The sequence below is a fragment of the Luteitalea sp. genome, from assembly GCF_022842525.1.
GTDB lineage: Bacteria > Acidobacteriota > Vicinamibacteria > Vicinamibacterales > Vicinamibacteraceae > Luteitalea.
The window spans coordinates 1-51,033 of the sequence record NZ_JALHPM010000028.1 but is presented as its reverse complement, the minus strand read 5'-3'; the positions used below and the strand labels follow the sequence as shown (position 1 = coordinate 51,033).

At 69.7% G+C, this 51,033-nt stretch carries 33 protein-coding genes; 11 read left to right on the top strand and 22 right to left on the bottom strand.

The features are described 5' to 3' along the window. Positions 1-54: 54 nt before the first annotated feature. Positions 55-1,200 carry a hypothetical protein gene (locus tag Q0C41_RS08225; protein WP_291982702.1) on the bottom strand — a complete coding sequence of 382 codons (1,146 nt, stop codon included), beginning with the start codon at positions 1,198-1,200 and terminating at the stop codon, positions 55-57. A 204-nt stretch (positions 1,201-1,404) separates the two neighbouring features. Continuing rightward, positions 1,405-4,734, bottom strand: a complete 3,330-nt coding sequence (locus Q0C41_RS08220) for a carboxypeptidase-like regulatory domain-containing protein (protein WP_291982700.1) — start codon at positions 4,732-4,734, stop codon at positions 1,405-1,407. Between the two features lie 176 nt (positions 4,735-4,910). Between Q0C41_RS08220 and Q0C41_RS08215 the strand changes: the two genes are divergently transcribed. Then, complete coding sequence (locus Q0C41_RS08215; protein ID WP_291982698.1) at positions 4,911-5,567, top strand: trans-aconitate 2-methyltransferase; 657 nt, start codon at positions 4,911-4,913, stop codon at positions 5,565-5,567. 64 nt (positions 5,568-5,631) lie between these two features. After that, positions 5,632-6,870, top strand: coding sequence for a M14 family zinc carboxypeptidase (locus Q0C41_RS08210; protein ID WP_291982696.1), 1,239 nt, complete (start codon positions 5,632-5,634; stop codon positions 6,868-6,870). A 31-nt stretch (positions 6,871-6,901) separates the two neighbouring features. On the opposite strand, the gene Q0C41_RS08205 is transcribed toward Q0C41_RS08210, so the two are convergent. Then, positions 6,902-8,899 carry a VCBS repeat-containing protein gene (locus Q0C41_RS08205; RefSeq protein WP_291982695.1) on the bottom strand — a complete coding sequence of 666 codons (1,998 nt, stop codon included), beginning with the start codon at positions 8,897-8,899 and terminating at the stop codon, positions 6,902-6,904. A 185-nt stretch (positions 8,900-9,084) separates the two neighbouring features. Here Q0C41_RS08205 and Q0C41_RS08200 point away from each other — a divergent pair, with 185 nt between their 5' ends. Continuing rightward, positions 9,085-10,215 carry a DUF6544 family protein gene (locus Q0C41_RS08200; RefSeq protein WP_291982693.1) on the top strand — a complete coding sequence of 377 codons (1,131 nt, stop codon included), beginning with the start codon at positions 9,085-9,087 and terminating at the stop codon, positions 10,213-10,215. Positions 10,216-10,278: 63 nt separating this feature from the next. Here the strand turns inward: Q0C41_RS08200 and Q0C41_RS08195 are convergent, their stop codons facing one another. From Q0C41_RS08195 to Q0C41_RS08185, 3 genes are all read right to left on the bottom strand, one after another. Then, positions 10,279-10,809, bottom strand: coding sequence for a CHRD domain-containing protein (locus tag Q0C41_RS08195; RefSeq protein WP_291982690.1), 531 nt, complete (start codon positions 10,807-10,809; stop codon positions 10,279-10,281). A gap of 153 nt (positions 10,810-10,962) precedes the next feature. Further along, positions 10,963-14,046, bottom strand: coding sequence for a two-component regulator propeller domain-containing protein (locus tag Q0C41_RS08190; RefSeq protein WP_291982688.1), 3,084 nt, complete (start codon positions 14,044-14,046; stop codon positions 10,963-10,965). A gap of 100 nt (positions 14,047-14,146) precedes the next feature. Next, positions 14,147-14,752: a response regulator gene (locus Q0C41_RS08185; protein WP_291982686.1), complete on the bottom strand. Its 606-nt coding sequence runs from the start codon at positions 14,750-14,752 to the stop codon at positions 14,147-14,149. Positions 14,753-15,100: 348 nt separating this feature from the next. Here Q0C41_RS08185 and Q0C41_RS08180 point away from each other — a divergent pair, with 348 nt between their 5' ends. Next, complete coding sequence (locus tag Q0C41_RS08180; protein ID WP_291982685.1) at positions 15,101-15,799, top strand: BON domain-containing protein; 699 nt, start codon at positions 15,101-15,103, stop codon at positions 15,797-15,799. Between the two features lie 66 nt (positions 15,800-15,865). Beyond that, complete coding sequence (locus Q0C41_RS08175; RefSeq protein WP_291982683.1) at positions 15,866-19,684, top strand: ATP-binding protein; 3,819 nt, start codon at positions 15,866-15,868, stop codon at positions 19,682-19,684. 27 nt (positions 19,685-19,711) lie between these two features. On the opposite strand, the gene Q0C41_RS08170 is transcribed toward Q0C41_RS08175, so the two are convergent. Next, complete coding sequence (locus tag Q0C41_RS08170; RefSeq protein WP_291982681.1) at positions 19,712-20,986, bottom strand: TIM barrel protein; 1,275 nt, start codon at positions 20,984-20,986, stop codon at positions 19,712-19,714. A gap of 218 nt (positions 20,987-21,204) precedes the next feature. Between Q0C41_RS08170 and Q0C41_RS08165 the strand changes: the two genes are divergently transcribed. Then, positions 21,205-22,287, top strand: coding sequence for a PAS domain-containing methyl-accepting chemotaxis protein (locus Q0C41_RS08165; RefSeq protein WP_291982678.1), 1,083 nt, complete (start codon positions 21,205-21,207; stop codon positions 22,285-22,287). 55 nt (positions 22,288-22,342) lie between these two features. Here the strand turns inward: Q0C41_RS08165 and Q0C41_RS08160 are convergent, their stop codons facing one another. Both Q0C41_RS08160 and Q0C41_RS08155 read right to left on the bottom strand, forming a co-directional pair. Next, positions 22,343-22,858 carry a PEP-CTERM sorting domain-containing protein gene (locus Q0C41_RS08160; protein ID WP_291982676.1) on the bottom strand — a complete coding sequence of 172 codons (516 nt, stop codon included), beginning with the start codon at positions 22,856-22,858 and terminating at the stop codon, positions 22,343-22,345. Between the two features lie 31 nt (positions 22,859-22,889). Continuing rightward, positions 22,890-26,087: a hypothetical protein gene (locus tag Q0C41_RS08155; RefSeq protein WP_291982674.1), complete on the bottom strand. Its 3,198-nt coding sequence runs from the start codon at positions 26,085-26,087 to the stop codon at positions 22,890-22,892. 285 nt (positions 26,088-26,372) lie between these two features. Between Q0C41_RS08155 and Q0C41_RS08150 the strand changes: the two genes are divergently transcribed. Further along, on the top strand, positions 26,373-27,143 hold the full coding sequence (locus Q0C41_RS08150) for a hypothetical protein (RefSeq protein ID WP_291982672.1): 771 nt from the start codon (positions 26,373-26,375) through the stop codon (positions 27,141-27,143). A 16-nt stretch (positions 27,144-27,159) separates the two neighbouring features. Here Q0C41_RS08150 and Q0C41_RS08145 read toward each other — a convergent pair whose 3' ends face one another. The 3 genes from Q0C41_RS08145 to Q0C41_RS08135 form a co-directional block, all read right to left on the bottom strand. Beyond that, positions 27,160-27,648, bottom strand: a complete 489-nt coding sequence (locus Q0C41_RS08145) for a hypothetical protein (protein ID WP_291982670.1) — start codon at positions 27,646-27,648, stop codon at positions 27,160-27,162. A gap of 79 nt (positions 27,649-27,727) precedes the next feature. Then, positions 27,728-28,078: a hypothetical protein gene (locus Q0C41_RS08140; RefSeq protein WP_291982668.1), complete on the bottom strand. Its 351-nt coding sequence runs from the start codon at positions 28,076-28,078 to the stop codon at positions 27,728-27,730. 87 nt (positions 28,079-28,165) lie between these two features. Continuing rightward, on the bottom strand, positions 28,166-28,546 hold the full coding sequence (locus tag Q0C41_RS08135; protein ID WP_291982667.1) for a hypothetical protein: 381 nt from the start codon (positions 28,544-28,546) through the stop codon (positions 28,166-28,168). A 99-nt stretch (positions 28,547-28,645) separates the two neighbouring features. Between Q0C41_RS08135 and Q0C41_RS08130 the strand changes: the two genes are divergently transcribed. From Q0C41_RS08130 to Q0C41_RS08115, 4 genes are all read left to right on the top strand, one after another. Beyond that, positions 28,646-31,168, top strand: a complete 2,523-nt coding sequence (locus tag Q0C41_RS08130; protein WP_291982665.1) for a DUF1592 domain-containing protein — start codon at positions 28,646-28,648, stop codon at positions 31,166-31,168. Next, the gene (locus Q0C41_RS08125) at positions 31,165-32,499 is read left to right on the top strand and encodes a DUF1552 domain-containing protein (RefSeq protein WP_291982663.1); all 1,335 of its coding nucleotides are present in this window, start codon (positions 31,165-31,167) and stop codon (positions 32,497-32,499) included. The genes Q0C41_RS08130 and Q0C41_RS08125 overlap by 4 nt, the downstream gene beginning before the upstream one ends. Positions 32,500-32,506: 7 nt before the next feature. Beyond that, positions 32,507-34,009, top strand: a complete 1,503-nt coding sequence (locus Q0C41_RS08120; protein ID WP_291982661.1) for an ankyrin repeat domain-containing protein — start codon at positions 32,507-32,509, stop codon at positions 34,007-34,009. 123 nt (positions 34,010-34,132) lie between these two features. After that, entirely contained in the window at positions 34,133-35,947 is a 1,815-nt protein-coding gene (locus Q0C41_RS08115; RefSeq protein ID WP_291982659.1) for an endo-1,4-beta-xylanase, read from the top strand. 84 nt (positions 35,948-36,031) lie between these two features. Here Q0C41_RS08115 and Q0C41_RS08110 read toward each other — a convergent pair whose 3' ends face one another. The 10 genes from Q0C41_RS08110 to Q0C41_RS08065 form a co-directional block, all read right to left on the bottom strand. Then, positions 36,032-38,167 (bottom strand): EAL domain-containing protein, encoded by a 2,136-nt coding sequence (locus Q0C41_RS08110; RefSeq protein WP_291982656.1) that lies wholly within the window; start codon positions 38,165-38,167, stop codon positions 36,032-36,034. Then, positions 38,160-38,540 carry a response regulator gene (locus Q0C41_RS08105; RefSeq protein WP_291982654.1) on the bottom strand — a complete coding sequence of 127 codons (381 nt, stop codon included), beginning with the start codon at positions 38,538-38,540 and terminating at the stop codon, positions 38,160-38,162. The genes Q0C41_RS08110 and Q0C41_RS08105 overlap by 8 nt, the downstream gene beginning before the upstream one ends. A 2-nt stretch (positions 38,541-38,542) precedes the next feature. Next, complete coding sequence (locus tag Q0C41_RS08100; protein ID WP_291982653.1) at positions 38,543-39,853, bottom strand: ATP-binding protein; 1,311 nt, start codon at positions 39,851-39,853, stop codon at positions 38,543-38,545. Positions 39,854-39,858: 5 nt separating this feature from the next. After that, on the bottom strand, positions 39,859-40,995 hold the full coding sequence (locus Q0C41_RS08095) for an FIST N-terminal domain-containing protein (protein ID WP_291982651.1): 1,137 nt from the start codon (positions 40,993-40,995) through the stop codon (positions 39,859-39,861). Continuing rightward, positions 40,992-43,019 carry an ATP-binding protein gene (locus Q0C41_RS08090; RefSeq protein ID WP_291982649.1) on the bottom strand — a complete coding sequence of 676 codons (2,028 nt, stop codon included), beginning with the start codon at positions 43,017-43,019 and terminating at the stop codon, positions 40,992-40,994. Before Q0C41_RS08090 ends, Q0C41_RS08095 begins: the two co-directional genes overlap by 4 nt. Positions 43,020-43,403: 384 nt before the next feature. Beyond that, a complete protein-coding gene (locus tag Q0C41_RS08085) occupies positions 43,404-45,557 on the bottom strand; it encodes an EAL domain-containing protein (protein ID WP_291982647.1) in 2,154 nt (717 codons plus the stop codon). Positions 45,558-45,566: 9 nt separating this feature from the next. Beyond that, complete coding sequence (locus tag Q0C41_RS08080) at positions 45,567-46,100, bottom strand: YfiR family protein (protein ID WP_291982644.1); 534 nt, start codon at positions 46,098-46,100, stop codon at positions 45,567-45,569. A gap of 38 nt (positions 46,101-46,138) precedes the next feature. Continuing rightward, the gene (locus Q0C41_RS08075; RefSeq protein WP_291982642.1) at positions 46,139-48,052 is read right to left on the bottom strand and encodes a TonB-dependent siderophore receptor; all 1,914 of its coding nucleotides are present in this window, start codon (positions 48,050-48,052) and stop codon (positions 46,139-46,141) included. A gap of 402 nt (positions 48,053-48,454) precedes the next feature. Continuing rightward, positions 48,455-49,276: a hypothetical protein gene (locus tag Q0C41_RS08070; protein ID WP_291982640.1), complete on the bottom strand. Its 822-nt coding sequence runs from the start codon at positions 49,274-49,276 to the stop codon at positions 48,455-48,457. A gap of 89 nt (positions 49,277-49,365) precedes the next feature. After that, a partial coding sequence (locus tag Q0C41_RS08065; RefSeq protein ID WP_291982638.1) for a c-type cytochrome occupies positions 49,366-51,033 on the bottom strand: 1,668 nt, incomplete at its 5' end.

Sequence of the window (51,033 nt, the reverse complement as noted above, 5' to 3'; positions counted from 1 at the left end):
CAATGGGGACGGGGCGGCCGGGGGAGCAGGGCGCCCTGCCCCCCGGGCCCGTGGTTACTTCTTGAACACCGCCTGGACGCTGCTGTTGGTGGTGATCGTCAAGGCGCAGGTGCGGTTGGTGCCGGCGGCCGCGCAGGCACCGAGCCAGCCCTGGAAGGCGAAGCCGTTGGCTGGGGTGGCCGTCAGCGTCATCGCGGTGCCCGACGGCACGCTCGCGTTGCAGCTCTTGCCGCAGGTGATCCCGGCCGGCGTGCTCTTCACGGTGCCCTTGCCGGACACCTTGACCGACAGCGTCGTGCCCGTGGTGCCGCCGCCCGTGCCGCCGCCACCGCCACCGGTCGACTGTGCCGTGAAGCGGGCGGCCACCGTCACGGCGCCGTTGATGGTCACGTTGCAGGTCGCGTCGGTGCCCGAGCAGCCGCCGGTCCAGCCGCTGAAGAGGTACCCGCTGTCCGGCGAAGCCGTCAGGGTGACCAGCGTGCCCGCCTCGTAGGGCGCCACGCACTGGCTGCCGCACGAAATCACCCGGTCGAGGGACTCCACGCGGCCATTGGCCGGCGTGGTCACCGTCAGCGCATCGGGCTGCACGTTGGCGGCCGTCATCTGCACGCTGAGCAGTTCGCCGATCTCGCCATCGGCGGGCGCGGTGCACGTGAGGTCGGCGCAGAGGGCCTCATGCGTGACCGGATCGTACTGGCCCGTGTCGCGCCACATCTCGATGCGCCGGACGACGGCGCGGGTGGTCGGCGCGATGTCGCTGCCGTGGCGCTTGCGCCGACGGTTGCCCGCGATGGTGGAGGTGTCGAAGTGCTCGCAGCCGCTGTTCTCGCAGGTGCCTGGCGTCCACTGGTAGCACTGGCCCGGGAACCACGGCACCGAGTGCGGCAGCGTCCTGGTGGCCCACGACCCGTCGCTGGTGCGGGGGCTGAGCCACGTCACGCGGGTGCCTGTCGGCGTCGCGACCACACTCGGGGAGCCGTAGCGATTGCTCGAGAAGGAGCCCACCACCTGGGTCGGGGCGATGCCGTCGGCCTCGACCTCGAAGCCATGGCGCACCTGTCCGGTGTCGTTGGAGATGTCGAAGTTGCCGAGCGAGCCGCAGATGATGGCCGATTGCGCCTGCGCCGCCGCCGGGGCGAGCAGCGCGGCCAGCGCGAGGGACGACAGGCGGAGGCCGGTGGCCAGGAGGCGACGGGGCACGGAGGTCGTGCCGTCGGACAGAGAGGGCCTCCCCCGGCCCGGTTGATATTGCGGGCACAAGAAAAGGGCGGAGGCTCCCGTCCCCGCCCTCCTCTTCCCCCTTTACCCTTCCTTCTTCCTTCTTCCTTCTTCCCCTACCCTCTACCCTCTGCCCTCCGTCCTACCCCCGTCCTCCCTCCTCGGTCCTCCGTCCTCGCAGGGGTCTCAGAAGCTGACCTTCATCGCGATCTGGATGTTGCGTTCGGTCGTGCCGCAGAGGGCGCACGACGGGTTGGGCAGCATCGCAGTGATCTGGCCGAACAGCGGGTTGCCGAGGTTGCCGTTCGGCTGGGCGAACTGCGGGTTGTTCAGCAGGTTGAACGCCTCGAACCTGAGCTCGGTGTTGAAGCGGCCGAACCGGGTGTTCTTGATCAGCGAGAAGTCGATGTTGAACTGGCCAGGTCCGCGCAGGATGTTGCGGCCGGAGTCGCCGTAGGTGCCCGTGGTGTCGGCCGGCGAGCGGAAGGCCGCCGTGTCGAACCACTTCTCGATCGTCGGGTTGTCGATGGCGCCGTCGGCGACGCGGTTCGGGCGGTTGCCGGTGCCGGTCGACTGGACCCCCTGCGTCTGCGTGACGGTGAAGGGGAGCCCCGAGCGCAGGTAGAGGATGCCGCTCGTCTGCCAGCCGCCGAACCACCGGCCGCGCGCGAAGGGCAGCTCGTACACCCAGCTCGAACTCAACGTGTGGGTGACGTCGTAGTCGGAGGGACCGCGGTTGTACTGCGGGTCGTAGACGTTGGTCAGCGTCACGCCGCCGTCGTTGTCGGAGTTCAGGTCGATCGCCTTGTTCCACGTGTACGAGTTGAGCACCGAGAAGTTGTCGGCGAAGCGGCGCTGCACCTTGACGAAGAAGCCGTGATAGTCGAGCGTGCCGGTGCTCTGCACCTGCCCGATGCTGAGCAGCCCCGGCGACACCCCGAAGTAGGGGCGGTTGACGTTGGGGTTGGTGATGCCGACCACGGGCGGCGCCTGGTTCGGGTCGCCCTTGAGCAGCATGTTGCGGCCCTGCGATCCGACGTACGCCAGCTCGATCATGTAGTTGGTGCCGAGCTGCTGCTGGATGTTCAGGTTCCAGTTGCGCGCGTAGCCGTCACGGAAGTTGATGTCGAAGATCGACCGTGTGGTGCCGGTAGCCGGGCGGTTCGGGTCGACGCCCGGAGGAGGCGGCAGGCCGTCCGACACGCGCAGCGTGGTGGCGCCGGCCGACGTGTTGAGGGCGGTGGACTGCAGGAACGGCGGGTTCTGCGCCTTGGACGAGGACGTGCCGCCGGGCGTGAAGTTCCAGAACACGCCGAAGCCACCGCGAATGACGGTGCGCGCGTTGCCCGACAGGTCGTACGCGAAGCCGAGACGCGGCGCGAAGTTGGTCTTCGAGTAGGTCTGGAGGTGGCGTCCCACGTCGACGCCGGCGATGACGGCGTCTGGCGAGGCGACGACGAACCGGCCGGTCGAGGGGTCGAAGTTCGACTGGCGGTCGTCGATCTCGATCCACGGTACGAAGACGTCGTAGCGCAGGCCGAGGTTCAGCGTGAGGCGGTTGCTGACACGCCAGTCGTCGTGCACGTAGGCGGCCCACTCGGGGCGCTGCTCGGTGTAGGTGTTGGCGTCGAACAGGTTGCGGGTCTTGGTGGTGGCGAAGCCGAGCAGGAAGCTCGCGACGTCGTAGCCGGTGGCCGCGTTGATGGTGCACCCGGTCGCCAGGCCGGCGCAGTTGGACGTCTGGTTGTTGGTGAACGAGAAGTTGCCGACGATGGAGTCGGCGTTGAGGATCTCGCGTGATCGGAGCGTCAGGCTGCCGCCGACCTTCACCGTGTGCCGGCCCTTCAGCCAGGTCACGTTGTCGAAGAACTGGAAGTCGTTCTGGTTGGTGATGAGCGGCTGGTTGCCGTTGGCGCCGAGGTTGCGCACCGTCTGGAACCCCAGCTGCGTCATCGCCGAGGTCACCTCGTTGATGTTGATGCCCGGGATGCCGACGGCGGCCGCCGGGTTGGTGCCGTACGCGATCGGCGTCATGAAGAACTTGATCGAGTTCCAGCCGAAGCGCGCCTCGTTCAGCCAGGAACTGCCGAACGTGTGCGTGTCGTTGAAGGCGAAACTCTGCGCCTTGATGTCGCCGTTGCCCGCCCCGAACGTCGCGCCGGCATCACCGACGGTGGGGATGGTCGCCGGCAGGTCGCGCACGGTCTTCTGGTAGCTGTAGCGGCCGAAGAAGCGGTTGGCCTGCGTCAGCACGTGATCGACCTTGACGTCGAACTGGTCGTCGTTGCGCGTCAGCTCCGGGTTGATCAGGAAGTTGTTGATCGGCTGCCCGGTCGCCGCGCGACTGCCCGCGGTGTTCGGGGCCGGGAAGTACCGCTGCATGATCTGCGCCGAGGCCGGGTCGAAGCGGTTGGCCGGGATCACGTTGCCCGGGAACGGCTGGCCGGTCAGCGGGTCGTAGATGACACGGTTGACCTCGGAGAAGTCGCCCTGGCGCATCCGCTCCGAGGGCACCGTCGACAGGTACGTCTGACCGGCCTTGATGCGCAGGCCCTGGTAGTCGGCGAAGAAGAACGTGCGGTCCTTGATGATCTTGCCGCCGAGGGTGCCGCCGAACTGGTTCTGCATGAAGTCCGGCTTGGGACGGCCGGCGCGGTTGTTGAAGAAGTTGTTGGCGTCGAAGGCGTCGTTGCGGTGGAACTCGAAGGCGCTGCCACGGTACTGGTTGCTGCCCGACTTGATCTGCAGGTTGACCACGCCGCCGAGCGAGCGGCCGAACTCGGCCGAATATGTGCTGGTCTGCAGCTTGAACTCGTCGATGGCATCCGGGCTCGGGAAGATGACCACCGTCTGCAGCCACGTCTCGTTGTTGTCCACGCCGTCGAGCATGTAGTTGTTGTCGCGCGGCCGCTGCCCGTTGGCCGAGAAGGCCGCCGAGGCTCGCCAGGCCAGCGAGCCCGCGCCGTCGATGTTGGAGCCGGGGATGCCGCGCATCACGCCGGGAATCGTCCGGGTCAGGCTGACGAAGTTGCGCCCGTTGAGCGGCAACGCCTTGATCTGCTCCTCCTCCACCGTCGTCGACAGATCGGAGCTGTTGGGCTGCACCAGCGGCGTCTGGGCCACGATCTCGACGGTCTCGGCCATGTTGCCGACTTCGAGCTTCGCGTCGACGCGCACGCGCTGGTCCACGCTGACGGTGATGCCCTCGAGCAGCACCGTCTTGAAGCCCGGCAACTCGACGCTGACCTTGTATGTGCCCGTCGGCACCGAGGGCGCAGTGTACTCGCCGTTGGTGTCGGTGACGTACGTGCGGGTGCGGCCCGTGTCGATCTGCGTGACCGTGACGGTGACGCCGGGCATCACGCCACCGCTGTTGTCGGTGACGGTGCCGAGAATGGTGCCGGTGACCGCCTGTGCCCGAACGGGCGGCGGCGCCAGGAGCAGGGCCGCGGCAAGCACGGCCAGGCCGGACACCAGGGCGGGCACGCCACAGCGTTGCCCGAGGAGTGAGCGCATGAACATCTGACCTCCAGTCAGAGCAGCCCACTCGGCCCGCTCGCACCCCTCACAGGAGCCACAAGGGGCGACCGGGCCTGGTCGATTCTTCCGATGGCACCGGGAGATATCACGGTGTCCCTTCGTGGGTCAAACTGTGGCGGGATGGCCGGTGGCTGGTGCGATACGATGCGGCCGTGCTCACTCGTCTTCCGTCCGCGTCCCGCCTCCTCGTCCTCATCGGCGGTGTGCTCGCCATGGCCTCGCCCGCCTTCGCCCAGCTCGGCGTGCAGCCTGCCGAACGATGGATTCCGATGCTGGACTCGGTCGAACGTCTCGAGGCCATGCGCGTGCCCGATCTGATGGCCAGACTCGGTGTGCAGCGCGAGATGGTGGTGGCCGACGTGGGGGCGGGGTCGGGTGTGCTCACCGGTCCGCTGGCGCTGGCCACCGGGCCGCGGGGCACCGTCTATGCCTCCGACATCGACCCGGCCCTGCTGACCCACATCGAGCAGCGGGCGCAGTCGTCCCGTCTGCCCAATGTGCGGACCGTCCTCGGGTCGTTCACCGACCCGAAGCTTCCGGTCCCCGTCGATCTGGCCGTGATGAACGACGTGCTGCACCACGTCCAGGACCGGCCGGCCTATCTCCAGACGCTGGCCGGGCAGATCAAGCGCGGCGGTCGGCTCGCCATCATCGACTACACCGCTGACGGCACACCCCACAAGAACGCACCGGACCTCGTCGTCTCGCAGGCGCAGGTCGACGAGTGGGCCACGCTGGCCGGGCTCGTGCGCAGCGAGGCCTTCTCGCTCTACACCGACCGGTACTTCGTCATCTACACGAAGAAGTAACGGGAGTCGGGAACCGGGAACCGGAAGCCGGGAACCGGGCGCCCCGTGCCGTATGCTCTCGCGCATGGACCGTCGGCAGATCCTCTCCCTCCCGCTCGCCCTGGCCACCCCCGCGGTTGCCGCCGCGACGACGCTCGCGCAGGGCGCGTCGCCCCTGTCGGTGGCCGACTTCAGTGTCGACGGCCCCCTCGGCTCGCAGGGCGCCACGATCGCGGCGGTGGGCCCCGACCACTTTCGTGTCCGCCTCGGCGCGGCCCCGAACCAGCCGGGGTGGCCCAACAAGCTGAACCTGCGGATCCTGCGCCATGCCCGTGGCCACGCCCTGCGCCTCGACGTCGAGTTCCCGCAAGGTACCGATTACGCGTTCAACGAGTACCACCAGTCGTTCTCGTACGATGGCGTGCACTGGCATCCGGTGGCCTGGGCCCAGGGGTACCTGGCCTCGCCACGCGCCGACACCCTGACGTTTCCGCCGTTCACCGGCGATCAGGTGTGGATCGGGACGCAGACGCCGCTGTCGTGGGACGTCGATGCGCTGGCGCTGATCGACCGGTGGCGCGCCCACCCCGACGTCTCGGTGCACGTCGTGGGCAAATCGCTGCAGGGGCGCGATCTGGTACGCCTCGAGATCACGGCGAAGGACGGCCCCCACCCGAAGGCTCGCCGCTGGGCGCACTACTTCGCCAACCAGCATCCGGGCGAGCACAACTCGCAGTGGCGGTTGGTCGGCCTGGTGGACTGGCTGCTGAGCGAGGCGGGCGCCGACGTGCGTCAGCGGCAGGTGGTCCACGTGGTCCTGATGATGAGCCCCGATGCGCCGGCGCACGGCTGGTATCGCGTCAACCAGCAGGGCGTGGACATGAACCGCAGCTACCGCCCCGCTGGCGCCGACCAGGCGACACAGGCGCACGAAGCCTTCCTGTGGCAGCGCGACCTCGAGCGCCTGATGGCGTCCGACACACCGGTCACCACCATCTGGGCCATCCACACCTGGTCGGGCATCGTCGAGCCCCAGATCATTCCCGGACCGGAACTCAGGGGGGCACGGGGTGACTGGACGACCTTTCGCACGGCCCTGGCCCGCGCCGATCGGCTCGGCCTGATCGAGGCGGTGACGCTGGCGAAGGTCGGGCAGTACGGCAACACCACGTGGACAGATGGCCCACATGCGCAGTTCGGCATCACAGCCGTGCTGTGCGAGGGCGGCGCGGTACTGCAGACGCGCCAGCTCAACGAGGCCTCCGGCGCCGCGATCATGCAGGCGCTCGGCGCCCACTACGCGGGGACCCGCCTGACGCCGTGAGCAGGGCGTGCCGCTCGGCGTGCGTCCCGCGTTACTTCTTCGAGGCCCTGGTCTGCTTCAGGTGGTAGAAGCGGCCGTCCTCGGCCCCACCCAGGAAGTCGGGTACCCCGTCGTCGTCGAAGTCCACGGTCGCCGGGCTGACGTCGTGACCTTCGATGTTGCGTGTCGCCAGCGGGCCGGCGTCGCGGAAGACCCACTGGCCGTCGCGCTGGCCGACCTGCAGCAGCAGGTTGGCGTTGGACGAGTTGACGAGGATGTCGAACCGTCCGTCACCGTCCCAGTCCGCGAACTCGAGCTTGCGCCGCCCGCTGCCCCCTGCCGTGCGGTCGTTCAGGCGCAGCGGCGCGCCCGACTCGTCGACGAAGGCCCGCCGTGGTGCGCGCAGGCGCAGCGTAGCGGCGCCTGTCGGTGCGGCCGTCACCGTCGACGTGCGTTCGAACAGCGCCAGGTAGCCCTCGGTGTCGAGCATCGCGAGATCGGGCAGGCCGTCTCCCGTCACGTCGTGCACGACCGGGGTCGTTCGCCATTGCGTCAGCAGTCGCTTTCCTGAGGGGACCTTCCAGCCCCAGGCGAGCCTCGGCGGTGCGCCGACCCACTCGACCTCGACCGGCGCTGGCGTGGCGAGGGCCGGCGCCGTGCGCGTGCCGACGTTGCGCAGCCACACCACCTCGCCGAGGATGGAGTTCAGCACCAGATCCGGACGGCCATCGACATCCCAGTCGGCGACGCTGAAGGTGGTGTAGCCCCACTTGGCTTCCACCGGCCCCTGAATCGACCCGTTGGGGCCCGCCATGATGCGAAACGGACGGCCGTCCACCTCCAGCCGACGTGGGGCCGCCCATCGTGGCGACCCCACACCGCGACCCGACAGGTTCTCGAAGAACTCGACGTAGCCGGCCGTGTTGCCGCTGAGGATGTCGAGGTCGCCATCGCCGTCCCAGTCGAACGTCTTCGGTGTGGCGAGCGCACCCGACTTCAGCGTGTCGGCCTGTTGCCGGAAGTAGCGCGGCGCCTCGAAGATCGGCGTGCGCGTCGCATCGACCCGACCGGTGTGCGTCACGTACGCGACGCGTCCGTCTTCGTCGCCGACGATGAGGTCCATGTGCCCGTCGCGGTTCCAGTCGAAGGCCACCGGCACGACCATCTCGAGATCCATGCGGAGGCGCGCCCCGGTGGCACTCGGCACCGGGCGCCCCGCGGCATAGCGCGGGGCGGTGCGCGTGCCGACGTTCTCGTAGTACGTGAACGCATCGAGGAACTCGCCGGTCAGCAGATCGAGATCGCCGTCGCCGTCGAAGTCCTCGAAATTCGGCACCGGATTGCCGAGCGGCTGGTCGAGTCGCGTTCCTCCCGCCATCAGCGGTTGCGCCGGTCCGTATCGCGGCACGGCGGTGGTGCCTTCGTTGCGCAGCACGTAGATCACGCCATGCAGCGGACCGTGCATCCATCGTCCGTCGGCGTCGTAGCCGTCGTCCCAGCCGTAGTCCGACCAGTCCTCGGCGGCCTGGACGATGTCGAGGGCGCCGTCGCCATCGATGTCGACGTACTTCCAGACGTTGTGGCGGATGCGCTGGCCCTTCGGCTGCGTCCCGATGAGCGCCGTGTGGGCCGTGGGCGGCAGCGGCAACGTGATCTCGCTGCCGGGCACCAGACCCGACCGGGTGGCCTCGGTCCACTCGGTGTTGGTGCGCAACACCCGCATCCTGCCGTCGACGTAGGACGGCGTCACATAGTGCTGCGTCGGGCCCAGCCGACGGCCGGGCGCGAAGACCGGCATCTCGACCCCCGGGCCACTCCGGTTCTCGAACAGCCACACGCCGTTGGACGGCTTGTCTGGGCACGAGACGAGCAGGTCGACATCGCCATCGCGATCGACGTCCCACGGGAGTGGCCAGGCCCACAGGCCGACCCCCAGGTCCACCACCAGTGCGGGGTCGTTGTAGGCGAGCGGCACCAACTGCCGTTCCTGGGCCGCGAGACCGGAGCCGACCAGCACGAGCAAGGCACTCGCGATCCACCGTTGGCGCATCCGCACACCTTAGCGGTGCCGTGGGGGGATTGGAAAGTCCTGGAGCGACCCCTGTCACCGCACGCTGGGAAAAATCCCGCAGTGCCGGCTCCCTCGCACCGTCCCGAGAGGCCGGGATGCGGGCGATCGTGCGGGGTCGGCCGCGGCGGGACCCTTGCATGTCAGCGTGACCGGGTGTCCACACCGTGCTGACGCTGGCCTTCGCTGCCTTCCTCGTGTTCCACGGCCTCATCCACATCATGGGCTTCGCCAGGGCCTTCGGCTACGCGGCGCTGCCCGGCCTCACCGTCCCCATTTCGCCGGCCATGGGCGTCGCGTGGCAGGTGGCGGCGTGCCTCTTCGTGGCGGCGGCCATCGCCATCTACGCCTGCCCGCGCGTGTGGTGGATCGTCGCCGCGCTGGCGGTGGTCGTCTCCACCGTCGTCATCCTGCCGTCCTGGGTGGATGCCAGGGCCGGCGCCGTGGCCAACATCGTCGTGTGCGTCGGCATCGTCTTCGGCGCGTTGACGTACGGCCCCACCAGCCTGCGCGCCGCCTACGACCGCGATGTCGTGGCCGCGCTGGGGGCTGTGCCCGACGACGCGCGTGCGATCACCGACGCGGATCTCGAGGCGTTGCCCGGGCCGGTCCAGCGGTATCTGCGTACGGCCGGTGCCGTGGGGCAGCCGCGGGTCAGGACGATGGCGGCGCGCATGCACGGACGTATCCGCAGCGCTCCCGACGCGCCCTGGATGCCCTTCGTCGCCGAGCAGCACAACACCTTCGGCCCTGTGCCGGCGCGGCTCTTCTACCTGACGGCAACGCGCGCCATGTTACCCATCCAGGGCTACCACCGCTTCATGGGGGCACCGGCGTCGATGGTCATCAAGGCCGCGGCGGTCCTGCCACTGGTCAGCGTCGCTGGTGACGAGATGACCACGAGCGAAACGGTGACCCTGCTCAACGACCTCGCGATCATGGCGCCAGGGGCGCTCGTCGATCCGCGCATCACGTGGGAGCCCGAGCCCGTCGCGTCCGACGATGCGACCCGCACCACGGTGCGGGCGTACTTCACGCACCTTGGGCGCCGCATCACGGCCGATCTCGTCTTTGCGGCCGACGGGGCCCTGGTGGACTTCGTGTCGGAGGATCGCGCCGCGGCATCCGCCGATGGCGCGACGATGACGCGCCGACGATGGTCGACGCCGGTGGGGACCGTGCGTGCGTTCGGGGCGATGCGGCTCGCGTCGGTGGGCGAGGCCCGGTGGCACGAGGCCGGCCGCTCGTGGGCCTACCTCGAACTCACCATCGACGACGTCGCGTACAACGTGCGCTGACCGACGTCGCCCGGGGGGGACGACCGAGGGCAGAGGCCGGTGGCCCGCTGCCCTCATCCATCCCTACTGGTGTCGGCGACGACGCAGGGCGGCGCCGGCGAGGGCGACGCCCAGCATCGCCATCACGCCTGGTTCTGGCACCTGCAGGAAGCCACGAATCTCGCCGCCGCCGAAGGTCGACGAGTGGATGTTGAAGTACGCATTGCCGCTCAGCATTCCGGCCAGCAGACGCGCCGAGGCCTCGGCGGGCGTCGAGGTGCCGCGGAACCCGGCCGTGTAGGTGAGCGGGTCGGTGAGATCGAGGATGCGGGCGTACGTGCCGCTGGTCACGCCCACCGGGAAGCCCGGCAACGTCCCGGGAGTGACCGCCACGCCAATCGTGCCGGTGCCGGCCACCGCCGTGCAGCAGTGGATATGGGCCACGGTCGTCATCCCACTCAACCCCGAGAACGTGGCTTCCAGCGCGAGGGTCTGCATCGTGGTGTCGAACAGCGCCCTTGCGCTGCCAGAACCGGTGGCCAGCGCCGCTTCGGGACCGAAGGTGGTCACGAACCGGATCACGGCGGCGCTGGCGGGTGTGGAGACGAATGACAAGGCGGTCGCGAGAGTGGCTGCAACCAGACCACGCGAGAAAGACGTCGGAAACGGCATGAGGATGGACCTCCGGCAGGCGCAGGTGCGCCACGGAACTGCAACAGGTTTTGGCGGGCAGCCTTCTGCTTGGACGAGGAGGCGGGCCGTGAGGGTTCAGGGGCGCGTTGCAGGCAGCGACAAGGTCATCGACAGCCCCCCAGCGACCGCCGGCTCCGCGACCAGCCGTCCGCGGTGCGACTCGGCGATGGATCGACAAATCGCCAGGCCCATGCCCATGCCCTGCGGCTTGCTGGACACGAAGGGCTCGAAGACCCGGTCGGCAACGGAGGGCGACAGCCCGGGCCCGTTGTCGCTGACGGTCAGCTCGACGCGGTCCTCGCGGGCCCGTGTCGTCACGGTCACCAGGCGGGGGCCGTCCTGGCGCTCCAGCGCTTCGCACGCATTGAGCAGCAGGTTCACCAGGATCTGCCCGAGTTGCACCCGTCGTCCCTCGACGGTCGGGAGCGTCTCGTCCAGCCGCAGTGACGTCTGCACGGCGTGCTCCTCGAACTCGCGCCGCACCAGCGGCAGCATCTCGTGCACGAGCTGTGTGAGGTTGACGGGCGCCGGGGCTGGATGGCCGTCCCGGAGGAACTCGCGCAGGCCGCCGATGACTTCGGAGGCGCGCAGGCCCTGGACCACGATGTCGTTGAGCATCTCGGCCACCTCGTCGTGTCCCGACGCGCCGGTGCCGAGCAGGTGTTGGCCGGCCTCCGCGTTGGCGACGATGGCCGTCAGCGGCTGATTGACCTCGTGGGCGAGGCTGGCGGCCAGTTCCCCCGCCAGCGCCACCCGCGACACGTGCTGGAGCTGCGTGCGCAGCGCCGTGGCCTGCTCCTCGGCGCCGCGACGGTCCTCGAGGGCCCGGACGCGCTCGGCGTGTCGCCGCTCCAGGACGCTGACGCGCTGGCGATAGAGCCCGGACGTCAGCAGGATCAGACCGGCGAGGCCGGCCACGCGGGCCGCCGTCGTCTGCCACCACGTCGGCAGGACCTCGAGGGCGACGACGGCGGGCGTGGTGTTCCAGATGCCATCCTCGTTTCTGGCCTGAAGCAGGAAGCGGTACTGTCCCGGGCCGGCTGGCGTGAAGGTGGCGGACCGCTGCGCGCCCACATCGACCCAGTCGCGATCGAGGCCCTCGATGCGGACACGGAAGCGCGTCCGCTCCGGGAACAGCAGCGCGGCCGCCCCGAACGTGAAGCGCACCCGGGCGGTGCCGGCGGGCACCTCCACTCTGGAGCCGAGCGGGAGCGCGACGTCGTCGGCCCGCACGGCGTCCACACGCACGACGGGTGGCCGGGCGTTGAACGGGAACCGGCTGGCGTCGATACGCACCACGCCGTCGATGGTGCCGAACCAGAGACGGCCCTGCGCATCGGCGAAGCCGGCGGGCAGGCCGAAGTTCGCTTCGGGCACGCCGCGCTCCGCGCCGAGCACCACCGGCATGAGGGCACGGTGCGTCCCCGCCGCGATCCGATCCACATCGCTGCGGTCGATGACGGCGATGCCGCGATTGCTGCTCAGCCACAGTCGCCCCCGCCCATCGTCCAGCACGCGGGAGATGGAGTTGTCGGGCAGGCCCGCATCGACGGTCAGCGTGGTGATGCGACCGTTGCGCAGGCGACCCAGGCCGCCGCCGTAGGTCGCGATCCACAACGTGCCGTCGGCGTCGGCCAGCACGTCACGGACCGAGCCCCGCGGGAGCCCCTCTCTGGCGCCGAGGCGTCGTACCTCGCCTTTGCCGGCGGCGATCTGGAACACCTCTCCGCTGCCCCCGACCCACAGGGAGCCGTCGGGACCGAGGACCGCCGAGATGAGCGGGGCCGGCAGCGTCAGTTGCTCCAGGACGTCGGTGGCGGAGACCCGTCGGACGTCGCCGTTGCGCGACACGATCCACAAGGTGCCGTCGGGTGCCGGCACGACGGGGCCGAGTTCGGCGGGGAGCGTCACGGGCCAGCGGCGGACGTGGGGGGCCGTGCGCTGCACGCGGTAGACATGCGCGCGCCAGCGGACCCACAGCGCGCCATCCTCGGCCGCCGCAAAGCCGTGCTCGCAGGACCCCGGCTCCGCGGCGACCGGAGACGACTCGCCGTGGATCGTCTCGACCGTGCCGTCCTCGTCGATGTGGTACACGCCAGTGCACGTGCCGGAGACCCACGCGCCGTTCCCCCCGTCGGTGGCGAGGGCGGCGATCGCCTCGAGGCCGGCCTCCCGGCCGAACAGGCGTGTCGGTTGGCGATTGGCGCGATAGAGGCCTCGGCCGTTCGTGCCAATCCACACGGTGCCGTCGGCGTCGATGGCGAGCGCGCGAATGAACAGCCCCGCCGGCAGATCGAGGGGCAGGTCGTGCCGTGCCCATGAGCCGTCGCGCTCGGCCGTGAGGCGCGACACGGTGCCGCCACCGCCCACCCACAACTCGCGATCGCTGACGTGGAGGATGACGTTGGTGGCCTCCTGCAGGGCAGGGCGGATGTCGAGCACCGTGAACCCCTGGTCCGTCACATGGCCCACGCCGCGCGCCAGGCCGACCCAGAGGTCCCTCCCGGTGCCGCCGGTGATGCCCTGGGTCTCCAGGGGCAGCCGCCGGGCGACCGCGCCGGCCTCCGGCGTGAGGGGCACCAGGGCGCCACCGAAGGAGGCCCAGCCCTGGCCGACCCGCGTGTTGGCGAGGGCGTCGACGCTGCCCGGCCCGGCCGGCGGCACGCGCACCAGCAGCCGCCAGGGCGCGGTGCCGTCGCTCGTCCAGATGTCGCCCTGCGCGGTCTGGCAGTAGAAGCGGCCCCTGGCCACGACCAGGCCGATGGCGTCGGGCATCGGGGTCGCCGGGACGAGGATCGTTCGCACCCGTCCCGCCTCGAGATGCCCGAGGTGGCCTTCCTGCGTGACGAACCACGCCGCATCGGGGCCGTCGGCGACCATCGACGTGATGCGATTGGACGCCAGGCCCGGCTCGCGGGCGATGTCCATCACCTCGAAGCGTGCGCCATCGAAGCGGGCCAGGCCGCCGAACGTGGCGAGCCAGAGCTCACCATTGGGCAGCGCCACGATGTCGTTGATGGTGTTCTGCGGCAGCCCCTCGGCCGTCGTCCACCGCGCGACGCGATAGTCGAGGAACTGCTGGTCGGCGACGGCAGGGCCGGCCGTCATCGCCCAGAGGACGACGACGAGGCGGAGCCATCGGCGAGGGGGCAGGGCCACGGACGGAATCCTGGGAGGCGTGGGTATCGACACGGCGTGAGCCGTAGCGATCCTAGGAAACCGGCGGGCGAATGCGAAGCGGAAAGCGGCGTGGGCCGCGTCAGGACCGCGCGGCCGTCATCGCGACGACGGGCACCGCGCGATTCAGCCCCGGCACCGACCGTCGGCGCAGCTCCCGCGTCGCGGCGAAGCCATCGAGTTCCGGCATCTGCACATCCATGAACACGAGGTCGAACACATCGCGATCGAGCCGAGCGAGCGCCTCGGCGCCGTCCTCGACGACGGTCGGCACGATGCCCAGTTTGCGCAGGATGCCCACCGCCACGCGCTGGTTCACGGGATTGTCTTCGGCCAGCAGCACACGCAGCCCCTGGTGCGGCCCGACGGGCGCCGACGCCGTCTCTGGCGGGGCGGCGGGGACCGCGGCAGGCAGCGGCGGGGCGTCGGCCGGGCACGCCGTCACGGCGCGCTCGAGGGCCTTCGCGAGGTCCACGCGGCGCACGGGCTTGGTCAGCTCGGCGACGAAGTGGCTGTCGTCGCTCTCGACGCCCACGCGATGGCGTCCGACCGTGTGCATGCAGATCAGCTGCACGTCGCGCAGCGCCGTATCGGCCTGCACGGCCTGCGCCAGAGCCGCGCCATCCATGCCGGGCATGCGGAGGTCGACGACGCCGATGCGTATGGGAGGGCCCGCGTCGCGCGCCATCCGCAGCTGCTGCGCAGGCTGCGCGTGACGTTCTCGAGCTCCGCGCGCAGGCGCTGCCCACGCACGGCTCACAGTACTGCCTCCAGCGGAGCCGCCCCAGGCTCAGCGGGGCAATCGGCATCACCACGGGACGCCTGCCGTCCGTGCAGCTGAGACAGACCGATCCCTGTTGTGTTCCACGACAGCTGTGCATGGGGCAGGCAGGCCGGCGCGGCGCCGGATCGCCGCCTGTTGCAGGTATTTCCGAGCAAAGACCGCGCGTGTGGACAGGGCACACGTTTCGCACCCCATGACCTCGTTGTGCGCGGCCCCTTGCCCGGAGGCAGGGACTGGTCCGCACAGGGAGACATGAAGATGACGTCATACATCCACCGCATCAGCCTGGGCCTCGGTGCCACGGCGCTCGTCCTGGCCACGGCCGCGTTCGCGCAGGCAGCCCAGCAGACGACGACCGACAAGGCCCGTGAAGCCGGCCGCGAGGTCAAGCAGGACACCCGTGACGCCGCCCGCGACACCGGCAACGCCGTCACCGACTCGTGGGTGACGATGAAGATCCACTCGCAATTCATCCCCGAGGACGCGCTCGAGGACAGCGACATCGACGTCACGACGCGCAAGGGCGTCGTCACGCTCACGGGCACGGTCGCCAGTCTGGCCGGCCGCGACCGCGCGGTGGCCATCGCCAAGGCGACCGACGGCGTGAAGAGCGTCACCAACCGCCTGCGCGTGGCGCGTGAGCGGGACGACGACGCCGTGGCGGCGACGGGTGCGGCCGCGCGTGAAGGCGCGCGCGAGACGAAGGACGCGGCGCGCGGGGCGGGTCGGGCGGTGAGTGACGGCTGGCTGACCTCGAAGGTCTACGCCGACTTCATCGACGAGGATGCGCTCGAAGGCAGCGACATCGACGTCGACGTCAATGCGGCCGTGGTGACCCTGAAGGGCACCGTGGCGTCGCAGGCCGGCTCGGACCGCGCTGCCGAGGTGGCCAGGGGCATCGAGGGCGTCAAGTCGGTGCGCAACAACCTGAAGGTCACGGCTCGCAAGTAGACCGCAGGGGAGGGGCCGCGTCATGCGGCCCCTCTCCCCGCGTCAGATTCGCGCCCAGCGGCACCTGTGAACGCTCCTGATCCGTTCGTCGGTCGCAGCGAGATGGCCGCGCGGATGCGAGACTTCGACTGGTCGCGCACCCCGATCGGCCCCGTCGTGTCCTGGCCGCAGAGCCTGCGGTCGGCCCTGAGCATCTGCACGGGGTCGGCGCTCCCCATCGCCATCTACTGGGGCCCCTCGCTCATCCTGCTGTACAACGACGCCTGGAGTCCCATCGCGGGCACCAAGCACCCGTGGGCGCTCGGCCGTCCCGCGGCTGAGGTCTGGCCCGAGCTGTGGAGCGACATCGGTCCGCGCTTCGCGCACGTCCTCCGGACCGGTGACCCCACGTACCTCGAGGACGCGCTGTTGCCGATGCATCGGCACGGCTACACCGAGGAGTGCTACTTCAACTACACCTTCACCGGCATCCGCGGCGAAGGCGGCCGCGTGGACGGCATCTTCAATGCCGTGATCGAGACGACCTACCGCGTCGTCAGCGAGCGGCGCACGCGCCTGCTGCAGCGGCTCGGCGAGGAGACCGGCCAGGTCCGGACGCCTGCGGCCGCGTGCGCGTCGGCGGCGCACGTGCTCACGTCGGATGGCGACGACGCGCCCTTCTGCCTGGTCTACCTCGATGCCGGTGGCGGCACCGCACACCTGGTGGCGGCCGCGGGCCTGGCGGACGGCAGTCCGCTCGCCCCGGCGATCATGGCGCTCGACGACGCCACGACGTGGCCGATCGGTCAGGCCCTCACGGGCGGACAGGTGGTGCACGTCGGGAATCTGTCGACGCGATTCGGCGCCGTCACGGTGGGCCACCCCTGGCCCGAGGCCGTGCAGGACGCGCTGCTGGCGCCACTGCGGACGGGCAGCGTCGAGGGGGAGGCCGGCGTCCTGGTCATCGGGGCGAGTCCCCGCCGTGCGGTGGACGAGGAGTATCGCCAGTTCGCAGCGCGTGCCGCCGCGATCCTGTCGTCGACGCTGGCCTCGGCGACGGCGTACCAGACCGAGCGCAGTCGTGCCGAGTCCCTGGTGGCCATCGACCGGGCCAAGACGGTGTTCTTCTCCAACGTCAGCCACGAGTTCCGCACGCCGCTGACCCTCATGCTCGGGCCGACCGAGGATGCCCTGGCCTCGATCTCGGGCGCCCTCACCGGCGAGGACCTGCTGACCGTCCATCGCAACCAGCTCCGGCTGCTCAAGCTCGTCAACGCCCTGCTCGACTTCTCGCGCCTCGAGTCGGGCCGCATGCAGGCGGCCTACGCGCGCACCGACCTGGGCCAGTACACCTCGGACCTCGCGAGCGCCTTCCGGTCGGCGTTCGAGCGGGCCGGCCTCGGCTACGACGTGCACTGCGCGCCGATCGAGGGCGACGTGTACGTCGATCGTGACATGTGGGAGAAGATCGTCTTCAACCTCCTGTCCAACGCTCTCAAGTTCACCTTCGAGGGCAGGATCACGGTGCGGCTCGACGACAGCGGCGACCACGTCGCGCTGACCGTCGCGGACACCGGGGTCGGCATCGCGGAGGTCGACCTGCCGCTGCTGTTCGAGCGCTTCCGTCGCGTCGAAGGGGTGCGGGCGCGCACGCACGAGGGGTCGGGCATCGGACTGGCGCTGGTGCAGGAGCTGGCGCGGCTGCACGGCGGCGACTGCACCGTGGCAAGCGCCCCCGGGCACGGCACGCGGGTCATCGCGACGGTGCGCAAGGGGCGCATGCACCTGCCGCAGGACGCCGTACGCGCGGATGTCGGGCCTCGTGCCCCCGCCGGCCCGAACGCCCATGTCATCGAGGCCCTGCGCTGGATTCCGGATGCGGACGGAGACACGGCCCCCACGTTCGACAGCGGCCCCGCCTCATCGCTCGGCGACGACCTGACGACGGCGCCCGGGCGGGTGCTGGTGGCCGACGACAACGCCGACATGCGTGACTACCTGGCGCGGTTGCTCGGCCGCTACTGGACCGTCGAGACGGTGGTCGATGGCCAGCGCGCCCTCGAGGCCATCGCACGCGTCAGGCCCGACCTCGTGCTGACCGACGTGATGATGCCCGGGGTCGACGGCTTCGGACTCCTGCGCGCCCTGCGATCGGACCCCGCCACCTGCGCCATCCCCGTCGTCGTGCTCTCGGCGCGCGCCGGCGAGGAGGCACGCATCGAAGGCATCGAGTCCGGCGCGGACGACTATGTCGTCAAGCCGTTTTCGAGCCGTGAGCTGGTGGCGCGGGTCAACGCGCAGATGGCGCTGGCACGGGCCGCCCGTGAGCGCGCCGACCTGCTGGCGCGCGAGCAGGCGGCCCGCCGTGAGGCCGAACTCCAGAAGACCCATCTCTACTCGCTGTTCATGCAGGCGCCGGTGGCCATCGCCGTGCTGCGCGGGCGGTCCTACCGCATCGAGCTCGCCAACGGGCTCGCGTGTGCCATCTGGCGCCGTGGGCACGAAGAGGTGATCGGACGACCACTGTTCGACGCGCTGCCGGAACTGCGCGAGGGGCGCTGGCAGACGCTGCTCGACGAGGTGTACGCGTCGGGGCATCCGCACGTGGGCAACGAGGTGCCGGCGCGCTTCAGGACGGCCAGCGGCCGCGACGACGACCTGACGTACCTCAACTTCGTCTACACCCCGCTCCTGACGGCCGACGGCGAGGTCGACGGCATGCTGGTGATCGCGACCGACGTCACGAGCCAGGTCGTCGCCCGCGAGGAGATGCGTCGGCTGCGCGAGGCCGCCGAGAGTGCCTCGCGCGCCAAGGACGAGTTCCTCGCGATGCTCGGGCACGAACTGCGCAATCCGCTGGCCCCCATCCGGACCGCGCTCGATCTGATGCGCCTGCGCGGGGTGGACGCGGCGCTGCGTGAACGACAGATCATCGAGCGGCAGGTGGCGCATCTGGTGGCGCTGGTGGACGACCTGCTCGACGTCTCCCGCATCACCCGCGGCAAGCTGCACCTGCGGCGCGTCGTCGTCGAGACCTCGGCCATCGTGGCCAGAGGCATCGAGATGTCCAGCCCGCTGCTCGACCAGCATCAGCACGAACTGACCGTCGACGTGCCGCGCGATGGCCTGCCGGTCCTTGGCGATCTGGAGCGATTGGCGCAGGTCGTGGCCAACCTGCTCACCAATGCCGCCAAGTACACCGAGCCGGGCGGGCGCATCCATGTCGAGGCCCACCACCGCGGCGACGAGATCGTCCTCGCCGTCCGTGACAGCGGCGTCGGCATCGATGCCGACATGCTACCGACGATCTTCGACCTGTTCGTGCAGGAACGTCAGTCGCTGGCGCGATCGCAGGGCGGGCTGGGCCTCGGGCTGACGATCGTGCGCAGCCTGGTGCAGCTGCACGGGGGGCACGTCGTGGCGAGGAGCGCGGGGCGGGGCCAGGGCGCCGAGTTCGTCGTGACACTGCCGCACGCGTCCGACGACGTGGCCACGGCGGTCGTCGCCGAGGGGCCGGCGGGGGACGCGGTGCCGTCGTCGGGGCTGCGGGTGCTGGTGGTGGACGACAACGTCGACGCGGCCGGGTTGCTGGCCGAGTGGCTGTCGGCGGTGGGGCACGAGACCGTCGCCGTCCACGACGGCCCGTCCGCGATTGCCGCGGCTGAGGCCGTACCGCCGGACGTGGCGTTGCTGGACCTCGGCCTGCCAGTGATGGACGGGTACGAGCTGGCCCGTCGTTTCTCGGAACACCCGCGCCTGCGCGACGTGCGCCTCTTCGCCGTGACCGGCTACGGGCAGGACACCGACCGGGCGCGATCGCTCGCGTCCGGATTCGCCGAGCATCTCGTCAAGCCGATCGACGTCGATCGGCTGGTGGCGCTGCTGGAGCAGGGGAGTCAGGCGTGAGGCCCGTCCCCCCCGGCTCCGACCGCCCTACTCGCCGACGACGGGAATGGGCGTCGTGAGCGCCGCGAGCACTTCCGTGTAGAGGTACTTCGCGCCTTCGACACCGTCGTGCGGGCCCTGCTCGTACTCGAGGGCGAACGTGCCGCGGTACCCGGAGGCGAGCATGATCCGCACCGAGCGCTGCACGTTGTTGCGATCGCCCCACCGGTCCCAGAACTTCGCGTGCACGTTGGTGTGCGCGTAGGGGGCCAGGGCCTTGAGGCCGTTCACGAGGTGGTACTCGTGCTCCCAGTTGCCGAAGTCGGGTGAGGCCTCGCAGTAGGGGTGATTGACCTCGTCGATGATCGTGCGGATGTTCATCGGGTCGGCCGCCAGCCCCCAGTGGTTCTCGATGGTCACCTTGATGCCCATCTTGCCGCCGAAGTCCGCCATCTCCCGGTGCGACTCGATGGCGGCCTCCAGCAGCGGAATGAGGTCGATGTTGCGCGGGTAGCCGTCGCCGGGGCCACGCGGCACCGCGTTGGGCCGGATGCTCGGCCCGAGGGCCTGCGGCGAGTTCATCCGCATCGACTTGACGCCGAGGACGCGGCAGCCCTCCAGCCAGCGCTTGGCGAGATCGACCCCGGCGCGACGCCGCGCGTCGGCCTCGGGCGAGCCATAGTCGGCCAGCCCCGACGGCGCGTTGTTGGAGATGTGCTGGACGTAGGTGCCCGTCTTGACGCAGGTGTTGGCCAGCTCGTCGAGCCACTGGCGTCCGGCCGGGCTCATCGGGTCGAAGCCGCCCGGACGGCCGTTGGCCCCGGCCGGGAAGAACATCGCGTCGTTGGTCACGTCGCCGAAGAAGCCCGAGAACAGGTCCATCCGCGTCACGCCGGGGAACGTGTCCTTCGTGAACTGCGGGAAGTCGAGCATCGTCAGCTCGCCGTACTTCTTCTTCATCTCCGCCGCGTTGGGCAGGCTCGCTCTGGCAGCCGTGGCCGCGCGCGCCACCGAGAGGGCCTTGGCCGCGTTCGGGTTGGCCTCGATCTCGGCCTGGGCCGCCTGGGCCGCCTGCTCGCGGCTCTGTGGCGCGGCACCCGCCGGTGCGCCGGCGGGCCGCGGTGGCATCGCGCGCTGCTTGAACAGCGGGCGAATCGGCCACGAGTTGCTGGCGATGCGCTCGAGCGCCGCCTTCTGCGCCGCCTCCTGAGCTCGTGCCGCGTCCTGGGTGGACAGCACCACGGCCCCTGCCGCTGCCCCGGCCGTCGCCTTGAAGAAGTCTCGCCGTCCTACGCCGCTGTCGTTGCCCTGTCCGTGTGCCACGTGTGTCGTCCTCGTCACTGGGAACTGCCCGGTCGGCCTCACCCCGCGCCGATTGTCTCGCGCGGGGGCGAAAGTCGCGCCCGCCGCTGGCGCGCGCCTGCCCCTCAACTACGCCGCTGAAGGGCCAACTGTATCGCGTCCGGGACATCGGCGACGGCTTTCGCCTCATGTTCCATCGAGCTCTGCCGAGTGGCCACTGGCGCCCGTCCCCCGCACCGATGCGCTGCCACGACACGCGACGACTCACGCCGATCAGGCCGGATTTCCCGGGGAGAACCACAGACGCCACAAATGCGATTGCCACGCCCAGTCTCGATGCCAGCAGCCTCGCGGAGGCCGGGGAACTCATGACCAGCCGCCTCGCCGACCTCGAAGCCCGGCTGATGGCGCTGGATCGCAGCCAGGCCGTCATCGAGTTCGAGCCGGACGGGACCATCGTGTCCGCCAACGACAACTTCCTCGCGGCGATGGGCTACGCGCTCCCGGACGTGCAGGGCAAGCATCACCGGATGTTCGTGGACGCGGCCGAGGTACGGTCCGACGCGTACCGCCGGTTCTGGGACGCCCTGGCCGCCGGCCAGTTCCAGGCCGCCGAGTACAAGCGCTTCGGCAAGGGCGGCCGGGAGATCTGGATCCAGGCCTCCTACAACCCGATCCTCGACATGAACGGACGGCCATTCAAGGTCGTGAAGTTCGCCTCCGACATCACCGCGCGCATCGAACAGGGCCAGCGCCTCGCCACGCTGCTCGCCGAGATCGACCGCAACGCGCAGGTGCTGTCGTCCTCATCGGGGCAACTGAGCAGCATCAGCGAGGTGATGGGCGCCAACGCCGAGCAGACGTCGGCGCAGGCCGGCGTCGTCGCGGCGGCCGCCGAGCAGGTCAGCCGCAACGTCCAGACGGTGGCCACGGGCACCGAGGAGATGGGCGCGAGCATCCGCGAGATCGCCAAGAACGCCAACGACGCGGCGCGCGTGGCGACCCAGGCGGTCAAGGTCACCGAGACCACCAGCGTCTCGATTCACAAGCTGGGTGAGAGCAGCGTCGAGATCGGCAAGGTCAACGACATCTCCGCGACCATCGCCAGTGCCGTCGAGGAACAGACCGCGACGACCAACGAGATCGGGCGCAACGTCGTCGAGGCCGCGCGGGGCAGCGAGGAGATCGCGCGCAACATCACCGGCGTGGCGCAGGCCGCTCACAGCACGACGAGCGGCGCGCACGAGGCCCGCGAGGCTGCCGTCGGGCTGTCGGGCATGGCCGCGGACCTGACCGCCCTCGTGTCAGGCTACCGGGCCTAGTGGATCACCAGGGGGCGCCCAGCCTGGCGCGCCCCCTGTCCCTCCTGGCCGACGCCTATCGGCGTCGGCGCCGTGCGCTCACCACACCCATGAGCCCGAGCGCGACGAGCCCCACGGTGGTGGGCTCCGGCACGGGCGTGCGGTCGACGACCGTCGCCGACAGCGTCGCGCGGCCCTCCAGCATCGACTGATTCTCGAAGACCAGCGTGTACAGGATGGTCAGCACATCGACACTGCCGACGGCGGCACCCGCCGCGAACTGGTACGTGCCGATGCGGTAGCTCGTCGGGCCCGGATCGGGGAAGCCGACGACGAAGGCATCGAAGTCGACCGACGAGGCGTCGAAGTCGCCGACCGTGACGTCGTCCTGATTGACGGTCAGGTCAGCCAGGTACGCCGTGACGCCGCTGTCGTTGGCCACGGTGATGAAGACGTCGCGCGAGGATCCCGCCGGCCCCTGCAGCGGGTCAGGCGAGAAGGTGATGATGGCCGCGTCGGCCGCGGCCACGGGCAGCAGGATGGCGCACAGGGCGGTGGCCAGCGCCACCACGAATCGGGTCTTGAAGGTCACGTCTGCTCCGGAATCGAAGGAAAGGGTTCTGTTACCTGGTCACGCTCTGCGTGCCCGAGAACTTCAGCGACCGGCCGTCCGCATTGGCATAGGTGCCGGACTCGACGAGGGCGAAGCGCGTCACGCTCGCCGGCACGGTGAAGGTCAGGGTGGTGGTGGCCGCCTGGCCCGGCCCGAGGACCGGTGCCACCGGCAGCGGCAGCGCCGAGGTCAGGACGATGGCCCCCGCGCCCGTGACGGCTCTCGCGGTCACCTTGCCGATGGCGAGATCGAAGAGGTTGCCAGTGCCGGCATTGCGGAGGCGCAGCGTCACGGTGACGGAAGTGCCCGACGTGGTCACCCCGGCGACGCTGACCTGCACGGCCGGGGTGCCGGCCGCGAAGCCGACGACCATGCCGTCGTGGTCGGACAGGCGCGCCGGCGTGGTGTCGTCGCCGCGCAGCGACTCGGGCTGGTCGACGTTGCTGCGCGAGAAGGTGACGCGGCTGACGAGCCGGCTCAGGTTCTGTGTGATGAGGCCGTGGTCCAGCACCTGGGCACTGCCCTCGAAGACGTACGAGTAGCGCTGCGTCGGCGGCACCCAGGTCACGAGATTGATCAGGTCGGGCGTCACCAGATCGGCCGTCGGCAGGACCACCGTGTCGGCGGCCGCCGGCGTGCCCGCGATGGTCCCGATCACATCGACATACCCGTCACTGAATTCGAACGCATTGAAGTCGCCGACGAGCAGGAGGCGCTCGGTCGGCGCCGCCAGCTGCCGCGCCTGGATCCAGCCGGCCAGCCACTCGGCCTGCGCCTTCCGCTTGGCGCGCACCCGGCCACCCGCCGTGCCCGTGCCCGAGGGCGTCGGGTCGTCGATGCCGTTGAGGGACCGCAGATGGTTGGCCACCACCGTGATCGGGAACGGCGCGCCTCCGGCCGGCGTCACCACCGCCTCGAGGACCAGCGGCGGACGATCGTTGAGCAGGGCGTCCAGGCCGGTGTTCGGATCCACGTAGGTGTCGGCGGCGCCGATCTGGGTCACGCTGGCCACCTGCGTGGTCATCGTCTTGACCAGGAAGCCGACGTCGATGCCGCCGACGTCGTTGCCCTCGACGAGGAAGGCGGTGTAGCCCGGGTTGACGCCACCCGCGTTCACGGTGTCGTCGTTGATGCGCGCCGCGAGCGCCTGGAGGGCATCGAGGTTCTCGATCTCGACCGTCGCCAGGATGTCCGGCGAACGGAGGACCTCGCGCACGGTCAGCGAGGCCTTCGAGAGACGCCGGGCCAACGCCGCGGCGGTCAGGACCACGTCGCTCACGCCAGGGGCGTTCACCGTGTCGAAGAACCGCTCGAAGTTCAGCGACCCCACCGTGACCTCCCCCGCACTCGGCGTCGGCACGGTCGTCAGTCCCAGGCCCGCCGTCGCCATCACCCCTGCCGCCCGGTTGAGAATCGTCCAGGTGCCCGCGACCGAGTCGAGGGGGCCGGCGACACCCGTGACGACGGCGCCGGTGGCGACGTTGAGGGCCACCCCGCCGACGAGGGCGTCGGTGTCGACGGCGATGCGCTCCGGATTGGTGTCGAACCGGGGGATGTTGGCCGGTGCGCCGACGGGCAGCGGCGCGTACACGGCCAGGCCCGGTTCGCGGAAGGGCCGCGCCTTGCCCGTGATCACGGCCGTGAAGAGTCCGTTGCTGGTGGAGGTGGCGTTGGCTTCGGAGATGTTCCCGCCGGTCGGTGCGACCACCGTCAGCGAGGGGACGGTGACGAGCATGCCCTCGAAGCGCTCCGGCCCCGTGAAGGTCATCACGTCGGACGGCGACAGGGACACTGGCGTCGGCAAGGGCTGTGCGGCTGCCAGCAGCGTCACCGTCGGCGACACGATCTCCGTGACCGTGGGCGTGCCCGGTGCCGCGGTGCTGGACACGAACTCGGTCACGGTGCCCGTCACGAGCACGAGGTTGCCGTCGGCGACGGCCGCCGGGACGGTGTTTCCCGTGAACACCAGCAGCCCTTCGGACGACGAGGGATCGCCGTCGTCGTCGGCGGCCGGGGACTGGATGAAGAAGGCGTTGGTCCTCACCCCCGTCACGATGCCGCGCGTCGTCACGGTCTGCCCAGCCAGGGGCGAGACGGTGCCCGTGCCCTGAATCTGGTTGATCTGGGTGATCAGGACGTCGTCGTTGCTGATCGTGCCCACGCCCTGGCCATCGCTGACGATGGCGCCGACGACGTCGGTGACGTTGACGAAGAAGGTCTCGGTGGGCTCGGGTGACGCATCGCCGATCACGTCGACGGCGAAGGAGTAGGTCGACTCGCCGGCCGCGATGGCCTGCCCGACGAGTGCGCGGGCGACATAGTCACCGCTGGCGGTCGTGGCGGTGTTGTCGGCCGTCGCGATGTCGAAGGTCACCCCACCAGGGCCAGCCGGAGAGGCCAGGCTGACGGTGAAGGTGAACACCGACGTTCCGGCATTGCCCTCGGCCTGCGTCACATCGGTGATGGCGAGGCCGGGCTGGATCGGGCCCGACGGATTCGGCGTCAGCGAGAAGTCGTCGACGGCGAGGCCGTCGTCGGCACCGCTGGCGTTGAAGTCCGTCCACCGGATCCAGAACGTCGCGCCGGCCGGAATGTCGAGACCGGTGATGGTCGAGCCGATCAGGGCGCGGGTGCCGGGGGCGTTGCCGTCCCTGGCGCCGACGGCCCCGGTATCCAACGTGGTGAAGTCGAGGGCGTCGACGTCGGTCCAGGTGCCACTGTTCAGCGAGGAGGCGCTGACGCTGTACTGGAAGTCGAGCCGATCGGTGCGCGCCGTCGTCCCGAGGCGCCACTGCTCCCCCGTGTAGGCGACGGTGATCGCGGTGATGGTGACGCCGGTGTCGTTGGTGAAGGCCGCGCCGAAGAGCGGCACGAGGGCGCCACTCTGCAGGCCGCCCAGGGCGCGCTCGGAGGCCCCCGCCGCGCCGAAGCTGTAGGTGTCGCCCGCGTTACCGCTGCCAGTGCCGGCGGTGTACACCCCGTTGGCGTTCGTCCCCGACTCGAGCAACGCCCAGCCCGGCGGCACCACGCTGCTCGTCGCCGAGCTCGCGAGGGTGTCGAAGGTCTGGGTGTAGGGCACACCCGGAGCCGTCAGCGAGGCCGTCTGGGCGGCGGCGGTGCCGCCGAGCAGGAGCGCGGGCAGCAGCGCCGTGAACAGGCGCGCCAGTGGGGCGCGCGCGAGAGAGAGCAGGCTGGGGACTCGCCGCATCGGTGAAGTACTCCTTGACAGGCCTTCGGGAGTGGCCGGCGCACGTCCATGTGCACCGCGCCGGTCGCGTCATCGCAGGTGATGGGCCACGAGGTGTCGTTATGCCACGAGCGGCCGGGCTTGACCAGCACGCACGCGAACGACGATGGGGCGCGGCACACCTGCGCGCCACTGTCGCCCCGGCGTGCGACGGGGGCGCGACGACGGTCTGGACCTGCCGTGAAATTGCCGCGAGTGCGTCACGGAATTGCCACGACTGGCTCGTCTAAGCCTCCAGTACCCGCCATGACGGACCATCTTCCGCCCTCATTCCTCAGTCATCCCTCCAGCGCCCCGGCGGCCGACACGGTCCCGGCTGCCGAGGCGCCGCCTCCCGCGGGCACGGGAAAGAAGAAGAACAAGGTGCGGTCCGCGTGGATTGGATTCGCGGGGCGGGTGGTCGCCCAACTGGTGGGCGCGGCCGCCACCGTCATGCTCGGCTACACGGTCGTCAGTCACACGGCGAAATCGGCGGTGGCTGCGGCCCAGGCCACCGCGCCGACACCGCCGCTCGACCGCACGGCGGCGGTGGCGCGGGCCACGGCCGGTCTGGCCGCCGCCAGTGACCCGGCGCGGCATTTCGGGCCCACACTGGTCGTGCTGCCGTTTGCCGACTACTCGCCGGCCGACACGTCCACCCGCCTGGCCGACGGCGTGACTGAGGCGGTGACCGCGGCCCTGGCCCGCAGTGGGCGCGTGTCCGTCATCTCGCGGACCTCGGCGCGGCAGTATCGCGAGTCCACACGCCCGCTGCCCGTGATTGCCGCCGAACTGGGCGTGGATGTCGTGGTGGAGGGCTCGCTGGTGCGCCACGGCGATCGCGTGCGCGTGACCGTGCAGCTGATCGATGCGGCCACCGACGCCCACCTCTGGGCGCAGACCTACGACCGCACGGCGCGCGACGTGCTGGACTTCGAGGCCGACATCAGCGCCGCCATCGACGCCGACCTGGCCGGCGTGCTGCCGCGTCGACTGCAGTCGACGCCAGCCGAGGCCCCGAGTCGCGCGGCCTTCTGAGCGCGGCGCGCGGACCTCAGCGGTCCACGCGGCGGACCGTCTCGATCCACAACGAGGACGGTCGGGCCTGGCAGGCGCCCACGAGGCGGCTGGCGAAGGCCGTGACGGTGCGCACCGTATAGGGCGGCGTCTCGCGATGCGCGTGCGCCAGGCCCTGCGTGTAGCCGAAGGCGAACAGCATCTGGGCCTTCAAGGCCTCGCGATCGGTCCACAGCAGCTTGATGTCGTCGAGGCGCATGCCGCGCTCGATGTTCCAGAACGCGACTCGCATCGACGGCCCGAGACGCCGGTCCACCGGTCGGTGCGGCCGCGCGCCGCGATACCACGCTTCGTTGCTGATGAACGGCGTGGTCGTCAGGCGCGTGAGCCTGGCCTGCAGGGCGGCCGGCAGCGGCTCCGGTCGACTGAGGGTGACCAACTCGTCGAACGAGAGCAGATCGGGGATCTGCAGCCGGACGTAGTCACCGCGATAGGGTTGCGGGCGAGGTGTGGCCTGGGCGCGCACGGGCACGTCTCTCGCAGCACCCGGGCGCCCGCCTATCCGAATCGTGCCACGGGGGCCAGCGCTCGGGGGGACTGGTCGGTCAGTCGCGGAAGCCGTAGTGGTCGATGAGCGTCTCGATGCGACTCCGGTGGCCGAGGTCGAGTGCGGTGACCCTGAAGGCCGTGTCCACGAAGTCGTGATTGACGTCGCGAGCGCTCCGCAGGCTCTCGGCGGCGAACTCGATGCGCTCCTTGCCGGGCGCGGACCCCGACAGCGGCAGTTCCATGCCCAGACGGAACGCGCGCCCGACGTCGAGGGGGCGCGTGCTCATCACGAGGATGCCCTCCGTGGTGAGGTCCACCAGGTGGCCCAGGTCCTCGCCCGTGTCCAGGTCGAACACGCGCAGGTAGTAGATGAGGGTCCGTCGTGTCAGGCGTCGTCGTTCCTGCATGGGGCCTCCCGTTGGGAGGGCTGGCTCGCCGAGCCGGCCGCCGGAGCGGTCCAACCGCTCCAGCGGCATCATAGCTCGACCGTCGAACTACTCCGGGGTCGTGGCGGGCGTTGCGGCCCTGACGGCGGCGGAGACGGCGGCGGCCGCACCGGACGTCGGCACGCCGTGCAGCGTGACCTTGCTGGCCGTCCGCGTGGCGCCATCGGCGGTGTACTTCACCTTCACCTGCTGGCCGAGCGCGCTGGCGAGGTCGGTCGCGGCCAGCGTCTTCTTGCCGTCCTTCACCTCGGCCTCCGGCGCGAGCGTGTAGATCTGATCGCTGGCGCCCTGACGGACGGCGACGGTCCGGGCCGCCGTGTCGACCTTGACGATGACGCCACCGGCCCAGAGCTCGGTGGGCAGGGGCTGGGCGGCGGCCGTGGTGGCGAGGGCGACGAGGCTGGCGAGCGAGAGGATGAAGGTACGCATCGGTATGGGACTCCTGCCGCGCCCTTGGGAGAAAACGCCGGCGCAGCGGTGGCGTTCTGAGGGAGAGGACGCCACCCGCCGGCGCACCGTTCCACCGCCATGACACGGCGGATGTCTTGTCATCGTGGCGCCACGAAGTTGCAAGATCCGCGCGTGGATCCGGCCTCCGCGCCATGGAACTGCCACACCTTGACGACCGACGCCCCGCGCCAGCCCGGGTGTATCATTCGCGCCATGCCCCTGCTCGACGTGCGCAGGGTCGCGACGATGGCCGCACTCGCGGGCCTCGTGGCGACCGGTGGCCTCCGGCTGACTGCACAGGCGCCGCTCGTGGCTGCAGGCGGCGCGGTGCGCGTGGCGGGGCACCACGCGTTCGTGCAGCAGTACTGCCTCGACTGCCACGACGACGACTCGAAGAAGGCGGACCTGTCGCTCGAGGCGATCGCGACCGGTGACGTCGCCGCGCATGTCGTCGAATGGGAGAAGGTCGTCAGGAGGCTCCGCACGCGACAGATGCCGCCGATCGACGAGCCGCGTCCGGACGAGGCCACCTACGACGCGGTGATTACCGCCCTCGAGACGTCGCTCGATCGCGCCGCGGCCGCGCGGCCCAATCCAGGGCGCACGGCGTCGATCCGCAGGCTGACGCGCACCGAGTACCGCAACGCCATTCGCGACCTGCTCGCGCTCGACGTCGACGTCGCCACGCTGCTCCCGCCTGACGAGTCGAGCTACGGCTTCGACAACGTCACGGTCGGCGAGCTCTCGCCGACGTTGCTGGAGCGGTACATGTCGGCCGCGGAGAAGATCAGCCGGCTCGCGCTCGGCCGGCCCAGTCGCGTACCCGGCGGCGACACGTTCAGGGTGGCGCCGGACCTGACGCAGGAGGAGCACGTCGAGGGCCTGCCCATCGGCACCCGCGGGGGCACGATCGTGCCGTACACATTTCCGCAGGACGGCGAATACGACGTGCGGGTCCGGCTGCGCCGCGACCGCGACGAGAAGATCGAGGGCCTCACCGAGCCGCACCAACTCGAGGTGCTGGTGGATCGACAACGCGTGCATCTGTTCGAGGTGGCGCCGCTTCGCCCAGCCGGACCCGGCGAGCCAGCACGCGAGGCCGATGCGCACCTGACGATTCGAGTGCCTGTCCGCGCCGGACCGCACCAACTCGGCGTGACCTTCGTGAAGAAGCCGTCGGACCTGATCGAAACCCCGCGGCAGCCCTACCAGGCCCACTTCAACTCCTACCGGCACCCGCGGGTGCAGCCCGCCATCTACTCGGTGTCGATCGTCGGGCCCCATGGCGCATCGTCGGCGGGGGAGGCGCCCAGCCGGCGCCGGATCCTCGTCTCGCGCCCGGCTACCCCGGCGCAGGAAGACGCCGCCGCCACGCGCATCGTGTCCGCACTGGCGCGCCGGGCGTACCGGCGTCCCGTGACTGACGCCGACCTGCGCGGACCGCTGCGCCTCTATCGCACCGCGCGAGCGGACGGCGACTTCGAGGCCGGCATCGAGATGGCGTTGGCCGGTGTGCTCGTGAGCCCCGAGTTCCTGTTTCGTGTGGAAACCGATCCACCAGGCATGCCCGCTGGCACGCCCTATCGCGTCAGTGATCTCGCGCTGGCCTCCCGTCTGTCGTTCTTCCTCTGGAGCAGCATTCCAGACGATGCCCTGCTCGACGCGGCGATCGCGGGCCGGCTCCGCGAGCCGGCCGTGCTGGAACGGCAGGTGCGGCGCATGCTGGCCGACGATCGCTCGCGCGCGCTGGTCACCAACTTCGCCGCGCAGTGGCTGCACCTGCGCAATCTCGAGGCGATCACGCCGGACATGCGGCTGTTCCCGGACTTCGACGACAACCTGCGTCAGTCGTTCCGCCAGGAGACCGAGCGCTTCGTCGAGAGCGTGCTGCGCGAGGATCGCAGCGCACTCGACCTGTTACGCGCCGATTACACGTTTCTCGACGAGCGGCTGGCGAAACACTACGGCATTCCCCACGTCTATGGCTCGCGCTTCCGTCGTGTGCCGCTGGCAGGCGACAGCTGGCGCGGCGGACTGCTGCGCCAGGGCAGCGTGCTGACGGTGACGTCGTATGCGACGAGAACCTCGCCCGTGCTGCGCGGCAAGTGGGTGCTCGACAACATCCTTGGCATCCCCCCGGCGCCGCCACCACCCGACGTGCCGACGCTCGAGGACAACACCGTGGATGGCAGCCTCTCGGTGCGGGCGCGCCTCGCCGAGCATCGGCGCAACAAGGCGTGCGCGCGCTGCCACGACACGATCGACCCCGTGGGCCTGTCGCTCGAGAAGTTCGACGCCGTTGGCCGTCGTCGTCGGCTGGAGGACGGCGTGGCCATCGATGCGGCCGGCGGCCTGCCAGACGGCAGCCGGTTCGACGACGTCGGCGGGCTCGAAGCCGCGTTGCTTCGTCGGCCGGAGCTGTTCGTCGCGACCTTCACCGAGAAGCTCCTGACATATGCGTCGGGACGAGGCATCGAGCCCTTCGATGCCCCCGCGGTGCGCGCCATCGTCCGTGACGCGCGGGCGACCGACTACCCCATGTCGTCCATCGTGCTGGGAGTGGTCAGGAGCCAGCCGTTCCAGATGAGGATGTCACGATGATCATCACGAGGAAGGCCATCCCGCGCCGCATGTTCCTGCGCGGCATCGGCGCAGGTGTGTCGCTGCCGCTGCTCGACGCCATGGTGCCGGCCATGACCGCACTGGCCAGGACGCCCGCGCGCCCTGTGCGCCGGCTCGGCTTCGTGTACATGCCGATGGGCTGCGATCTCCCGCGGTGGACGCCCTCGGCCGAGGGGCGCATCACCGAGTTGTCGCCGACGCTCCGGTCGCTCGCGCCGGTCGCCGACCAGCTCACGATCCTGTCGAACCTCGAGTTGAAGAACGCCTATCCGGGGACGCACGCAACCTCCAACGCCGCCTTCCTGAGCGCGGCGAAGGCCAGGTGGACCGAGAGCACGGACTACTACCTCGGCACGACGATCGACCAGGTGGCCGCCGCGCAGATGGGCCGCAACACGCTGCTGCCGTCGCTGGAGATGTCGATGGACCTGCTCCAGACGGTGGGGCAGTGCGACAACGGCTACGCCTGCGTGTATCAGAACAACCTGTCGTGGTCGTCGCCGACGACGCCGCTGCCGGCCGAGGCGCATCCTCGCCTCGTGTTCGAGCGCCTGTTCGGTGAAGGTGGCAGCTCCGCTGACCGCCAGGCCGCGCTGCGGCGGCGGGCGAGTCTGCTCGACGCCGTGCGCGACGACATCACGCGCCTCCAGACGTCGCTCGGGCCGGAGGATCGCGCGCGACTCGATCAGTATCTCGACACCGTCCGCGAGGTGGAGCGTCGCATCCAGAAGGCCGAGGCCCAGACGAAGGACGCGCCGCTGCCCGACCTGGATCGCCCCGCAGGCGTGCCAGCCTCCTATGCCGACCACGCGCGCCTGATGTTCGACCTGCAGGTGCTGGCCATGCAGGGCGATGTCACGCGCGTCATCACGTTCCAGCTGGCGCGCGAGACGAGCAACCGCTCGTACAACGAAATCGGTGTCTCCGATCCACACCACCCGCTCACGCACCACGGCAACGACCCGGACAAGGTGGCGCGGATGGCGAAGATCAACGCCTTCCACGTGTCGCTGTTCGCGTACTTCCTCGAGAAGCTGCAGGCCACGCCCGAGGGCGACGGCACGCTGCTCGATCAATCGCTGTACCTCTACGGCAGCGGCATGGGCGACCCCAACATCCACAATCACGTCGACCTGCCAATCCTGGTCGCTGGGGGAGGGGCGGGGCCCGTGAAGGGCGCGCGCCACCTCCGGTATGCCGAGCCGACGCCGCTGGCCAACCTGCATCTCACGCTGCTCGAGCGCGCCGGGGTGCGCCTCGATGCGTTTGCCGACAGCCGCGGGCGGATCGACGAACTGCTCTCGCTGTGAGGACGTCATGACCCGCATCAGGCGCCTCGGACTCTCGACGGCAGTGTGGCTGCTGGCGTTGGCAGGCCCGGCCGTGGCCGCAGTCGATGCGCCGCTGGCCGATGCCGCGGAACGCGCGGCGTGGCCGCAGGTCCGCGCGCTGATGACGCGGCGTGTGGACGTCAACACGCCGCAGGTCGATGGCATGACGGCGCTGCACTGGGCCACGTATCACGATGACCAGCGCGTCACCGTCGAGTTGGTGCGAGCCGGCGCCAACGTCACCGCCGCCAATCGCTATGGCGTGACGCCGCTCTCGCTGGCCTGCACCAACGGCAACGCTGCGATCGTCGAGGTCCTGCTGAAGGCCGGCGCGGACGTCAACGCGAGCCTGCCCGGCGGTGAGACGGCCTTGATGACGGCGGCGCGAACCGGGTCGCTTTCCACGGTCACGCTGCTGTTGTCGCGCGGAGCGCTGGTGGGCGCCCGGGACGACCGGCGCGGTCAGACGGCGCTCATGTGGGCCGCCGCCGAAGGCCATGCGGCGGTGGTGACGGCGCTCGTGGACGCGGGCGCAGACGTCACGGCACACGTGCCGTCCGGATTCACGCCGCTGCTGTTCGCGGTGCGAGAGGGACGCCTCGACGTCGCGCGCGTGCTGCTGAAGGCCGGGGCCGACGTCAACGAGGCGATTCCAGCCGACGGTCCTGGACCGCGCCGGCGTGGGTACGGTGGCGGCGTCCCGCCCGCGGGCACCACGCCGCTGCTGATGGCCGTCAGGAACGCGCACTTCGAGCTGGCGGCTGCGCTGCTGGACGCCGGCGCCAACCCGAATGCGGACGGCACGGGATACACGGCGCTGCATGCCATCAGCGTGGTTCGCAAGCCAGGCGTCGGCGACAACGACCCTGCCCCCGAAGGATCCGGCACGCTGACCAGCCTCGACCTCGTGAAGGCCCTCGTGGAGCGCGGCGCCAACGTCAACGCGCGCATGACCCGCCGGGTGAACCTGAACAACACGCGCGTCAACGAGCGCGGGGCGACGCCGTTCTTCCTGGCCGCGCTCACCGCTGACGCCGCGCTGATGAAGTTGCTGGCCAGCCTGGGTGCCGACCCGCACCTGACCAACGTGGACGACAGCACGCCGCTGATGGTGGCCGCCGGCCTGGCTACGCGATCGCCCGGCGAGGATGCCGGCACGGAAGCCGAGGTCCTCGAGGCCATGCAGGTGGCGCTCGACCTCGGCGCCGACATCAACGCGGTGGACAAGAACGGCGAGACGGCGATGCACGGCGCGGCGTACAAGAACCTTCCCGGGGCCGTCCATTTCCTCGTCGGCAAGGGCGCCCGGATCGACGTGTGGAACCGGCCGGACAAGTTCGACTGGACGCCCCTGGCCATTGCCGCGGGGTACCGGTTCGGCAACTTCAAGCCCTCCCCCGAAACCGAGGCCGCCATCCGCCAGGTGATGATCGCCGCCGGCGTCTCGCCGCCCGCCGTCATCGTCGCCAAGACGCAGCAGATTTACTGAACAGAGTCGGGAGTCGGCAACCGGCAACCGGCAACCGGCGACCGGGAATCGGGCGCCGGGCACCGGGCATCGGGCACCGGGAACGTCCCCCGCCCGCGAGGCCGGCAGCGTATGCTCGAGGTGATGGCATTCCGACCTGGCGGGCGCGCCGGCCTGCTCCGTGTGGTGGCGGTCGCGTTGTTGTCGCTGACCACGGTGGCCCGGGCGGAGGTGCCGCCGGGCGGCATCCCGCTGGTCAGCGATCCGCTCCGCACGTTCCGCACCAGCACGTCGCGTGCGTCGTCCGGTGTCGTCGGGGTGCCTGGGCCCGGCTTCTCCGAGGCCATTCGCGTCAGCGTCGACCAACCGGGGCGCGCCTGGGACGTCGAACTGCGGGCCACCATCACGCGGCCTGTCGCGGCCGGGTCGCTCGGCCTGCTGCGCTTCTGGGCGCGCAACGTGGACGCCGCGCGGAGTTCGCAGGCCGCCTTCACCGTGTATGCGCAGAAGGCCTCCCCCAACTGGGACAAGGCCATGCAGGTCGACCTGGCTGTCGGATCGACCTGGCAGGAGTTCGTGCTGCCGTGGCGCTGGACGACCGGATACGGCGCCTCCGGCGCGATGATCGCGTTCGGCCTCGGGCGGCTGCCGCAGACCGTGGAGATCGGCGGCCTCGAGATCCTCGAATACACGGGGCTGGCCCTCGAGGACCTGCCACGCACGGCGTTCACCTACATCGGCCGCGAGCCGGACGCACCGTGGCGCGCCGCCGCGAACGCCCGCATCGACCAGATGCGCAAGGCGCCACTCACGGTGCGTGTGGTCGATGACCGCGGCAACGCCGTCGGCGATGCGGATGTCGAGATCCGGATGACCCGGCACGCCTTCCCCTTCGGCTCCGCGCTCGTCGCGTCGCGGCTGACTGGCGCCGGCGAGTCGCACGACGTCTATCGCGCCCACGCCGAGCGCCTGTTCAATGCCGCCACGCTCGAGAACGATCTGAAGTGGCCCCCCTGGCAGGGCGACTGGGGCGCGGGGTTCAACAGGCCCCAGACGCTGGCGGCGTTGGCGTGGCTGAAAGCCCGGGGCTTCAGCGTCCGCGGACACGTGCTCGTGTGGCCTGGCTGGGACAACCTGCCCGAGAGCATCAAGCGCCATCGGAACACGCCGCAGGCCGCCGTGATGATTCCGACCCTCGTGCTGCAGCACATCGACGAGATCACGCGGGCCACCGCCCCGTACGTCGACGAGTGGGACGTGGTCAACGAACCCTACGACAATCACGACCTGATGGACCTCTCCGGCTGGGGGGCGATGATCGACTGGTTCGTGCGCGCGCAGGCCAACGTGCCCGCGGCGCCACGCTACCTGAACGACTACGGCATCCTCAGCAGCCACGGCGCGGACCTGGCACACCAGGCGTACGTTCACGAGATTCTCGGCTGGCTGGTCGCCGAGGGCGCCCCGATCTCGGGCTTCGGCATGCAGAGCCATATGGGCGCCAGCCCGACGTCGATTCCGCGCGTCCTCGAGGTGCTCGACAGCTTTGCCGCGCATGGCCTCACCATTCGCATCACCGAGTTCGACCTGAACTCGGACGATGAGCGGCTGCAGGCCGACTACACCCGCGACTTCCTCACGGCCGTGTTCAGCCACCCGGCCGTCGCCGGCTTCCAGATGTGGGGTTTCTGGGAAGGTGCGCACTGGCTGCCGCGCGGCGCCATGTACCGGCGGGACTGGAGCGAGAAACCCAATGGCACGGCGTACCGCGACCTCGTGTTCGACCAGTGGCAGACGCGCGGATCCGGCCTCACCGATCGCCATGGCCGCTTCACCGCCCGCGGCTTCTACGGCGACTACCGCCTCGTCGTGCGGCGCGGCAGTCGAGCGGTCGAGGCCACGTTCAGGCTCGAGCGTGGCGCCTCAGGTGAAGTGACGGTGACGTTGCCTGGGGGCTGAGGCAGGGGATGGAAAGGCCGGTCGACCTGAAGGTCGACCGCTACAGACGGTCCGGAGGGCTCGCCGGGCCATCAGTGGGCCCCTTCAGCAGCACTCGGGGCCCATCACTGCGACTGGCAGCCACACCTCGTCCCGGGCAATCATCTCGGCTGCCTGAGTGGCGTCGACCGGCCGCGCGAAGAGATAGCCCTGGCCCATGTTGCAGCCGAGCGCCCGCAGATGCTGACACTGTGCCTCGGTTTCGATACCTTCCGCCGTGACCGACAGTTCGAGGCTCTCGGCCAGCTTCACGACCGTCTTCAGCAGCGCCGGATGCCGTTGGCCGGCCTGGACCAGCGCGCAGTCCAGCTTGAAGCCGCTGATGGGCAACTGATACAGACACGACAGCGACGAGTAGCCCGTGCCGAAGTCGTCCAGGACGATGCGAAAGCCGGCGTCCCGGAGTTGCTCGAGGACGCGATGCGTGCGTTCCTCGTCCTGCAGCGCGGTGCGCTCCGTGATTTCGATGACGATCTGCGTCGGCGAGAGATGGGTCCGTTCGAGACTCCTGACCAGTTGCATCGCCAGTTCCTCATCGACGAACTGCCGGCTCGCGAAGTTGACGTTGATCGTCAGCGGCTCCGCCCTGGTGTCTGTCTGCTGCCACTCGCGCAGATGCCGGCACACGCGGTCGAAGAACTGCTGCCCGATCGGCACCACGAGGCCGTTGTCCTCGATGACGGGAACGAATTCGGCGGGCGACACGATGCCGCGTCGGGGATGGCACCAGCGGAGGAGCGCTTCGAATCCGCACAATCGGCCGGTGCCGAGATCGACGATAGGCTGGAAGTACGGCAGGAACTCACCCCGCGCGAGCGCCAGGCGCAGCTCCGTGTCCTGCTCCAGACGGTGCAGGACTTGCGCCCGCATCGTCGGGTCGAACATCTCCGATTGCCCTTTGCCCCCGGACTTGGCCCTCACCATGGCGGTGTGGGCGTCGCGCAGGAGGTCCTGCGGCCGGGTCTGGTCGGCCTGACTCAAGGCGATACCGATGCTGGCGCTCGTGAAGATGTCACGCCCCGACACCACGAACGGGCTGACGAGGCTGCGCTGGATGCGCTCGGCGACACGGCTCGCGTCGATCGCGCTCCGTACGTCGTCGAGCAGGATGATGAACTCGTCGCCGCCCAGCCGCGCCAGCGTGTGCTCGATCGATGCCGGCGGACTGGTCCACTCCGTCTCGGCATGCGCGATCGAGTCGGTCGATCGCAACGCCGCCGCCAGGCGGCCCGCCACGGCGCGCAGCAGGTCGTCGCCGCAGCGCTCCCCGAGACTGTCGTTGATCGTCTTGAACTCGTCGAGGTCGAGGAAGAGCACCGCACAGCCGTGGCCGTCCTCCAGCCGACTGTGGAGCGCGCGATCGAGGCGGTCGTTGAGCAACAGGCCATTGGGCAGACTCGTCAGCGGGTCGACGACCTTGCCGTCGGTGAGGTCGGCCTGCGATCCGGCCATCCGGACGGCGACGCCGTTGGCATCGCGAACGGCGATTCCGCGGGTGAGCACCCACCGAAAGGCGCCTGACTGGTGCCGGATACGATGTTCGGTCTCGAGATGCGACGTCCGGCCGGCCAGATGCGCGCCGAGTTCGTCCTGCACGCGTGACTGGTCGTCCGGGTGCACGCGATCGAACCACTCCCGTGGCTGAGAGCCGACCTCGTGCTCCTCACATCCGACGATCGTCTTCCACCGCGGGGAGAAGTACATCTCGCCCGACGTGAGATTCCAGTCCCACAACCCGTCGTTCGCCCCGCGGGCCGCCAGGGCGTAGCGCTCCTCGCTTTCCCGCAGGCGCTCCTCGGCCCGCTTGCGGGCCAGTTGGGTGCGAATACGCGCGAGCGCGACCGGGAAGTCGATTGGCTTGGTGATGTAGTCGTCGGCGCCGAGTTCCAGCGCGGCGACGATGTCTTCGCTCTGGTCCTTGGCCGTCACCATCAGCACGGGCAGGACCGATGACAACCGTGTCCGCCGGATCGCCTGCAGGACGTCGAGCCCGCTCATCCCGGGCATCTGGACGTCGAGCAACACCAGTTCGGTGGGGCGGGTGTCCACGAACGCCAGCGCCTCGCGCCCGCTCGCCGCCGTCTCGACCGCGAACCCGCTGCGCACGAGCCGCCGGGACAGCATGTCCCGGTTGATCGGATCGTCGTCGACCACGAGCAGGGGAACGGGAGTGTCAGTCATGGGTGGTGCAGGGAACGACAAAGGCAACGATCTTCTCCAGGAGACGCTCGAGGTCGACAGGTTTGGTCTCGAACTCGTCACAGCCGGCCGCCATCGATCGCTCGCGGTCGGAGGTCATGGCATGAGCCGTCAGCGCGATGACGGGGATCTCCGCCGTCGCCGGATGGCCCTTGATGCGCCGCGTCGCCTCCCATCCATCGATCTCCGGAAGGCTCATGTCCATCAGGATGAGATCCGGGTGGTGCTGTTGGGCGCCAGCCACGGCCTGCAGACCGTCGGTGGCCACGACGACGCGGAATCCGCGGCGTGTCAGCCGGCGCGACAGCATGTCGGCGTTGATCTCGTTGTCTTCGACGAGGAGGATGGTTGGCATGGCTAGAGGGACTCCTCGAGGACGGCTGACTCGGCTGGCCAGGGGATCGGCTCCGCCGTCTCGAGGCCGACCGGCAGCCAGGCGGTGAAGACCGACCCTTTGCCGATCTGGCTCACGACGGTGATGTCCCCTCCGAGCAGGTTGCACAGGCGCCGACTGATCGACAGGCCGAGTCCGGTTCCGCCGTACCGCCGTGTGTTCGAGCTGTCGACCTGTCGGAAATCCTGAAAGAGCGACGGGATCTGATCAGGGGCGATGCCGATACCCGTGTCACGCACGACGAACGCGATCTCTGAACAGCCGGCGGAGCCGACGAGTCGAACGTCGAACTCGACCGAGCCGGCGTGCGTGAACTTGCACGCGTTGCCCACCAGGTTGATCAGCACCTGCTTGAGCTTGGTGGCGTCGGTGTAGACCAGGGGGAGCTCCGGCATGACCGTCGCCACCATCTGATTCTGGTTGGCCGCGCCCATCGGCCGGACCGCGGCCATGACGTCGCTGACCAGGGCGTCGACGTTCACCAGCTGCAGGTCGACGCTGAGCCGACCAGCTTCGATCTTCGTGATGTCGAGCACGTCGTTCACGATCTTCATCAAGTGGCGACCGGCGGTGACGATGCGGCCGAGGTCATCGACGAGCGTCTGGGATCCCATGGTCGTCGCGTCCTCACCCAGCATCTCGGCGTAGCCAACGATGGCGTTGAGGGGCGTCCGCAACTCATGGCTCATGTTGGCCAGGAAGACGCCCTTCGCGACACTCGTCGCCTCGGCTGCCTCCTTGGCCAGCCGGAGGTCGACGGCCCGTCGCTGCTCGGTGACGTCGCGCACCAGCACGATCGCGCCGGTCGGTCCCAGGGGCGCCAGGCGAATCTCGTCGATCACTTCCCGTCCGTCGTCCTCTTCGACGAGTTCGAGCGTCTCGGCCACCCCCCTGGTGATCGTTGCGCGCAACGCGTCGGTGAGGGCGGTCGCGAACCCGACGGGGACGAGTTCAGGCAGGCGTCGACCCAGCACCTGCCCGTCGGTCCAGCGTCGTCGATGTCCTCGTCCTCGCGATGCGACGACGAGCCCGGTGTCGTCGACGTGGAGCATCACATCGGGAAACGCCTGGAGGATCGCCCGCAGTTCGCTGCTCGCGTCGATGAGTTCCACCGAGCTCAGCTGCATCGACCGCTCGCTCATCTCGCGATCCTCGTCGAATCCGCGGTAGGCGTCGTCGATGGCCGCCAGGAACGATTGCCAGGGCTCGGCGGCGAGATCCACGGCATTGAGGTGCCGCTTGATCTGGCGCGCGAGGAGCGTGTGCATGGCCATGTCGGTCACAGCTCCGAGAACGTGGTGATCGTCATCGTCTGGTTGTGCAGCTCGCAGTGGGCGCTCTGGGTGAACGGCGAGATCTCGCCGTACGAATAGAAGCCCGCCAGAGTGGCTCCCGGGCCGAGCACCTCGCGCACAGCCTCGACCTCTTCCTCGATGCGCTGCTTGAGCACGAGCTTTCGGCCGACGCAGCTGATCAACAAGGCCAGGGCCGGCGTGGGCGCCCCGACCCGATGACTGGCCCGCGCCGCGCCCATCGCGCCGTCAATCAGCCGGTCGATGTTGGCTCGCATGAGCTGGGCGCGGGCGCCGACCGGCATGTCGCCGGCGAACGTCATCGACTGGCCGGCCTCATCGATGCCCAGGATGGTTCGGACCGTCGGCGGGCGGTCGTCGGCAACACGCACGCGCAGCGGGAAGTGCAACCCGGAGGCCGGGAGGTTGGCCGCGTAATCGCCGAGATAGCGCTTGTAGAGCCCCAGTGCGGACTGACCGTCCAGCTCGAACAGGACGTTGCCGACCGCCTTGGTGATGAGACGCTCCGGCCCGAACGGATCCCAGCCGCCGAGCGAGGCATATCCGACGCGAACGTGCGATCCGTAGAAGCCGACAGCGACGGCGACACGAGTCCGCGGCTGGCGGTCGTGCAGCACCAGGGTCTCCACGAACCTGGCCCCATCTCCGGCCAGCCCCCCGGTGGCGGTGACGCCGGTCGGAAGACGCGAGGTCAGCCCCTCGACCAACTGACTGCCATTGACGCTGATGCCGTCCGACAGCACGAGGACGTGGGCCAGGTCTTCGTGCGGGAGCGCCAGAGCCAGACGCCGACCGGCATCGCAGCTGTCGCCATCGCCATCGATGGGCGTGTCGGCGACGCGGATGGCCGTCGAGTCGAACTCGATCGCCGTAGCCACGAGTGAGTCGTCCAGGACCGCAGTGCCGAGGATCTCGCCGGCGGTCGAACACCCCACGACATGCGCCTCGGGGTAGGCGGCGGCCAGCTCCGCGAGCCGCCTGGGGTCACGCAGGCGGTCGGGGGCCCCGAAGACCAGCACCAGTTGCGCGCACAAGGCGACCGGTCCGGCGTCGGCCGGCCGCCAGCCATGTTCCAGGGTCCAGTGCCGTTGTTGCGTCTTCATCCGTGACCGCCCCCGATCGGCGCAGGACTCACGGCGAAGGCGGCATGAACGGCGGCGACGAGGCGCTCGGGCACCACCGGCTTGAGGAGATGTTCGACCGCGCCGATCGTCAGGCTCTGTCCTCGGTCATCGACGATCGAGAGGATGACGACAGGGATGTGGCACAGCGCTGCATCTTTCTTCATCGTGTCGAGCAGTGCCCACCCGGACATGCCGGGCATGAGCACGTCGGCGATCACCGCATCGGGCTGGAGCGTGTGTGCCAGGGCCAGTCCTTCGGATGCCGACGTCGCCTCCACCACGTGGAAGCCGTCTCGTTCGAGGGCCCGCGTCGCCAGGTCGCGACTCGTGGGATCGTCGTCGACGATGAGCACCGTGTGATGCCCCCGTGTCGAGCGCTCCGCGTCAGGCCCGCCCGCCGGCCTCGCGGACGCGGCAAGGGGCATCGACGCCTCGACGGGGCGGACGGCGGTTGGCGCCGAGCGGCCAGGCGATGGTGGCGCCTCGGCCGGTAGAGTCACGGTGAAGGTGGAGCCGACGCCGATCGCGGACTCGACGGTGATGACCCCGCCCATCAACTGGCACAAACGCTGACTGATGGCCAGGCCGAGTCCCGTGCCGCCGTAGCGGCGCGTGGTGGTCGCGTCGGCCTGCACGAAGTCGCGGAAGAGTCGGCTGACCTGTTCCGGGCTCATGCCGATGCCCGAGTCGCTGATGGCGAAGGTGATCACGTCACCGTTGTCGCAGGGCACCCGCTGGCAGGCCACGTGCACGTCGCCGCCGCTCGTGAACTTGCAGGCATTGCTGATCAGGTTCATCAGGATCTGGCGGAGCTTGGTCAGGTCGCAGCACATCGATCCGAGGGCGTCGAGACCGGACGTGCCGAGTCGATTGTCCCGGGTGGAGGCCAGCGTGTGACTGGTGGCGACGACGTCCCGCACGACCGCGGCGGCATCGAACGACTCGATGTGCAGTTCCATCCGCCCGGCTTCGATTTTCGAGAGATCGAGGACGCCGGTGATGAGCGCCAGCAGATGGCGGCCGGCCGTCGTGATCTTGGTCAGGTCCTCGACCGACGCGGTGCCGATCTGATCCTCCGCGTCCTCTCGCAACATCTCGCTGTACCCGATGATCGCGTTCAGCGGTGTGCGCAGTTCATGGCTCATGTTGGCCAGGAAGGCGCTCTTGGCGACGCTCGCCTCTTCGGCTGCCGCCTTGGCCAGGATCAACTGGTTCTCGGTTCGCTGGTGCTCGAGCACTTCGAGCTCGAGGGTCTTCGTGCGATCCTGCACCCGCGCCTCGAGCCCAGACCGCGCCTCGCTCAACGCCTCGTCGCGTCGCTGGATCTGCGCCAGCATGTCGTTGAACTGGTCGACGAGCTGGCCCAGTTCATCCTCGGATTCCTTGACCGCCCGGATCGTGTAGTCCCGGTCGACCGACACCTGGCCCGCGACAGCCGCAAGCCGCACGATCGGGCCGGAGATGACTCGCTGGAGCACGACCGAGAGGAAATAGGCCACCATGCAGGACGTCGCCAACACCGCAACGAGGATCCAGATGTAGCGACGGACCTGCTCGTGGGCACGTGCGAGGCTGCCCTGCACACGGATCGACCCGATCCGCTTGTCGTCGAGCCTGATCTCCCGGCTCACGATCATGGTGTTCCCGAGGTTGTCGACGCCGACCGGAGGAAGATGCAACGGGATGCGGCTTGGCCGCGCTTCGTAGGTGGCGAACGGCGTCCCGTCGACCAGGTCGATGCGCGCGGCTTCGACCTCCACATCGCTGCGGAACGCCCGGAGCGACTCACGGCCTGCGGCGGCGTCCCGAAACTGCACGGCCCCCGTCGTGCTCGTTCCCATGAGATCCGCGCGGCTGGCCAACTGGAGTGCCAGCATCGAGCGCGCGTTGATCAGTTCATAGGCGATGATCCCCGCCCCGGCGAGCAGCAGCGCGGCGACGCAGGTCGCCATCGTGACCGCCGTGAGCTTGGCCTGGACGGAGGTGGGCAGAAAGCTGCGCATGCTACCGCTTCTTTCCCTGAGAGGCGCTGCCCCGAGCGCCCAGTGCAGGACTCGGCCCCTCCCGTGGGGGTGCGAATCCGCAGGGGTGGCCTGTGGCGATGTGGTCGTCCACGGTGACCACCTTCGCCCCGACCGGGCTATGGACCGGGCACGTCTGCGCGTGGATCGTGACGGAGCATCCGAGCGCGAGTGCGAGGCCGATCAGCGTGCACGTCGCGGGGCCTCGAAGTCGTTGCCCGGCAGCCGTCGTGTCTCGCGTCATCGTCGTGATCCTCAGCCCTAGCTCGTCCATTCCCTTGGAGAAGGCAATCGGCCTTCCCGGAGAGGGCTTGAGCGCCTCTCCGACCCACCGGGTCGCGGGGCCCGATGGGGCGCCTATCGGCGTCAGGCCGGCAGGTCTGCCTCCGCGTAGGGCGCCGGACTCGGCGACGTCCCGCCTGACAGCAGGAGTCGGCTCATCGGGTCCGGGGCGACCGGCTCGAGAAACACGTAGCCCTGCCCGAACCCGCACGCAATCCGTTGCAGGCGTTCGAGCTGCTCCGGCGTCTCGACACCTTCGGCGACCACTTCGAGATTCAGGTGCCGGGCCAGGCCCACCACCGTGCCGAGGATGCCGAGCGCCGTCGGCGACGACTCCTGTTCGCTGGCCAGCAGCGATCGATCGATCTTGAGACGGTCGACAGGGAGGCGCTGCAGGTAGGTGAACGACGAGTAGCCCGTACCGAAGTCGTCGATGCTCAGACGGAACCCGACGGCCTTGAGACGGAGGACGACGGCCTGCACCTGATCCAGGTTGGCGATCATGGCGCTCTCGGTCATCTCGATCTCCAGCATGCGGGTCGGCACGCCGTGGCGCGCCGCGATGGCGGCCAATCGGTCGGGCAGGTCCGCCTGCGCGAGTTGGCGCGCCGAGACGTTGACGGCAACGGCGAGCCTGGGCAGCGACGGCAGCACCAGGCTCCAGGCCGCCACCTGGCGGCAGACCTCGTCGAAGACCCAGTAGCCCAGCGGCACGATGAGGCCCGTGTCCTCGGCGATGGGCACGAATTCACGCGCGCCGATCAATCCGCGGGCCGGGTGTCGCCAGCGGACGAGCGCCTCGATGCTCGTGACCGTGTGCTCCGACAGCGACACGATGGGCTGGTAGTGCACGACGAATTCGCGGCGATCCATGGCCTGCCGAAGCTCGGTCTCGAACTGGACACGTTCGACGACCTGCTGTCGCATGGCGTGATCGAAGACCGCATATCGCGCCTGGCCGGCCGCTTTGGCCTGATAGAGGGCCGTATCCGCGTCGCGCAACATGTCGGCCGCGGGGCCCGAGCTGGTCGTGCTGAGCGCGATGCCGATGCTGGTCGACGTGAACACCTGCTGACCCTCGAGTTCGATTGGATCGGCCAGCAACGTCGCAATGCGCTCGGCCACGCTGACGGCGTCGGCCACGCCACGCACGCCGCTCAGCAGCACCGCGAACTCATCGCCTCCCATGCGTGCGAACGTGTAGTCGCCGACTGGACTCGCTGATCGCTCGGCGCCGGCGATTCGCGCGACCGAATCGACGGTTCTCAGGCCCTGCTCCAGGCGTCGAGCCACGTGGATCAGCAACTGATCCCCGGCCTGATGGCCGAGCGTGTCGTTGATGTTCTTGAAGTGGTCCAGATCGAGGAAGAGCAGCGCGAAATCCATCCCTCCGAGTCGTCGCCGGTAGTCGATGAGCCGGCCAAGGCGGTCCATGAAGAGCACGCGGTTCGGCAGACCGGTCAGCGCATCGGCCACCTTGCCCTCGGTGATGTCGGTCACCGAGCCCGCCATGCGAACCGGGCAGTCCGTGGCATCGCGTACGACGGCGCCGCGGACCAGGACCCAGCGGTATTGACCAGCGCGGTGCCGCACGCGATGTTCGCTCTCGAAGTTCGACGATCGTCCCGCCAGCTGGTCGTCGATCTCGGCGCGGACACGCTCGCGGTCGTCTGGATGCACGCGGTCGAGCCAGCGGTCGATCTGCCCGGTGGCCTCCTCGGGGGGGTAGCCGAGAATCTCGTTCCATCGGGCGGAGAAGAAGAACCGGTCGACGTCGATTCGCCAGTCCCAGAGGCCGTCGCGGCTGCCACGGACCGCGAGGGCGTACCGCTCTTCGCTGTCGGCCAGCGCGCGCTCGGCCTGCCTGCGGCTGACCTGGGTTCTGATGCGCGCAAGGGCCACCGGGAGATCGACTGGCTTGGTGATGTAGTCGTTGGCCCCGAGGTCGAGGGCCTCCACGACGTCGACGCTCTCGTGTCTCGCGGTCACCATGATGACGGGGAGTTGGGCCTGAGTGAAACGGGACCGGACCTCCCGGAGCATCTCGATGCCGCTCATGCCCGGCATCTGGACGTCGAGCAGCACGACGTCGAACGCTCGAGCGGCCAGCGCCGCCATCGCCTCGAGGGCCGATGCGGCGACGTCGACGCCGTAACCGTGCCGCTCCAGGCGCCGCGCCAACATGTCCCGGTTGGCTTCCTCGTCGTCAACGATCAGTAAGTGCGTCTTTGCGTTCATGGTATGTCGCTAGTAAGCGGATCCCCGCACCTTCCTGGCAAGGCGGAGGAGATTGGATGCCAGTCGCAGCCCCTGGCCGCGTGCGGCGTCGAGGTCAGCATCGAAGGCGATTCTGGTGTCCTGCACGTCGAGGTTGAGTACCGCGCCCGCTGTCAACGCCTCCGTGACCGTGAGCACGGGCCGGCCGCGGACCGAGGCCAGCGCGACGTGCGCACCGTTGGCGGCTTCCTCGGCAATCAGCAGCACGTGACAGGCCTCGAGATCCTTCGGATGCGTGTAGACACGCACGCGAATCGGTCGCCCACCGATGACCTGTCCTTCGAGCGTGGCCTTGACCTTGGCTCCGGCGTCGGTTCCAAGGACGGCCACGGTCAACGGGGCGATGCCCGAGGGCAGGCCTGCCGCCGGCCATTCGACGAACTTCATCACGCCATACAGGAACGCCGCCTTGACGGCGTACTCGCGCGCGTCCTGCGTGGCTGCCGCCGCCGGAATCGCGACGGTGGACGACGTCGACACCACGAGGGCGAGAGCGAGAGCCATTGTTCGCATCACACCGACCAGGAGACCGTCATCCGCTGTTACCGACTCCAGAGGATCCGCAGCCTGGCCGTCCGCCCGTTCTGCACGATGGCCTCCTGCAGGAGATCCGCACCCACCGGGTCCGCGTACCTGTGGCCGGCGAGATTCTCGACAGTGAGAGACCAGCGCGCGCGCAGCTTGGACAGCGGCCCCGACACCGTCGCGTTGGCGATGACGTGGCCGTCCACCACACCGCCCGACCGGAGGAGGCGCGAGCTCAGCGCTCGCGTCTCGATGCCAACGACAGCCCCGGCGCCGAGGGGGGCCGAGAAGAGCGCCTGCGTCACGTGGGCGGGGGAGTTCGTCAGCGTCTGCCCAGCCGGACTGGCGTCGCGGGCTCGGGTGAAGGCGTAGCTGAGCCGGCCCTGGACACCACGAGGCCACTTGCCTTCCACCTCGGCTTCGACGCCAGTCGCCCTGGCCGCATTGCTGTTCTGGTACCAGAAGAGCCCGTCGGCGGGGTCGACACGGAGGTCCAGCAGTTCCTTGACGTCGTAGACGAACACCGATCCAGACAGACGGATCCGCTTGCCGAGGTACTGTTCGACCACAGCCTCGGTCGTTTGGACTTCTTCGGGCCGCAGGTCTACGCCGGCTTTGTAGAGGTCGGCCTCGTAGTGGAGCTCGTACGTGTTCGGCGCCCGGAAGGCCTGGCCGAAGAGGAACTTGAGGGTCGTCCGATCGTTGGCCTGGTAGATGGCGGCGAACCGGGGCTTCAGCGGGTTCGGGAAGGTGCTGTACTGGTCGTACCTCAGGCCCAGGTTCAACAACAGCGTGCGATGCAGTCGGAACTCGTCCTGGGCATACAGCGCCGTCGTCGACGAGCGTGTGTTCAACTCGAATTCCGGGGCGGCCGCCTCGTAGTACGCCACCTGATTCTGGCGGAGGTTGGCGCGGTGCTCGACACCGCCGGTCACCCGGTGGCGACGACCAATGCGCCGCGAGAACTGCATTTCGCCCATCACATAGTCGCCGACGCCTTCGTCCAGGTACATGGCAGAGGGCGCCCTCGGATCGACGTCACCATCCTGAAACGGGTACTCACCGAGGTAGGCGTAGTAGTGATACCCGCCACGGAACAGGCCGGTCCAGCCGTTGCCCACGGGGCGCTCGTAGTTGGCGTCGACGAACAACTGCGTGTCGTGGACGCGCGCACGGGCATCGTTGAACGTCGCCCCATAGGCGCCGGTGGGCATCCCCCTCGTTCGCCTGTTGAAACCGGACTGCACGGCGAGGCTGCCGTAGGTGAGGTTCGCGAAGACGTTCCTGCGCGCCGTGAAGTCGTTTCCGGATGCCACGCCGAAGTTCGTCGCCGCGTCGTCATACTCCGGGAAGTAGAGGTCCTGAACGCCGTCCAACTGCTGGAACGTCGCCGAGAGGCCGAGGGCGAGGCCGTTCTGCAGTCGACGGCCGGCACTCACCCGACCCGTTCGCATGCCGATCGTGCCCACATCCAGCGAGGCAGCGATCGATTCTCGCTCCGAGGCGGCCTTGGTCATCACGTTGATGACGGCAAAGAATGCGTTGCTCCCGTACAGCGACGACGCCGGCCCGCGGATGATCTCTATGCGGTCGACGTCGAGGAGATCGATCGGGAAGTCCTCCTGAACGGACGCCTGGTCGTACAGGTTGTCGTTCACACGGTGGCCGTTCAGTGTGAGGAGGATGCGGGTGGTGTAGTCGCCCGGTCGAAGGAATCCGCGGGCGCCGGCATAGGCCCAGCTCCGGTCATCGGTGACGTAGAAGCCCCGGACGCTGCGCAACACGTCGGCAAGCGTCCTCCATCCATAGCGGGCGATGTCGTCAGCCGTCACGATGGAGACCGCGGCAGGCGCCTCGGAGACTTTCTGGAGAAACTTCGACGCACCGAAGACCGATTGCGCCTCGAGGCCCATGATGTCTTCGAGCGACATCTCGAGCACTGGCGTGGCAGGCGCGGCGGGGCCGACCCCGGACGGAGCGGGTCCCGGCGCCGTGGGTTGAGCCAGCGCCGCCACGGGACAGACGACGGCGAGGCACCCCGCAGCCAGGACAACGCGGGCCTGTTGCTGGATTGCCGCACTGGAGCACACGAATAGAGACGTGGTGCGCATAGGGTCCCCCGGGACGCCGGGCAGCCACACGGCGACCCGCTCCCCGGGTCTCACAATCGGCGCAGTCGTGGTCGGGCTTGAAAGCTCGAGCGCAGGCCATCACGTCGAGGAACGTCGCAGCGCCGCGCAGGCGGGATGATGCGCAGCGCGCTCGCACCGCGATGAACGCCGTCAGGATCAGGCGAGCGGGGCCGAGCCGACCCCGGCGTCGCGCGGGACACCCTACAGCTTCTGGCGCTGCTCCGGCGTGAGCCAGGCATCCAGCACGACGCCTGTGGCGAGGGCGGCCTTCAGCTTCGCGCGGCCGGCATCGGTCTTGAGCAGCGCGTTGATGGCGAGGCCGCGGTTGCGTTCGGTGTATTGCCCCATGTGGCCGAGCAGCGCATCCGCGGCGCGGTCATCCTGCACATCCGACAGGCCACCGATGGCGCCCATCTGCAACTCGGGGTCGACGTCCTTCGAGAGATAGCGGGTCAGTCGCGCGCCGGCGCGATCCCACGGCAGCACCGCCAGCATCCGCAGCGCGTCGTAGCGGGTGCCGTTGCGGATCGCCGGGTCGTCGGCCATCCGCTCGGCGAGTTCGAGCGAGCGGGCCCAGCGCGCGGCCCGCGTCGCGTCTTCGAGCAGCCAGGGGGCCATCACGTCGCGCGGCCACGCGCCGGCCTGCGACACCCCCATCACCACGCCGCCGCCGAGCACCACGGACTGCCAGTCGCGCAGGCGCTGGCCGTCGGCGGGCATCGAGAAGTCGGTCAGCGCCTTCAGCGCCGCCTCGTCCTTCGCGCGCCCGGCGGCGACCGCCACCCGCCAGATCCACGGGATGCGTCGGTACTCCTCGGCCTCGTCGTGCTCGGGGAGCCCGGCGACCAGGGCCCGCACGACCTCGGTGGCGCGCGGCGCCGCCTCGCGAGCCAGGACCTCCCGGGCCGGCTGTGCGTGCGCCTCCTCGAGCAGCGCCGCGGCGATGGCCTGCGGCGTCGCGGTCCTGGCGTCTGGCAGCGGCGCCTGCGCGAAGGCGAGTCCACTCACCGTGAGCATGAGCAAGGCAGGGACGGTGCGGTCGAGGTGACGGACGGCTCGGAGAGCCGTCCCTACCCACGACGCCGGCGTGGCACGGCCTGCATGCGCTGCATTCATCGGGATGCCGTCCTTGGCGACGAGGTGAGAAACGCCAGCAGGTGCGCCATGTCATCCGGCGTGATCTGCTCGGAGAACGACTCCGGCATGATCGACTGCGGCACGACCGTCATCGACGTGATCTCGCTGCGCCTGACCGTCGTGGTCACGCCGGGCCCCTGGCGGAACGTGATGCTCGTGGGCGACTGCTCGCCGATGACGCCGACGAGCGCGTCGCCGCCCCGGCGCTCCACTGCGTACGTCTCGTAGTGCTGCGCGATGGAGCGGTTCGGCTCGAGGATGTTTGCCAGCAGCACGGGCATCGGCTGATGCCGCACGGTGGAGAGGTCGGGGCCGATCTCGACGCCGGCCCTGCCGTCCACCTGGTGACACATCGCGCAGTTGGTCGTGAAGACGGTCGCGCCACGCCCCGCATCACCGCGGCCGCCGAGGGCCGCCGCATAGCGCGACATGCGCGCCGCCCGCTGCTCTGGCGCCACCTCGAGGACGGTGCGGGCACGCGCACGGATCTGCTCGTCGCGATGCATGATCAGGCTCCGCGTGTGGCCGAAGTTCAGCATCCACACCTTGACCGATCCCTGCTGCAGGGCATCGAGCATGGCCACCGACCCTTCGCGGCGCGACAGGACGACGGTCGCGGCGGCGGTACGGACGCTCGACGGCAGCGTCGGCCATCGCGCGAGCAGGAAGGTCGGCGTGCCGGCGCCGGGGATGCGGCCAAGGGCGGTGACGCCGGCGATCTGCACGGCCTCGGGCTCGCTCGGCACGATCACCGCCTCGAACACCGGCTGATGTTCCGACGCGTTGGCGAGCGCGAGCAGGGTGATGGCATCGACCCGCGCGTCGACGGACGCGCTCCCGTCGCGCGCCACCTGCGTCGTCTTCGCCAGCACCGCCGTCGTGGCCGGGCCGGGTTCGATACCGCTGACGCCCAGCAGCGTCACCGCGGCGCGGCGCAGGCGGGACTGGTCGCCGGTGGCGAGCGTCAGCAGCGTGGGCTGACTGCCGGCGAGCTTGCGGCGATCACCGGATCCACTGAGGCCGCGTGCCACGCCCTCCAGCAGCGAGGCACGCCACCAGTCGCCGGCGGGCGCGCCCGGATCGGTGACGGCGGTGATGGCCCGCGACAACTCCTCGCTCTTCTGCCGGGCCGCGAGGATGCCGCCCAGGCGGTCGAAGAACTTCGCGCGACCGGGCGTCTCGCTCGATGCGAATGGCGACCCGACGGCGATGGCGCGATCGAAGTAGGCGACGGCACGATCGGACGACGCGCTCAGGGCGGCGACCTGCATCCATTCGTCCTCCAGCCCCGCCAGCAGCAGGCGCTCCTGCGCGGCCTGGGCCGCTGGCGTGTCGAGCGCACCGAGGGTGGCCAGCAACTGGAAGCGCACCCGGTCGCTGGCGTCGCTCGTCATGCCGACCAGCGCGGTGGTCACGGCGGGCTGCGACACCCATCGCTCCGCCAGGACGATGGCATTCTCGCGGATGCCGGGGTCGGGGTCGGCCAGGGCCGGCAGGACGTGCGCCACCTCGAGGCGATCGAGGCCTTCGAGCGTCCACAGGGCATGCAGACGCGCCAGGGCCGACGGCCGTGCGGCGGCCAGCGCAGCGAGGGCCGGCGCGGCGTCGCGCCGTTTGCCGTGCACGAGCAGGCGCTGCGCCGT

Bases quoted from the DNA above. Each gene is read 5' to 3' on its own strand.
- Q0C41_RS08085 (WP_291982647.1), bottom strand. From the start codon at position 45,557: ATGAACGCAAAGACGCACTTACTGATCGTTGACGACGAGGAAGCCAAC.
- Q0C41_RS08080 (WP_291982644.1), bottom strand. From the start codon at position 46,100: ATGGCTCTCGCTCTCGCCCTCGTGGTGTCGACGTCGTCCACCGTCGCG.
- Q0C41_RS08110 (WP_291982656.1), bottom strand. From the start codon at position 38,167: ATGACTGACACTCCCGTTCCCCTGCTCGTGGTCGACGACGATCCGATC.
- Q0C41_RS08130 (WP_291982665.1), top strand. From the start codon at position 28,646: ATGACACGGCGGATGTCTTGTCATCGTGGCGCCACGAAGTTGCAAGAT.
- Q0C41_RS08165 (WP_291982678.1), top strand. From the start codon at position 21,205: ATGCGCTGCCACGACACGCGACGACTCACGCCGATCAGGCCGGATTTC.
- Q0C41_RS08210 (WP_291982696.1), top strand. From the start codon at position 5,632: ATGGACCGTCGGCAGATCCTCTCCCTCCCGCTCGCCCTGGCCACCCCC.
- Q0C41_RS08075 (WP_291982642.1), bottom strand. From the start codon at position 48,052: ATGTCGCTCGAAGACATCATGGGCCTCGAGGCGCAATCGGTCTTCGGT.
- Q0C41_RS08120 (WP_291982661.1), top strand. From the start codon at position 32,507: ATGACCCGCATCAGGCGCCTCGGACTCTCGACGGCAGTGTGGCTGCTG.
- Q0C41_RS08135 (WP_291982667.1), bottom strand. From the start codon at position 28,546: ATGCGTACCTTCATCCTCTCGCTCGCCAGCCTCGTCGCCCTCGCCACC.
- Q0C41_RS08185 (WP_291982686.1), bottom strand. From the start codon at position 14,752: ATGGCGCGCGACGCGGGCCCTCCCATACGCATCGGCGTCGTCGACCTC.
- Q0C41_RS08100 (WP_291982653.1), bottom strand. From the start codon at position 39,853: ATGGCCATGCACACGCTCCTCGCGCGCCAGATCAAGCGGCACCTCAAT.
- Q0C41_RS08090 (WP_291982649.1), bottom strand. From the start codon at position 43,019: ATGCGCAGCTTTCTGCCCACCTCCGTCCAGGCCAAGCTCACGGCGGTC.
- Q0C41_RS08220 (WP_291982700.1), bottom strand. From the start codon at position 4,734: ATGCGCTCACTCCTCGGGCAACGCTGTGGCGTGCCCGCCCTGGTGTCC.
- Q0C41_RS08125 (WP_291982663.1), top strand. From the start codon at position 31,165: ATGATCATCACGAGGAAGGCCATCCCGCGCCGCATGTTCCTGCGCGGC.
- Q0C41_RS08095 (WP_291982651.1), bottom strand. From the start codon at position 40,995: ATGAAGACGCAACAACGGCACTGGACCCTGGAACATGGCTGGCGGCCG.
- Q0C41_RS08115 (WP_291982659.1), top strand. From the start codon at position 34,133: ATGGCATTCCGACCTGGCGGGCGCGCCGGCCTGCTCCGTGTGGTGGCG.
- Q0C41_RS08205 (WP_291982695.1), bottom strand. From the start codon at position 8,899: ATGCGCCAACGGTGGATCGCGAGTGCCTTGCTCGTGCTGGTCGGCTCC.
- Q0C41_RS08105 (WP_291982654.1), bottom strand. From the start codon at position 38,540: ATGCCAACCATCCTCCTCGTCGAAGACAACGAGATCAACGCCGACATG.
- Q0C41_RS08180 (WP_291982685.1), top strand. From the start codon at position 15,101: ATGAAGATGACGTCATACATCCACCGCATCAGCCTGGGCCTCGGTGCC.
- Q0C41_RS08150 (WP_291982672.1), top strand. From the start codon at position 26,373: ATGACGGACCATCTTCCGCCCTCATTCCTCAGTCATCCCTCCAGCGCC.
- Q0C41_RS08140 (WP_291982668.1), bottom strand. From the start codon at position 28,078: ATGCAGGAACGACGACGCCTGACACGACGGACCCTCATCTACTACCTG.
- Q0C41_RS08155 (WP_291982674.1), bottom strand. From the start codon at position 26,087: ATGCGGCGAGTCCCCAGCCTGCTCTCTCTCGCGCGCGCCCCACTGGCG.